The 57472-nt window shown below is 73.0% G+C and carries 49 protein-coding genes (1 of these 49 running past the window's edge); 17 read left to right on the forward strand and 32 right to left on the reverse strand.

Features of this window, described 5'->3' with window-relative positions:
• On the forward strand, positions 1-2382 hold a 2382-nt coding region (locus ACFWTC_RS08265; RefSeq protein ID WP_384074116.1), incomplete at its 5' end, for a MinD/ParA family protein.
• Positions 2383-2535: 153 nt separating this feature from the next.
• On the opposite strand, the gene ACFWTC_RS08270 is transcribed toward ACFWTC_RS08265, so the two are convergent.
• From ACFWTC_RS08270 to rimP, 9 genes are all read right to left on the reverse strand, one after another.
• Entirely contained in the window at positions 2536-3492 is a 957-nt protein-coding gene (locus ACFWTC_RS08270) for a bifunctional riboflavin kinase/FAD synthetase (RefSeq protein ID WP_383919163.1), read from the reverse strand.
• A gap of 127 nt (positions 3493-3619) precedes the next feature.
• Positions 3620-3784: a hypothetical protein gene (locus ACFWTC_RS08275; protein ID WP_383919166.1), complete on the reverse strand. Its 165-nt coding sequence runs from the start codon at positions 3782-3784 to the stop codon at positions 3620-3622.
• A 1315-nt stretch (positions 3785-5099) separates the two neighbouring features.
• Complete coding sequence (gene truB / locus ACFWTC_RS08280) at positions 5100-6008, reverse strand: tRNA pseudouridine(55) synthase TruB (protein WP_384027284.1); 909 nt, start codon at positions 6006-6008, stop codon at positions 5100-5102.
• A complete protein-coding gene (gene rbfA, locus ACFWTC_RS08285) occupies positions 6005-6466 on the reverse strand; it encodes a 30S ribosome-binding factor RbfA (RefSeq protein WP_383919171.1) in 462 nt (153 codons plus the stop codon). The genes truB and rbfA overlap by 4 nt, the downstream gene beginning before the upstream one ends.
• Before the next feature lie 33 nt (positions 6467-6499).
• A complete protein-coding gene (locus ACFWTC_RS08290) occupies positions 6500-6793 on the reverse strand; it encodes a DUF503 domain-containing protein (RefSeq protein WP_383919174.1) in 294 nt (97 codons plus the stop codon).
• 178 nt (positions 6794-6971) lie between these two features.
• Positions 6972-10100, reverse strand: coding sequence for a translation initiation factor IF-2 (gene infB, locus ACFWTC_RS08295; protein WP_383919177.1), 3129 nt, complete (start codon positions 10098-10100; stop codon positions 6972-6974).
• Positions 10101-10248: 148 nt separating this feature from the next.
• Positions 10249-10536 (reverse strand): YlxR family protein, encoded by a 288-nt coding sequence (locus ACFWTC_RS08300; protein WP_383919180.1) that lies wholly within the window; start codon positions 10534-10536, stop codon positions 10249-10251.
• A 175-nt stretch (positions 10537-10711) separates the two neighbouring features.
• The gene (gene nusA, locus ACFWTC_RS08305; protein WP_383919183.1) at positions 10712-11740 is read right to left on the reverse strand and encodes a transcription termination factor NusA; all 1029 of its coding nucleotides are present in this window, start codon (positions 11738-11740) and stop codon (positions 10712-10714) included.
• Between the two features lie 2 nt (positions 11741-11742).
• Entirely contained in the window at positions 11743-12255 is a 513-nt protein-coding gene (gene rimP / locus ACFWTC_RS08310; protein WP_383919186.1) for a ribosome maturation factor RimP, read from the reverse strand.
• Between the two features lie 272 nt (positions 12256-12527).
• Between rimP and ACFWTC_RS08315 the strand changes: the two genes are divergently transcribed.
• The 4 genes from ACFWTC_RS08315 to ACFWTC_RS08330 are packed head-to-tail and all read left to right on the forward strand — an operon-like array spanning position 12528 to position 15374.
• Entirely contained in the window at positions 12528-12959 is a 432-nt protein-coding gene (locus tag ACFWTC_RS08315) for a hypothetical protein (protein ID WP_383919189.1), read from the forward strand.
• Positions 12956-13414 (forward strand): ferritin-like domain-containing protein, encoded by a 459-nt coding sequence (locus ACFWTC_RS08320; protein ID WP_383919192.1) that lies wholly within the window; start codon positions 12956-12958, stop codon positions 13412-13414. Before ACFWTC_RS08315 ends, ACFWTC_RS08320 begins: the two co-directional genes overlap by 4 nt.
• 16 nt (positions 13415-13430) lie before the next feature.
• Complete coding sequence (locus ACFWTC_RS08325; protein WP_384027286.1) at positions 13431-14333, forward strand: aminoglycoside phosphotransferase family protein; 903 nt, start codon at positions 13431-13433, stop codon at positions 14331-14333.
• A 42-nt stretch (positions 14334-14375) separates the two neighbouring features.
• Complete coding sequence (locus ACFWTC_RS08330; protein ID WP_383919198.1) at positions 14376-15374, forward strand: slipin family protein; 999 nt, start codon at positions 14376-14378, stop codon at positions 15372-15374.
• 19 nt (positions 15375-15393) lie between these two features.
• Here the strand turns inward: ACFWTC_RS08330 and ACFWTC_RS08335 are convergent, their stop codons facing one another.
• The 11 genes from ACFWTC_RS08335 to ACFWTC_RS08385 form a co-directional block, all read right to left on the reverse strand.
• The gene (locus ACFWTC_RS08335) at positions 15394-17088 is read right to left on the reverse strand and encodes a proline--tRNA ligase (protein ID WP_383919201.1); all 1695 of its coding nucleotides are present in this window, start codon (positions 17086-17088) and stop codon (positions 15394-15396) included.
• A 43-nt stretch (positions 17089-17131) separates the two neighbouring features.
• Positions 17132-17674: a GNAT family N-acetyltransferase gene (locus ACFWTC_RS08340; RefSeq protein WP_383919204.1), complete on the reverse strand. Its 543-nt coding sequence runs from the start codon at positions 17672-17674 to the stop codon at positions 17132-17134.
• 109 nt (positions 17675-17783) lie between these two features.
• Positions 17784-18626 carry a GNAT family N-acetyltransferase gene (locus ACFWTC_RS08345; protein ID WP_383919207.1) on the reverse strand — a complete coding sequence of 281 codons (843 nt, stop codon included), beginning with the start codon at positions 18624-18626 and terminating at the stop codon, positions 17784-17786.
• Positions 18627-18778: 152 nt separating this feature from the next.
• On the reverse strand, positions 18779-19936 hold the full coding sequence (gene ispG, locus ACFWTC_RS08350; RefSeq protein WP_267717492.1) for a flavodoxin-dependent (E)-4-hydroxy-3-methylbut-2-enyl-diphosphate synthase: 1158 nt from the start codon (positions 19934-19936) through the stop codon (positions 18779-18781).
• A gap of 174 nt (positions 19937-20110) precedes the next feature.
• Positions 20111-21412, reverse strand: coding sequence for a M50 family metallopeptidase (locus ACFWTC_RS08355; RefSeq protein ID WP_383919210.1), 1302 nt, complete (start codon positions 21410-21412; stop codon positions 20111-20113).
• A complete protein-coding gene (dxr, locus tag ACFWTC_RS08360; protein ID WP_383919213.1) occupies positions 21409-22662 on the reverse strand; it encodes a 1-deoxy-D-xylulose-5-phosphate reductoisomerase in 1254 nt (417 codons plus the stop codon). The genes ACFWTC_RS08355 and dxr overlap by 4 nt, the downstream gene beginning before the upstream one ends.
• 20 nt (positions 22663-22682) lie before the next feature.
• Complete coding sequence (locus ACFWTC_RS08365) at positions 22683-24014, reverse strand: hypothetical protein (RefSeq protein ID WP_384027288.1); 1332 nt, start codon at positions 24012-24014, stop codon at positions 22683-22685.
• A 57-nt stretch (positions 24015-24071) separates the two neighbouring features.
• Positions 24072-26090 (reverse strand): acyl-CoA dehydrogenase family protein, encoded by a 2019-nt coding sequence (locus ACFWTC_RS08370; RefSeq protein ID WP_383919219.1) that lies wholly within the window; start codon positions 26088-26090, stop codon positions 24072-24074.
• Between the two features lie 156 nt (positions 26091-26246).
• Positions 26247-27692 (reverse strand): aldehyde dehydrogenase family protein, encoded by a 1446-nt coding sequence (locus ACFWTC_RS08375; protein WP_383919222.1) that lies wholly within the window; start codon positions 27690-27692, stop codon positions 26247-26249.
• A gap of 226 nt (positions 27693-27918) precedes the next feature.
• Positions 27919-29499, reverse strand: coding sequence for a PucR family transcriptional regulator (locus tag ACFWTC_RS08380; RefSeq protein WP_383919224.1), 1581 nt, complete (start codon positions 29497-29499; stop codon positions 27919-27921).
• A 166-nt stretch (positions 29500-29665) separates the two neighbouring features.
• Entirely contained in the window at positions 29666-31804 is a 2139-nt protein-coding gene (locus tag ACFWTC_RS08385) for an ATP-binding protein (RefSeq protein ID WP_384027290.1), read from the reverse strand.
• A gap of 241 nt (positions 31805-32045) precedes the next feature.
• Here ACFWTC_RS08385 and gabT point away from each other — a divergent pair, with 241 nt between their 5' ends.
• The 3 genes from gabT (at position 32046) to ACFWTC_RS08400 (ending at position 34914) form a co-directional block, all read left to right on the forward strand.
• Positions 32046-33380, forward strand: coding sequence for a 4-aminobutyrate--2-oxoglutarate transaminase (gene gabT / locus ACFWTC_RS08390; RefSeq protein WP_383919230.1), 1335 nt, complete (start codon positions 32046-32048; stop codon positions 33378-33380).
• 265 nt (positions 33381-33645) lie between these two features.
• The gene (locus ACFWTC_RS08395; RefSeq protein WP_383919233.1) at positions 33646-34299 is read left to right on the forward strand and encodes a phosphatase PAP2 family protein; all 654 of its coding nucleotides are present in this window, start codon (positions 33646-33648) and stop codon (positions 34297-34299) included.
• Between the two features lie 72 nt (positions 34300-34371).
• Positions 34372-34914: a hypothetical protein gene (locus ACFWTC_RS08400; RefSeq protein WP_383919236.1), complete on the forward strand. Its 543-nt coding sequence runs from the start codon at positions 34372-34374 to the stop codon at positions 34912-34914.
• Here ACFWTC_RS08400 and ACFWTC_RS08405 read toward each other — a convergent pair.
• The 8 genes from ACFWTC_RS08405 to ACFWTC_RS08440 form a co-directional block, all read right to left on the reverse strand.
• The gene (locus ACFWTC_RS08405) at positions 34911-36683 is read right to left on the reverse strand and encodes a chitinase (protein ID WP_384027446.1); all 1773 of its coding nucleotides are present in this window, start codon (positions 36681-36683) and stop codon (positions 34911-34913) included. The two genes, ACFWTC_RS08400 and ACFWTC_RS08405, sit on opposite strands and share 4 nt — an antisense overlap.
• A gap of 124 nt (positions 36684-36807) precedes the next feature.
• Positions 36808-37473, reverse strand: a complete 666-nt coding sequence (locus tag ACFWTC_RS08410) for a hypothetical protein (RefSeq protein WP_384027292.1) — start codon at positions 37471-37473, stop codon at positions 36808-36810.
• Positions 37474-37693: 220 nt separating this feature from the next.
• Positions 37694-39112, reverse strand: a complete 1419-nt coding sequence (locus ACFWTC_RS08415) for an NAD(P)/FAD-dependent oxidoreductase (protein ID WP_384027294.1) — start codon at positions 39110-39112, stop codon at positions 37694-37696.
• Positions 39113-39136: 24 nt separating this feature from the next.
• Positions 39137-39943: an ABC transporter permease gene (locus tag ACFWTC_RS08420; protein ID WP_383919247.1), complete on the reverse strand. Its 807-nt coding sequence runs from the start codon at positions 39941-39943 to the stop codon at positions 39137-39139.
• Entirely contained in the window at positions 39943-40872 is a 930-nt protein-coding gene (locus ACFWTC_RS08425) for an ABC transporter permease (protein WP_383919250.1), read from the reverse strand. The genes ACFWTC_RS08420 and ACFWTC_RS08425 overlap by 1 nt, the downstream gene beginning before the upstream one ends.
• On the reverse strand, positions 40869-42017 hold the full coding sequence (locus ACFWTC_RS08430) for an ABC transporter ATP-binding protein (RefSeq protein WP_383919253.1): 1149 nt from the start codon (positions 42015-42017) through the stop codon (positions 40869-40871). Before ACFWTC_RS08430 ends, ACFWTC_RS08425 begins: the two co-directional genes overlap by 4 nt.
• Positions 42018-42166: 149 nt before the next feature.
• Entirely contained in the window at positions 42167-43417 is a 1251-nt protein-coding gene (locus ACFWTC_RS08435) for a spermidine/putrescine ABC transporter substrate-binding protein (RefSeq protein ID WP_383919256.1), read from the reverse strand.
• Between the two features lie 52 nt (positions 43418-43469).
• Complete coding sequence (locus tag ACFWTC_RS08440; RefSeq protein ID WP_383919323.1) at positions 43470-44984, reverse strand: gamma-aminobutyraldehyde dehydrogenase; 1515 nt, start codon at positions 44982-44984, stop codon at positions 43470-43472.
• A 194-nt stretch (positions 44985-45178) separates the two neighbouring features.
• Between ACFWTC_RS08440 and ACFWTC_RS08445 the strand changes: the two genes are divergently transcribed.
• From ACFWTC_RS08445 to ACFWTC_RS08455, 3 genes are all read left to right on the forward strand, one after another.
• On the forward strand, positions 45179-45733 hold the full coding sequence (locus tag ACFWTC_RS08445) for an NADAR family protein (protein WP_383919259.1): 555 nt from the start codon (positions 45179-45181) through the stop codon (positions 45731-45733).
• Complete coding sequence (locus ACFWTC_RS08450) at positions 45730-46224, forward strand: NUDIX domain-containing protein (protein ID WP_384027296.1); 495 nt, start codon at positions 45730-45732, stop codon at positions 46222-46224. Before ACFWTC_RS08445 ends, ACFWTC_RS08450 begins: the two co-directional genes overlap by 4 nt.
• Positions 46225-46708: 484 nt before the next feature.
• Positions 46709-48310, forward strand: a complete 1602-nt coding sequence (locus ACFWTC_RS08455) for a TROVE domain-containing protein (protein WP_384027298.1) — start codon at positions 46709-46711, stop codon at positions 48308-48310.
• Positions 48311-48382: 72 nt separating this feature from the next.
• On the opposite strand, the gene ACFWTC_RS08460 is transcribed toward ACFWTC_RS08455, so the two are convergent.
• Positions 48383-49105, reverse strand: coding sequence for a DUF4190 domain-containing protein (locus tag ACFWTC_RS08460; protein ID WP_383919268.1), 723 nt, complete (start codon positions 49103-49105; stop codon positions 48383-48385).
• A gap of 110 nt (positions 49106-49215) precedes the next feature.
• On the opposite strand from ACFWTC_RS08460, the gene ACFWTC_RS08465 reads away from it, so the two are divergent.
• The 5 genes from ACFWTC_RS08465 (at position 49216) to ACFWTC_RS08485 (ending at position 53989) form a co-directional block, all read left to right on the forward strand.
• Complete coding sequence (locus ACFWTC_RS08465; protein WP_383919271.1) at positions 49216-50241, forward strand: adenosine deaminase; 1026 nt, start codon at positions 49216-49218, stop codon at positions 50239-50241.
• 21 nt (positions 50242-50262) lie between these two features.
• Positions 50263-50952 carry a glycerophosphodiester phosphodiesterase gene (locus ACFWTC_RS08470; RefSeq protein WP_383919274.1) on the forward strand — a complete coding sequence of 230 codons (690 nt, stop codon included), beginning with the start codon at positions 50263-50265 and terminating at the stop codon, positions 50950-50952.
• Positions 50949-51914: a sensor histidine kinase gene (locus ACFWTC_RS08475; RefSeq protein WP_383919277.1), complete on the forward strand. Its 966-nt coding sequence runs from the start codon at positions 50949-50951 to the stop codon at positions 51912-51914. Before ACFWTC_RS08470 ends, ACFWTC_RS08475 begins: the two co-directional genes overlap by 4 nt.
• A complete protein-coding gene (locus ACFWTC_RS08480; RefSeq protein ID WP_384027300.1) occupies positions 51911-52636 on the forward strand; it encodes a response regulator in 726 nt (241 codons plus the stop codon). Before ACFWTC_RS08475 ends, ACFWTC_RS08480 begins: the two co-directional genes overlap by 4 nt.
• A 147-nt stretch (positions 52637-52783) precedes the next feature.
• Positions 52784-53989, forward strand: a complete 1206-nt coding sequence (locus tag ACFWTC_RS08485; protein WP_384027302.1) for a serine hydrolase domain-containing protein — start codon at positions 52784-52786, stop codon at positions 53987-53989.
• Positions 53990-54043: 54 nt separating this feature from the next.
• Here the strand turns inward: ACFWTC_RS08485 and ACFWTC_RS08490 are convergent, their stop codons facing one another.
• From ACFWTC_RS08490 to ACFWTC_RS08500, 3 genes are all read right to left on the reverse strand, one after another.
• Complete coding sequence (locus ACFWTC_RS08490; RefSeq protein WP_383919286.1) at positions 54044-54511, reverse strand: hypothetical protein; 468 nt, start codon at positions 54509-54511, stop codon at positions 54044-54046.
• Positions 54512-54587: 76 nt separating this feature from the next.
• Positions 54588-55766: a PotD/PotF family extracellular solute-binding protein gene (locus ACFWTC_RS08495; protein ID WP_384027304.1), complete on the reverse strand. Its 1179-nt coding sequence runs from the start codon at positions 55764-55766 to the stop codon at positions 54588-54590.
• A gap of 92 nt (positions 55767-55858) precedes the next feature.
• On the reverse strand, positions 55859-57298 hold the full coding sequence (locus tag ACFWTC_RS08500) for a gamma-aminobutyraldehyde dehydrogenase (RefSeq protein WP_383919292.1): 1440 nt from the start codon (positions 57296-57298) through the stop codon (positions 55859-55861).
• Positions 57299-57467: 169 nt separating this feature from the next.
• Here ACFWTC_RS08500 and ACFWTC_RS08505 point away from each other — a divergent pair, with 169 nt between their 5' ends.
• A protein-coding gene (locus tag ACFWTC_RS08505; protein ID WP_267717555.1) for an Lrp/AsnC family transcriptional regulator crosses the window boundary here: on the forward strand, positions 57468-57472 show its 5' portion. It continues 499 nt past the right edge of the window; 5 of the gene's 504 nt are visible here — the first part of the coding sequence; it begins with the start codon at positions 57468-57470; the stop codon falls past the right edge of the window.

Consider the following 57472-nt stretch of genomic DNA (forward strand, 5'->3'; position numbering starts at 1 on the left):
GCGCCGGCGCCCGCGCCCGAGGTGCCGGCTCCGGCGCCGCTTGTGGACGAGGCGCCCGCGCCCGCCCCGGTCGAGGCTCCGGCGCCGCTCGCGCCGGTGGCGGGGCCGGTGCAGGTGCCCGCCGCCGTACCGGTTCCCGAGGCTCCCGCCGCGGTCGAGCCGCAGGACGGCTACCGGGCGCCGGCGCCCGCGCCCGAGGTGCCGGCTCCGGCGCCGCTTGTGGACGAGGCGCCCGCGCCCGCCCCGGTCGAGGCTCCGGCGCCGCTCGCGCCCCGGAACGCGGCGCCCGAACTGCCCGGCCCGTACGGGGCCCCCGCGCCGCTCGCGGCCGCTTCCCCGGCGTCCGGCCCGTACGGCGCCCCGGCCGCCGGTCACGCGCCGGAGGCTCCGGCGCCGGTCGGGGCACCCGCGCCCGACCCGCACCGGGCGCCGGTTCCGCCGGTCTCGGCAGCGTCCCGCGAGGACGCGCCGGTCCAGGACGCGCCCTACGGGGACGCCCCGCTGCCGCCCGCGCCGTACCGCGAAGTCCCGTCCGAGGGCGGGCCGTACCCGGACGCGGCACCCCGGGACACGCCGCCCCGGGACGCGGCCCCGGCCGACGCCGCGGGAGCCGGGGCCCCCGCGCCCGGCCCCTACCGGGCAGACGCCCCGGCCCCGGTCCAGCCGCCGGTGACGTACCCGGCTCCGACGCCTCCGGCGGCGTACCCGGTGCCGGTCGAGCCGCCCGCCCCGTACCCGGCTCCCGGTGCGGCGCCCGCCGCCGGGGCCCCCGCGCCCGATCCCTACCGGGACTCCGCCCCGGCAGCCCCCGCCGACGCCGTCCCCGCGTACGGGACGCCGGCTCCCGCCGACGCCCCCGTGCCCGGCCCGTACCGCGACGCCGCCCCGGCGCCGGTGCCCGTGCCCGGGGAGACCCCGTTCGGGGGAACCCCCGCCGCGGGGGCCGCGGGACCGGCCGGCCCGCCGGAGGTCCCGCAGCCCGGCCCGCAGCCCGGGCCCGAGCACTCCTTCGGGGGACCGGATGCAGAGCTGCCGTCGCTGCCGCCCACGTTCGCGGCGCAGGACGCGTACCCGTACCCCCCGCAGGCCCAGGCCCAGCCCCAGGCCCCGGCCCCTCAGCAGGACCCCCGTTCCGCCGGCCAGTGGTCTGCCGACCGGCAGCCGCAGCCCCAGCACGACCCCCGCTACTCCGGCGGACAGGCCGCCGGCGGGGCGCCGCTCGGCTACACGGCCGCCGTCGAGCTGTCCTCCGACCGTCTGCTGCGCAACAAGCAGAAGCCCAGGAACAACAGTGGCGGTGGCGGTGGCGGTGGCGGAAGCCGGTTCCGCTTCGGCGGCAAGGCGGCCGAAGCGGAGCGCCAGCGCAAGCTGGAGCTGATCCGCACCCCGGTCATGTCCTGCTACCGCATCGCCGTCATCAGCCTCAAGGGCGGCGTCGGCAAGACCACGACCACCACCGCCCTCGGCGCCACCCTCGCCACCGAGCGCCAGGACAAGATCCTGGCGATCGACGCGAACCCCGACGCCGGCACCCTCGGCCGCCGCGTCCGCCGCGAGACCGGCGCGACGATCCGGGACCTGGTCCAGGCGATCCCGTACCTGAACTCGTACATGGACATCCGCCGGTTCACCTCGCAGGCGCCCTCCGGGCTGGAGATCATCGCCAACGACGTGGACCCGGCCGTCTCGACGACCTTCAACGACGAGGACTACCGCCGCGTCATAGAGACGCTCGGCCGCCAGTACCCGATCATCCTCACGGACTCGGGCACCGGGCTCCTCTACTCCGCCATGCGCGGCGTCCTGGACCTGGCCGACCAGCTGATCATCATCTCGACCCCGTCCGTGGACGGCGCCAGCAGCGCCAGCACCACCCTCGACTGGCTCTCGGCCCACGGCTACGCCGACCTGGTCTCGCGGTCCCTCACCGTCATCTCCGGGGTCCGCGAGACCAGCAAGATGATCAAGGTCGAGGACATCGTGCAGCACTTCGAGACCCGCTGCCGCGGTGTCGTCGTGGTGCCCTTCGACGAGCACCTCGCGGCCGGCGCCGAGGTCGACCTCGACATGCTGCGGCCCAAGACCCGCGAGGCGTACTTCCACCTCTCCGCCCTGGTGGCCGAGGACTTCTCCCGGGCGCAGCAGCAGGCCGCGCAGAACCACTGGGGCGCCCCCCAGCAGCCCCACCAGCCCCACCCGCAGCCCCAGGGTCCGGCCCAGCAGTCCCCGTACGGGCCGCCCCAGGGCCAGTCCCCGTACCAGCAGCCCCCGCAGCCCTACGGACAGCCCTACCCCCAGCCCGGCCAGCCCTGGCAGCAGCAGCCGGCCCCGCAGCAGCAGCCGCAGCCCTCCCAGCCCCCGCGCGACCCGCGCCTCGGCTGAGGGGGACGCGACCCGGTGCCCGCCCGGCGCACGGGCACCGGGTCGCGCCCGGCAGCGGGAAGGGTCCGTACCACCCCGGGGTGGTACGGACCCTTCCGCCGTTCCGGCGCTTTTCCTTCCGGCGCCGTTCCTTCCGGCGCGGCGGGCGGTGCGTCAGCGCTCCGTGTCGTACGCCTCGGTCAGCACCCGCGCCCGCTTCACGTCGTCCGCGATCGCCTCCAGCAGCCCGTCGAGCGACTCGAACTTCGCCATCCCGCGCACGTAGGCGAGGAAGTCGACGGCCACGTGCATGCCGTACAGGTCCAGTCCGACGCGGTCGATGGCGTACGCCTCCACGGTCCGCTCGGTGGCGTCGAACTGCACGTTCGTACCGACCGAGATCGCCGCGGGCATCCGCTCTCCGTCCGCGGTCAGCCAGCCCGCGTACACCCCGTCCGCCGGGATCGCGGTGTGCGGCTGCGTCTCGACGTTGGCCGTCGGGTAGCCCAGCTCGCGTCCGCGCTGCGCACCGCGCACCACGACGCCCTCGACCCGGTGCGGGCGGCCCAGGATCTCGGCCGCGCCGTCCATGTCACCCTCGGCGACGAGCCTGCGCGCCAGCGTGGAGGAGAACGGCACTCCGCCGCCCGCCTCGCCGCGCTCGACCAGGTCCACGACCTCGACCTCGTAGTCGTACGTGGCGCCCAGCTCGCGCAGGAAGTCGACGTTCCCCGCGGCCCGGTGGCCGAAGCGGAAGTTCGGGCCCTCGATGACGGCGCGCGCGTGCAGCTTGTCGACGAGCACCTTCACGATGAAGTCGGCCGGGGACAGCTGCGAGAACTCCGCCGTGAACGGCAGGATCAGCAGCGCGTCCACGCCCAGCCCCGCCATCAGTTCGGCGCGCCGGTCGTACGGGGCCAGGATCGGCGGGTGGCTGCCGGGGCGGACGACCTCGCTGGGGTGCGGGCTGAAGGTGACGACGACGGACGGGACGCCGAGCGCGCGCGCTTCGGCCACCGCCCGTCCGATGATGAGCTGATGACCGCGGTGCACACCGTCGTAGGAGCCGATGGTGACGACGCTGCGTCCCCAGTCCTGGGGGATGTCCTCCAAGCCACGCCAGCGCTGCACTGTGACCGCTCCTCGCCCGAACCCGTGTGGACCCTGTACCGATTGCCGATTGCAGGTCTAAGACTGCCATGCCGGTGGCCGGTGCCCCGCATCGGCATCGGAGTCGGAGACCTCCTGTGTCAGGTCGTCACGTCACATCCGCGGCGGCCCTGCCGAGCGTCTTCACCGTCCGCCGCGCGCCCGGCCCCAGCAGGGCGGCCGCCTCCGCTTCCGCCCGTGCCAGCCAGCTGGCCACGAGCGCCCCGAAGGCCGGGTCGTTGCGGGCCGGCTCGACCGTCCGCCGCTCGAACACGGCCGGCCCGCCCGGAGCCCGCAGCAGCTGCCGTCCGGGATGGCGGCGGCGTCCCGGCGCGCACCGGGGTTCCGGTCGCCGGCACCCCGCACCACGAGCGGCACCGCGGTCGAGCGCGGAGGCGGACGCAGACTCGGTACCGGCGGCTCCCCCGCCCGTCCGGGCGGCGCCTGCCCGGCCAGGCCCTGCGGAGCCCTGCGGAGCCCTGCGGGCCCGCCGGTTGGGCATCCCCCCGCTGCACGGGCACCCGACCCGCCTCGGGGTCCGCCAACAGCCCCTCGGCGGAAGCCCGTTCGGCTCCCTCACCGAAAGCGGCAGAGGGTACGGGAGCCACCCCGCCCGCAGGGGGGCAGCCACAGGAGCAGCCACAGGAGCCACGGAGGCCGGAACGCAGGGCGGGCCGCGGAAGCGGAAGAGGGCGCAGCAGCCGCGACAACGCGGGCGGCGGCGTCCAGCGCCCGGGCCGCCGGTCCCACCGCTCCCACCACTCCCGACGGCCCCCCGACAGCACGTACCGCCGCCCGTCCGCCGCCAGGTAGGAGAACCTCCACACCCCCCAGCACCCGCGCCTGCCGCCATCCCCGCGCGAGCAGCCGTATGTACGTCCCCGGCCCGACCACCCCGCGCGCCGCCACCGGCAGCGGCCGCACCCCGAGCCGGCCCGTCGGTCCGTACGAGCGCCAGCGCGAGTTCCGGCAGCGCGGTCACGTCCTGCGGGCGCGCCACCCACACGCGCCCCGCCGGCCCCGGCCCGTGGAGCACCACCCGGGTCAGGCCGTCGACGGCCTCATGGCTGGTGACCAGCGTCCCCCGGCCGTCGGCGACGAACCCGCTGCCGCGCGTCAGCCCGGCGGAGTCGCAGATCCTGACGAGCTCCGGCCCCCGGCCCCCGCCCCACCCCGGCACCGGTGACCCCGCCCGCCCCGTCCGCAACTTCCGTCATGGCCGCACCACCCCCGCAACGCCGCGTACGCACGACGGTAGGCAGGTGAAGATCAGCGCGAACAGCACGCGAGGCGAACGCGCCCCCTTACGCTCCCTCCATTCACTCCGAGCGCCTGCTCGGACGGGTGAATACAGGGGCCCGGATGGATAGAGACCTACCCGAGGGGGGTCGTGGAGCGGTGAGCAGCAAGCGATGTGCGCTCACCGCTCCACGTCAACATCAGCCGGCTCCTACAGAGCGCGGCCACAGCCGAACGGAGCGCCGCCGCCCCCAACGGGACACCGACGCTCCGCAGATCGGATCAACTCGACCCGGCTCGAACAACTCGGCCCGGCCCGGATAAGCCCCGCCCGGCCCGGCCACGTGCCGTCAGGCGAAGACCGCGAGGGACTTCGCCTTACCGCCCTTGCTCTCCACGAGCCCGAGCAGCCGGCCCTCCGGCCCGTAGACCGCAACCGTACGCCCGTCCCCGTACACCTCCGGCATCTCGATCCGCACGCCGTTGGCGAGCAGCGAGGCCCGCCGGGCGTCCAGGTCCCACCGCGGGAATGCGGCCGCGGCCGCCTCGCCGATCGGCATGACGGTCAGCTCCTCCTGGAGCTGGTCCAGCGTCCGCGCCCGGTCGATCTTGTACGGGCCCACCCGGGTGCGCCGCAGCGCCGTCAGGTGTCCGCCCACGCCGAGGTCCGCGCCGAGGTCGCGGGCGAGGGCGCGGATGTACGTACCGCTGGAGCAGACGACGGAGACGACGAGGTCGACGACCTTGGTGCCGTCCTCGGCCTCCGCCTCGCGCATGTCGTACACCTGGAACGACGAGACGGTCACCGGCCGGGCCGGGATCTCGAAGTCCTCGCCGTCGCGGGCGCGCTTGTAGGAGCGCACGCCCTTGATCTTGATGGCGCTGACCTTGGACGGGACCTGCATGATCTCGCCGGACAGCTTGGCGATGCCCGCGTCCACGGCGTCCCGGGTGACCCCGGTGGCGTCCGTGGAGGAGGTCAGCTCGCCTTCGGCGTCGTCCGTCAGGGTGTTCTGGCCCAGCCGGATCGTGCCGAGGTACTCCTTCTCCGTGAGCGCGAGGTGGCCGAGGAGCTTGGTGGCCTTCTCGATGCCCAGGACCAGCACGCCCGTCGCCATCGGGTCGAGCGTGCCGGCGTGGCCGACGCGGCGGGTCTTGGCGATCCCCCGCATCTTGGCGACCACGTCGTGCGACGTGAAACCGGACGGCTTGTCGACGATGACAAGGCCGTCCGGAGTCTTCCCTGCTTCGGTGCTCATTCCGCGGCTGCGTCCTCGTCGGAGTCGTCGGAGTCCTCTTCGGGCTTCTTGTACGGGTCGGCATCGCCGGCGTACTTCGCGCCGGAGGAGACCTCGCGCACCTGGGCGTCGGAGGTACGCGCCTTCTCGAGGAGGTCCTCGATCGTCTTGGCGTTCTCCGGGAGGGCGTCCGCGATGAAGGTCAGGGTGGGCGTGAACTTGGTTCCCGCCGCCCGGCCGACCGCGGAGCGCAGAACGCCCTTGGCGCTCTCCAGGCCCGCTGCCGCGCTGGCCCGGTCCTCGTCGTCCCCGTAGACCGTGTAGAAGACCGAAGCCTCCCGCAGGTCGCCGGTGACCCGGGTGTCCGTGATGGTCACGTGCGTACCGAGGCGGGGGTCCTTGACACCGCGCTGCAGCTTCTCGGCCACCACCTCCCGGATGAGGTCCGCCAGCTTCTTCGCCCGCGCATTGTCGGCCACTGGTCCGTCTCCTTCTTTCTTGCAGACAAGCAATCAGTCTTCATCACCGTGGAAGCGCCGTCGTACGGACAGCAGCTCCACTTCCGGACGTGCCGCGACCAACCGCTCGCAGCGGTCCAGTACGTCCGAGAGGAACCCCGCGTCCCCACTCACCAGAGCGACCCCGAGTCGGGCCCTGCGGTGCAGGTCCTGGTCGCCCACTTCAGCCGCGCTCACGGAGAACTTGCGGTGGAGTTCGGCCACGATTGGCCGGACGACGGAGCGTTTCTCCTTCAGCGAGTGAACGTCGCCGAGGAGCAGATCGAAGGACAGAGTCCCCACGTACATGCAGTTCCGGATGTCCCGCCGGTGCGGGTTCGGTGGCCTGCCGGGCCGTCGCCCGGCAGGATCACCCGGCCGCCGTGCGGCCGGGTCACCAGAACCGTACACGCAACGGCCGGGGCCGATCGACGGATATTCCGCCGACCGGCCCCGGTGTTACGACACGGTGCGAACCGCCTCGCGCTTACGCGCGGGGCTTCTCGCGCATCTCGTACGTCGCGATGACGTCGTCGATCTTGATGTCGTTGAAGTTTCCGAGGTTGATACCGCCCTCGAAGCCTTCGCGGATCTCGGTGACGTCGTCCTTGAAGCGGCGCAGACCGGAGATGGTGAGGCTCTCGGCGATGACCTTGCCATCGCGCAGGAGCCGCGCCTTGGTGTTGCGCTTGACCTCGCCGGACCGGATGAGGACACCGGCGATGTTGCCCAGCTTGGACGAGCGGAAGACCTCGCGGACCTCCGCCGTACCGAGCTCGACCTCTTCGTACTCCGGCTTGAGGAGACCCTTCAGGGCCGCCTCGATCTCCTCGATGGCCTGGTAGATCACCGAGTAGTAGCGGACGTCGACACCCTCGCGCTCCGCCATCTGCGCGGCACGGCCGGCCGCACGGACGTTGTAGCCGATGACGATGGCGTCGGAGCCCATCGCCAGGTTGATGTCGGACTCGGTGACCGCACCCACACCGCGGTGCAGGACGCGGATGTCGACCTCTTCGCCGACGTCGAGCTGGAGCAGCGAGGACTCGAGGGCCTCCACCGCACCGGACGCGTCGCCCTTGATGATGAGGTTGAGCTCCTGGACGAGACCGGCCTTGAGGACCGAGTCGAGGTCTTCCAGGGACACCCGGCGGACGCGCTTGGCGAAGTTGGCGTTGCGCTCACGCGCAGCACGCTTCTCGGCGATCTGACGGGCCGTGCGGTCCTCGTCGACGACGAGGAAGTTGTCGCCGGCGCCGGGGACGTTGGTGAGACCCAGGACCAGGACGGGGGTCGACGGACCCGCTTCCTCGACGTTGTTGCCCTTGTCGTCGAGCATGGCGCGCACTCGGCCGTAGGCGTCGCCCACGACCATCGTGTCGCCGACGCGGAGGGTACCGCGCTGGACGAGGACGGTGGCGACGGCACCGCGGCCGCGGTCGAGGTGGGACTCGATCGCAATACCCTGAGCGTCCTGCTCCGGGTTGGCGCGCAGGTCGAGCGAGGCGTCGGCGGTGAGGACGACGGCCTCCAGCAGGGAGTCGATGTGCAGACCCTGCTTGGCGGAGATGTCGACGAACATCGTGTCGCCGCCGTACTCCTCGGCGACCAGACCGAACTCGGTGAGCTGACCGCGCACCTTGACCGGGTCGGCGCCCTCGACGTCGATCTTGTTGACCGCGACCACGATCGGCACGCCGGCCGCCTGGGCGTGGTTCAGCGCCTCGATCGTCTGCGGCATGACGCCGTCGTTCGCCGCGACCACGAGGATCGCGATGTCGGTCGACTTGGCACCACGGGCTCGCATGGCGGTGAACGCCTCGTGACCCGGGGTGTCGATGAAGGTGATCTTGCGCTCTTCACCGTTGACCTCGGTACCGACCTGGTACGCACCGATGTGCTGCGTGATGCCACCGGCCTCGCCCGCAACGACGTTCGTCTTGCGGATGGCGTCGAGCAGTCGGGTCTTACCGTGGTCGACGTGACCCATGACGGTCACGACCGGCGGACGCGGCATGAGGAACTCCTCGCCGCCCTCGTCCTCGCCGAACTCGATGTCGAAGGTCTCGAGGAGCTCGCGGTCCTCTTCCTCCGGGCTGACGATCTGAACCGTGTAGTTCATCTCGCCGGCCAGCATCTCGAGCGTCTCGTCGGAGACGGACTGCGTGGCAGTGACCATCTCGCCGAGGTTCATCATCACGGCGACGAGCGACGCCGGGTTGGCGTTGATCTTCTCCGCGAAGTCGGTGAGGGAGGCACCACGCGACAGGCGAACGGTCTCGCCCTGGCCGCGCGGCAGCATCACGCCGCCGACCGACGGGGCCTGCATGGCCTCGTACTCCTGGCGCCTCTGACGCTTGGACTTGCGACCGCGACGCGCGGGACCGCCGGGACGGCCGAAGGCGCCCTGCGTGCCACCACGGGCACCGGGACCGCCGGGACGCCCGCCGAAGCCGGGACGACCGCCGCCACCGGCACCGGCCGGACCGCCGCCGAAGCCGCCGCCACCGGGACGGGGACCGCCGAAGCCGCCACCGCCGCCGGGACGCGAGCCCGGACCGGCCGGACGGCCGGCGAAGCCGCCGCCGCCGCCGGGACGGGCGCCGCCGGCACCGCCGGGACGACCCGCGCCGCCCGTACCGGGACCACGGCCACCGGGGCCGCCACCGGGACGGGGACCGGGACCACCGGCAGCGGGACGCTGCGGCATCATGCCCGGGTTGGGACGGTTACCACCGGGGGCACCACCCGGACGCGGGGCGCCGCCCTGCGGGCGCGGCATGCCGCCCGGGGTCGGACGGCCTGCGCCCTGCGGACGCGGAGCGCCGCCGGGGCCGCCCTGCGGGCGGGGGGCACCCTGGCCGCCGCCGGCGCCGGGGGCACCGGGACGGGGGGCGCCGGCCGGACGGGGCGCCTGCGGGCGCGCCATGCCGGTGGAGCCACCAGAGGTGAAGGGGTTGTTGCCCGGACGGGGACCGGCCGGACGGGCGCCCTGGGGACGCGGGGCCTGCGAGCCGGGGCCCGCGGGACGCTGCGACGGGGCACCGGGGGCGGAACCGGCCGGGCGCGGGGCGCCGGGACGGGCGCCGGACTGGCCGCCCTGACCCTGGGCCGGACGCTGCTGCGCCGGACGGGGGCCGGGAGCCGCGGCGGCGGGACGCTCGGTGCGCGCCGGGGCGGCCGGGGCCGCCGGAGGCGCGGAGAACTCGGTCGCCACGGGAGCCGCCGGAGCGGGCTTCGGGGCGGCCGGGGCCTTCGGGCCGGGACGCGGGCCGGAAGCGGCCGGGGTCACCGGTGCGGGCGCTGCGGCGGCCGGGGCCTCCGCGACGACCGGCTTGGGGGCCGGGGCGCCGGGCTTCGGCGCGCCGGGACGTGCCGGGGTGGGGGCCCCGGGCTTGGCGGGCGCGGCCTTGCGGGGCGCACCCGGCTTCGCAGCGGACTTGCCGGCGTTGCCGCCGGGGCCCTGCAGTGCGTCGGTCAACTTGCGTACAACCGGCGCCTCGATCGTCGAGGACGCCGAACGGACGAACTCACCGAGTTCTTGGAGCTTGGCCATGACGACCTTGCTCTCAACTCCGAACTCCTTGGCGAGTTCATATACCCGGACCTTAGCCACTTCGCTCCTTTTAGGTCCGGGTTACGCCGGACCGTTGCTACTTCATGGGCGTACTCATCGCGTACTCATCGAGTGCTCATCGCAATCTCGACCTACTTCCAACTCGCGAGGTACCTGACCGCACGGGGCATCCGTGCCGTTCTACGTCTTACGGTGTCGCCTCGGCCTGAACGGCCACGGCTGTGCGGAGTTCCGCGGTGTCGAGCGTTCCGGCGGACCGGAGGGCCCGGGGGAACGCCCGGCGGCGGACCGCCTGGTCGAGGCAGACCACGGCGGGGTGCACGTAGGCACCCCGGCCGGGCAGCGTACCGCGTGGATCGGGGACGCATTCGTCCCCGACCGCCACGATGCGCAGCAGTTCGTTCTTGGCCGCTCGCTCCCGACACCCCACACAGGTGCGTTCGGGGCATGCGCGGGCTTGCGTCCGGCCAGACACGCCTTAGTCTACCTCCCCGTAGCGACCTCACCCCTTCAGGTGAAAAATCGAACGGATGTTGTCGTGATCCGATGTCCCACGATCCGCTGTCGAAACCGCCGGAACCCCGTATGGGGCTCCGGCTCGCGGCGTCGTGATCCTGTGTACCGCCCGGGAAGCCCCGACCGGTACCGGTTTATTCCCGGTCGGCGCCCCGGTCCGCGTTCGGGTCCCGGTCTGTGTCCGAAGACACCTCGGTGTCGGGACGGATGTCGATGCGCCAGCCCGTGAGCCGTGCGGCGAGGCGGGCGTTCTGGCCCTCCTTGCCGATGGCCAGCGACAGCTGGTAGTCGGGGACGGTCACCCGTGCGGAGCGGGTGTCCCAGTCGACGACCTGGACCTCGCTCACCCGGGCGGGGGACAGCGCGTTCGCGACCATCTCCGCCGGGTCGTCCGACCAGTCGACGATGTCGATCTTCTCGCCGTGCAGCTCTGCCATCACGTTGCGCACGCGGCTGCCCATCGGGCCGATGCAGGCGCCCTTCGGGTTCAGGCCCGAGCGGGTGGACCGGACGGCGATCTTGGTGCGGTGGCCGGCCTCGCGGGCGATCGCGGAGATCTCGACGCTGCCGTCGGCGATCTCCGGGACCTCCAGGGAGAAGAGCTTCTTCACCAGGTTGGGGTGGGTGCGCGACAGGGTCACGGACGGACCGCGGACACCCTTCGCGACGCGCACGACGTACGCCTTGAGGCGCAGTCCGTGCGTGTAGTCCTCGCCGGGCACCTGCTCCTGCACCGGCAGGATGGCCTCGAGCTTGCCGATGTCCACGAGGACGTTCTTCGGGTCCTTGCCCTGCTGGACGACGCCGGTGATGACGTCGCCCTCGCGGCCCGCGAACTCGCCGAAGGTCAGGTCGTCCTCGGCGTCGCGCAGACGCTGCAGGATCACCTGCTTGGCGGTCGTCGCGGCGATCCGGCCGAAGTCCGACGGGGTGTCGTCGAACTCCTTGGGCTCCTGTCCCTCTTCGAGGTCCCTCGGGTCTTCCGTCGCCCACACGACCACGTGACCGTTGGTGCGGTCCAGCTCGACGCGTGCGCGGCGGAAGCTCCCGTCGGTCCGGTGGTACGCGATGAGGAGGGCCGACTCGATCGCCTCGACGAGCAGGTCGAAGGAGATCTCCTTCTCCCGGACCAGACCCCGCAGGGCACTCATGTCGATGTCCACGACTACGCCTCCTCTTCCTTCTTGTCCTTGCGGTTGAACTCGATCTCGACACGCGCCTTGGCGATGTCGGAAAACGCGATGCGGCGGGCGGTCGCCTTGCGGCCCTTCACGCCCGGTACTTCGAGGTCCAGCCCCTCGTCGTCGACGTCGAGGATGCGGGCGACCAGCTCCCCGGCACCCTTTTCACCTTCGGTGGTCAGCTGAAACTTCACGAGGCGGCCGATCGCCCGAACGTAGTGACGGTGCTCGCTGAGCGGGCGGTCCGCGCCCGGTGAGCTGACTTCGAGGACGTACTCGTCCTCGCCCATCACGTCGGACGCGTCGAGCTGTTCGGAGACCTCACGGCTCAGCTCGGCGCACGCGTCCAGCTCCACGCCCTCGTCGGAGTCCACGATGATCCGCAGCATCCGGCGCTTGCCCGCCTTGGACAGCTCGATGTCCTCGAGGTCCAGGCCCTTGGCGGCGACGAGCGGCTCCAGCAATCCGCGCAGCCTGTCGCTCTGGGTGGTGCTCATCCGGGTGACTCCTCGGCCGCGTGTGCTGTTGTGATTTCCGTCGTGCGTCAGGTCAAAGGGTATCCGGTCGCGGGGGGTGTTGCCGTCCGCCCTGTGGACGGGGCCCCGGGTACCGTGATCACACCCTGCCCCGCCGCACCCCCGAGGACGCCGCCGTGCCCTGGACCCCGTCTTTGAGACCCTCGCGAAGAAGTGTGCTGGCCGGCGCGGCCGGTGCGGCCGGCGCCGTGCTGCTGTCCGGGTGCGACGGGGGCCCGTCCGGGGGTGACGCCGTGGTTCCACTCGAACGGCGGATGCGGGAGACGGCCGTTCGTGACAGCGGGCGCCTGCTGGAACGTTACGACGCCACGACCGCCGCCCATCCGGCGCTGGCGGAGCGGATCGCGCCGCTGCGCGCCGCCGTCGCGGCGCACACGGCGGCCCTGTCCCCCGCCGCCACCGGCTCCCCGTCCGCCGCCGCGCCCCCTCCCCCGTCCGGCGGTACGGGGGCGGCCGCGCCCGGAGCGGGGCACGGCGGGCCGGTACCCGCGAAGCCCGCCGACGCGCTGGCCGCCCTCGCGGACGCCGAGCGGACCCTGTCCGAGTCCCGGACCATCGACCTGGCCGCGGCCCCCGGGGAGCTGGCGCGGCTGCTGGCCTCGGTGGCCGCCTGCGGCGCCGTGCACGCGTACCTGCTGACCTCGAACCCCGGAGCCGCGTCGTGAAGCCCGAGCCCTCCCCGGCCGGCCGCGCCCTGAAGGCCGCGCAGGCCGCCCTGGCCGCCGAGCACGCGGCCGCGTACGGCTACGGGGTGATCGGCGCCCGGGCCGCCGCGGCCCGCGCGAACGAGGCCCGGGAGGCGTTCGGCGGCCACCTCGCCCGCCGCGACGCGCTGACCCGGACGGTGCGGGAGCTGGGCGGCTCGCCCCGGCCCTCGGAGGCGGCGTACGCGCTGCCGTTCACGGTGCGCACGCCCGCCGACGCCGAGCGGCTGGCCGCGGAGATCGAGGACCGGGTGGCGGGCGCCTACTCCGATCTGGTGCGGGCCGCGGAGGGTCCGCTGCGCCGCGAGGCGGCCGACGCGCTGAGCGCCGCGGCCGTGCGCGCGGCACGCTGGCGTGGTGTCGGCGTAGCCTTCCCTGGGCTCGCGGAACGCTCGGAACGAGCCCGGACCAGCTGAAAGGGACCACGCACGCATGGCTTTCGAACCGCCGCAGCGGCTTGTACGGGCGCTCGGCGAACTGCCGGAGACGGCGCGGGACGCGGACTGGCTGGGGCAGTTGCCCGGCCTCGCCGAGGCCGCGCTGACCCGGCGCGGGGTGCAGGCCCAGCGGGTGCAGGCCCCGGGCGGGCGCAGCAGTCTGGTCGTCCTCGTCCGGTACGACGACGGGACCCCGGCCGCCCTGAAACTCGCGCCCCCGCAGGCCCGGCCCGACCGGGAGCTGACGGCGCTCGCCCACTGGGGCGGCTTCGGGGCCGTGCGCGTCCTCGACACCCGGTACCGCGAGGAGGACGGGGCGCTGCTGCTGGAGCGGCTGCACCCGGAGGTGTCGCTGCGCTCGCTGCCGGAGACGAAGGCGCTGCTGGAGGCCTGCGGCACGCTGCGCAGGCTCTGGGTGGCGCCGCCGGCGGAACACGGCCTGGAGACGGTGGCGGAGCGCACGGAGCAGCAGGCGGCGGCCCTGCGCGCCGCCCCGGCGGAGGCCCGGCCGCTGGCCGACGCGGCCCTGGCGGCGCGCGAGGAGCTGACGGCCGTGCCCGGCGAGGAGCTGGTGCTCCACGGGAACTTCCGGCAGGGCAAGGTGCTCGCGGGCGAGCGGGCCCCGTGGCTGGCGGTGGGTCCGGATCCGCTGGTCGGGGAGCGGGCGTACGACCTGGCCCGGCTGGTCCGGGACCGGCTGGAGGACCAGGTGGCCACCTCGGCGGGGGCGGCCGGCGCGCGGCGCCGGATGAACCGGCTGGCCGACGCCCTGGAGGTGGACCGGGACCGGCTGCGGGGCTGGACGCTGTTCCGGGCGGTGGAGTCGGGGAACCGGGCGCTGGCCGCGGGGCGGCGCCGGGATGCGGAGCTGCTGCTGGAGTTCGCGGCCTGGTTGTAGGGCATACCGTACATAGGTAGGTATGTCTGGCAGGGGGCCGTCATGGTCGAAGAACTGCTGACAGCGGCGATCGCCGCTGGTGCGGGCGTCGCGGTCTACGTGGGCTTCGCCGCCCGGGTGGTGAAGCAGTACGAGCGGGGTCTGGTGTTCCGCTTCGGGCGGCTGCGCGAGGAGGTCCGGGGTCCCGGATTCACCACGGTCGTGCCGGTCGTGGACCGGCTGCGCAAGGTCAACATGCAGATCGTGACGCTGCCGGTGCCGGCCCAGGAGGGCATCACCCGGGACAACGTCACGGTGCGGGTGGACGCCGTCGTGTACTTCAAGGTCGTCGATCCGGCCAGCGCCGTCGTGGCGGTGGAGGACTACCGCTTCGCGGTCTCGCAGATGGCGCAGACCTCGCTGCGGTCGATCATCGGCAAGTCGGACCTGGACGACCTGCTCTCCAACCGGGAGATGCTCAACCAGGGCCTGGAGCTGATGATCGACAGCCCGGCGGTGGGCTGGGGCGTCCAGATCGACCGGGTCGAGATCAAGGACGTGTCCCTGCCGGAGACGATGAAGCGGTCGATGGCCCGGCAGGCGGAGGCCGACCGCGAGCGCCGCGCCCGCGTGATCAACGCGGACGCGGAACTCCAGGCCTCCCACAAGCTGGCCGAGGCGGCGGAGGTCATGTCGGAGCAGCCCGCGGCGCTCCAGCTGCGGCTGCTGCAGACGGTGGTGGCGGTGGCGGCGGAGAAGAACTCCACCCTGGTGCTGCCGTTCCCGGTGGAACTCCTGCGCTTCCTGGAGCGCGCGGCCCCGGTCCCCGCGCCCCCCGCCCCCGGGGCGACGGCCCCGCGCGGGGACCCTGCTCCGGCCGGCCCGGCCACCGAGGGCCCCGGGCCGGCCGGGACCGGCGCGGCGCCCGCCGGCGGCCCGGCCCTGGACGGGCCGCCCGACCCGGCTGCCCTGTCCCCGGGCCAGGGGGCGGCCGACGGCACGCTCCGCCGGGCCGTCACGGCTGCGGGGCCCCCGGAGGCCCCGGGTGAGGCCCCCGCGTAGGAACTCAGGCGGGGTCCGGCTACGTGAGGCGGGCGAGGGCTTGAGCCAGGGGGAGTTCCTCGCGGGTGCCCGCGGCGCGGTTCTGGAGTTCGACGACCTCCTCCGCCGAGCGGCGGCCCGCGACCAGGATCCACGGCACGCCGATCAGCTCCGCGTCCGTGAGCTTGACGCCGGGCGACAGGCCCGGCCGGTCGTCCAGCAGGACCCGCAGCCCCGCCTCGGCCAGGGTGGACGCCGCCGACTCCGCGAGGGCGAGGGGTACGGCCTTGCCCGCCGCGACGACGTGGACGTCGGCCGGGGCCACGGCCGCCGGCCAGCACAGCCCGCGCTCGTCCGCCGTCTGCTCGGCCAGCGCCGCCACCGCGCGCGAGACGCCGATGCCGTACGAGCCCATGGTCACCCGGACCGGCTTGCCCTCGCGGCCGAGCACGTCGAGCCCGAAGGCGTCCGCGTACTTGCGGCCCAGCTGGAAGATGTGCCCGATCTCGATCGCCCGGTCGAGCCGCAGGCCGGCGCCGCAGGAGGGGCAGGGGTCGCCGGGCTCCACGACGACGACGTCCAGGTACCGGTCCACCTCGAAGTCGCGGCCGCAGACCACGTTCCGGGCGTGCGTGTCCGCCCGGTTGGCGCCGGTGACCCAGGCCGTGCCGGGCGCGACCCGCGGGTCGGCCAGGTAGCGGACCTTGTCCAGGCCCTGCGGGCCGACGTACCCGCGGACGAGGTCGGGCCGGCCGGCGAAGTCCTCGGCGGTGACGAGCTCGACGACGGCGGGGGCCAGGTGCTCGCCGAGCTTGCCGAGGTCCACCTCGCGGTCCCCGGGCACGCCGACCGCCGTGATCTCGCCGTCGACCTTCACCAGGAGGTTCTTCAGGGTCGCGGAGGCGGGGACGCCCAGGTGCGCGGCCAGGGTCTCGATGGTCGGTGTGCCGGGGGTGTCGACCTCCTCCAGCGGCGGGTGCTCCCCCGCCGCGGGCGCCAGGGCGAAGGTGACGGCCTCGGTGTTCGCCGCGTAGTCGCAGGCGGGGCAGTCCGCGAAGGTGTCCTCGCCGGCCCCGGCCGGGGCGAGGAACTCCTCGGACGCCGAGCCGCCCATGGCGCCGGAGACGGCCGACACGATGCGGTGGTCCAGGCCGAGCCGCTCGAAGATGCGGACGTACGCCTGGCGGTGGAGGCGGTACGACTCCTCCAGGCCCTCGTCGGAGACGTCGAAGGAGTACGAGTCCTTCATCTGGAACTCACGGCCCCGCAGCACCCCGGACCGGGGGCGGGCCTCGTCGCGGTACTTGGTCTGGATCTGGTAGAGCATGACCGGCAGGTCCTTGTACGAGGTGCACTGGTCCTTCACCAGCAGGGTGAAGATCTCCTCGTGGGTGGGGCCGAGCAGGTAGTCGGCGCCCTTGCGGTCCTTGAGGCGGAACAGCAGGTCGCCGTACTCCGACCAGCGTCCGCTGACCTCGTACGGCTCCTTGGGCAGGAGCGCCGGGAGCAGCACCTCCTGGGCTCCGATCGCGTCCATCTCCTCGCGGACGACGCGCGAGACGTTGTCCAGGACCCGCTTGCCGAGCGGCAGCCACGTCCACACCCCGGCCGAGCTGCGCCGGACGTAGCCGGCGCGGACCAGGAGCCGGTGGCTGAGGGTCTCGGCGTCGGCCGGGTCCTCGCGGAGGGTCTTGGCCATGAGGCGGGACATGCGCTGCACGTGTTGCGTAGACATGCGGGGAGGCTACCGGGGCCCGCGGGGGCGGCGTAAACCGGTTTCAGGGGCGGAGCAGCGGCAGCCGGGCGCCCATGACGGCGTACGGGAGGCTCGCGCTGGGGAAGTGCACCCGGCGGGCGAGGTCGGTGTAGCCGAGGGCCCGGTAGAGCCCCCGGGCGGGGCTGTCGGTGTCGATGGCGGAGAGGATCGAGCGCGGTTCGGCGGCGGCGTCGGTGATGCCGGTGATCAGCGCGCGGCCCACGCCGTGGCCCTGGAAGCCGGGGTGGACGTGCAGCTCGGTGATCACGAAGGAGTCGTCGAGCCAGGCTCCGTGGCCTCCGGCCACCAGGTGGGGTTCGACGATGGTGGACCACCAGTGCGTGCGGTCGTTGGGCATTCCGTACACGAAGCCGGTGAGCGCGTCGTCCTCGGTGAACGCGCCGAGCGCGCGGGCGCCCGGGCAGACCATGTGGCGCTGGACGATGTAGCGCCGGATGCCGACCTCCTCCTCGCTGAGGCCGAAGGCGACGGCCTGCACGCGCAGGGCCTCGTCCACGCGGTCGGCGAGGTCGAGGGGGCCGATGCGGAGTCCGGTAGGCAGCATGCGGCGACCTTACTCGGCGGTACGGGCGTGCCGGTATGCCGGCGGCGCACCGGTTGAGGCGGGGGAGGCGGGCGGGGCGCCGCGCCCGTGGTTCAGAACGGCGCGCCGTTCAGAACAGCACGCTCATGAAGGCGCCGACCTCGCGGAAGCCGACGCGGCGGTAGGAGGCGCGCGCGGCGGTGTTGAAGTCGTTGACGTAGAGGCTGACCACGGGGGCCACGTCCCGCAGCGCGTAGGCGACGACGGCGGCCATCCCGGTCTCGGAGTGTCCGCGGCCGCGGAACTCGGGGTCCACCCAGACCCCCTGGATCTGGCAGGCGCGGGCGGTCGCGGCGCCGATCTCCGCCTTGAAGACGACCTTGCCGTCCTCGACGCGGGCGAAGGAGCGGCCGGCGCCGACGAGTTCGGCGACCCGGGCCTGGTAGAGGAGGCCGCCGTCGCCGGCCATCGGCGAGATCCCGACCTCCTCGGTGAACATGGCCACGCAGGCGGGCATGATCAGGTCCATCTCGTCCTTGCGGATGCGGCGGACCCCGGGGTCGGCCGTGACCGTGGCGGACGGCTGCTCGATGGTCATGAGGGGCTGGCGGGACCGGACGTCGCGGGCCGGGCCCCAGGCGGGCTCCAGGAGCTGCCAGAGCAGCCTCGTGGCCTCGACGGGGCCGACGATGGAGGAGCAGCGGCGGCCGGTGCGGCGGGCTCGTTCGGCGAAGGCGCGCACGGCGTCGGGTCCGGCGCAGACGGGGACCAGGTTGGCACCGGCGTAGCAGAGGGAGCGGAGCTCGCCGTCGGCGTACCAGCCCCACATCTCGCCGCCCAGGCGCCAGGGGTCGAGTCCGGCGACCTGGACCCGCGAGGTGACGAACGCGTTCGCGACCGGCTCGCGTCCGAGGACATGGAGCGCGGCGTCGAGATCACTGGGCTCAAGGACCCGGGTGGTGGTCTGCGTCAACACTGGGGCCTCACCATGCAAGTCTGCTGATCTCCGCACTGTACCCGCAGCCGCTGGGGGATGCCGTGTCCCGCAGGTCATGGAAAAGCCCCGACCCCGCCCCCGAGCTGCGGGAACGGGGTCGGGGCCGGGGTCCGGGGGGCCCCGGCGGCTCACACGCCGATGGCCACCGTGGGCTCGCCCGAGGTCACGCCGTCCCGCTCCATCTGCTCGGCGATCTTCATCGCCTCTTCGATGAGGGTCTCCACGATCTTCGACTCAGGGACGGTCTTGATGACCTCGCCCTTCACGAAGATCTGGCCCTTGCCGTTGCCGGAGGCGACGCCCAGGTCGGCCTCGCGGGCCTCGCCGGGGCCGTTTACGACGCAGCCCATGACCGCGACGCGCAGCGGGACCTCCATGCCCTCCAGGCCCGCCGTGACCTCCTCGGCCAGCTTGTAGACGTCCACCTGGGCGCGGCCGCAGGACGGGCAGGAGACGATCTCCAGGCGGCGCGGCTTGAGGTTCAGCGACTCCAGGATCTGGTTGCCGACCTTGACCTCCTCGACCGGCGGCGCGGAGAGGGAGACGCGGATGGTGTCGCCGATGCCCTCGGAGAGCAGCGCGCCGAAGGCGACGGCGGACTTGATGGTGCCCTGGAAGGCGGGGCCGGCCTCGGTGACGCCGAGGTGCAGCGGGTAGTCGCAGGCGGCGGCGAGCTGGCGGTAGGCGTTGACCATGACGACCGGGTCGTTGTGCTTGACCGAGATCTTGATGTCGCCGAAGCCGTGCTCCTCGAAGAGGGAGGCCTCCCACAGCGCGGACTCGACCAGCGCCTCGGGGGTGGCCTTGCCGTACTTCTTCAGCAGCCGGGCGTCGAGGGAGCCCGCGTTGACGCCGATCCGGATCGGGGTGCCGGTGTCCTTGGCGGCCCGCGCGATCTCCTTGACCTTGTCGTCGAACTGCTTGATGTTGCCCGGGTTCACGCGGACGGCGGCGCAGCCGGCGTCGATGGCGGCGAACACGTACTTGGGCTGGAAGTGGATGTCGGCGATGACCGGGATCTGCGACTTCTTCGCGATGACGGCGAGGGCGTCGGCGTCGTCCTGGGTCGGGCAGGCCACACGGACGATGTTGCAGCCGGCGGCCGTGAGCTCGGCGATCTGCTGGAGCGTGGCGCCGATGTCGGAGGTGCGGGTGGTGGTCATCGACTGCACCGAGATCTGTGCGTCGCCTCCGACGGCCACGGAACCGACCTGGATCTTGCGGCTGACCCTGCGGTCGGCAAGCTTCGTCGGCACGGCCGGCATTCCGAGAGAGATGGCAGTCATCTGCTGTGCAACCCCAAGGTGTGGATCAAGGTCCCGAGATCGGCGGGCTCCAGCCTTCGAGATTACGCCAATCAGCGCGCCTCCCCCGCATCCGAGGGGGCGTGCCACCCGAACGCAGGGAGCCGGGCACGATGTGTGCCCGGCTCCGTACCGCGTGGTGTGACCGCTCCGCCGTCAGGTGATCTTGATCGGGTTGACCACGTCGGCGACCATCACCAGCAGCGTGAAGCAGATGAAGACGCCGGCGACGACGTACGCGACGGGCATCAGTTTCGCCACGTCGAACGGGCCCGGGTCGGGGCGCCTGAACAGCCGGGCCAGATTGCGCCGGACCGACTCCCACAGGGCTCCCGCGATGTGCCCGCCGTCGAGCGGGAGCAGCGGCAGCATGTTGAAGAGGAACAGCGACAGGTTGAAGCCGGCCAGCAGGTTGAGGAAGATCACCAGGATGTGCGTGGCCGGCAGGTCGAGGTTGAAGATCTCCCCGCTGACCCGCGCGGCTCCGACGACGCCCATCGGGCTGTCCTGCGCGCGATCGGCGCCGTTGAAGGCCGCGTTCCACAGGTCCGGGACCTTGGAGGGCAGCTGGACCAGCGAGGCGACGCCGGCCTGCATCATCTCGCCCATGCGCTCGGCGGACTGGCCGAAGGTCTGGGGGACGTAGCCGGAGGCGGGGGCGAAGCCGAGGAAGCCCGCGGTGACGTACTCGTCCTTGACGTACTTGCCGCTGCCGTCGGTCTTGGCGACCTTGTTCTCGATCAGGTCCGCCTTCAGGTCGATCCGCTGTCCGGCCCGCACGACGGTGATCGTGGCGGGTCCGACGGTGGCGCGGATGTCCTTCTGGAGGGCGGCCCAGTCGTCGGCCCTGCGGCCGTTGAAAGCGACGATCTTGTCGCCGGCCTGGAGTCCGGCGGCCTTGGCGGGGGCGGCCGGGTCGCCGGCGGCGCACTTGTCGCGCTTCTCGCTCTGCTGGATGACGCAGTCCGAGACCGAGGCGACCGCGGTGGTCTGGGTGTTCACCCCGAAGGTCATGAGCGTGGTGAGGAAGATCGCCACGGCCAGGATCAGGTTCATGAACGGGCCGGCGAACATCACGATGACGCGCTTCCACGGCTTGCGCGTGTAGAAGAGCCGCTTCTCGTCGCCGGGCTGGAGCTCCTCGTACGCCGCCGAGCGCGCGTCCTCGATCATCGACCGGAACGGCGACGTCGAGCGGGCGGTGACCTTGCCGTCCTCGCCGGGCGGGAACATCCCGATCATGCGGATGTAGCCGCCCATCGGGATGGCCTTGATCCCGTACTCGGTCTCGCCCCGGTGGCGCGACCACACGGTCGGGCCGAAGCCGACCATGTACTGCGGCACCCGGATGCCGAAGACCTTGGCCGTGGACAGGTGCCCCAGCTCGTGCCAGGCGATGGAGACCAGCAGGCCGACTGCGAAGATCACGATCCCGAGTACCGTCATCAGAATGGTCATGCGCTCGCCTCCACGGCGGCCCGCGCCGCCATCTCCCGCGCCCGGGCCCTGGCCCAGGCCTCCGCCTCGAGGACGTCCCGGACCGTCAGGGAGGTTCCCGACTCCGGCGTCCCGTGCTCATCGACCACGGCAGAGACGGTATCCATGATTGCTGTGAACGGCAGCCGACCGGCCAGGAACGCCTCGACGCACTCCTCGTTGGCCGCGTTGAACACGGCCGGGGCCGTCCCGCCCAGGGCGCCCACGTGCCGGGCCAGGCCGACCGCGGGGAAGGCCTCGGTGTCGAGCGGGAAGAACTCCCAGCTGGACGCCTTGGTCCAGTCGAAGGCGGGGGCGGCGTCCGGCACGCGCTGGGGCCAGCCGAGGCCGATCGCGATGGGGCCGCGCATGTCCGGCGGGGTGGCCTGGGCGAGCGTGGAGCCGTCCGTGAACTCCACCATCGAGTGGACGTAGGACTGCGGATGGACCACGACCTCGATCCGCTCGAAGGGGATGTCGTAGAGCAGGTGGGCCTCGATGACCTCCAGCCCCTTGTTCACCAGCGTCGCCGAGTTGATGGTGATCACCGGGCCCATGGCCCAGGTCGGGTGGGCGAGGGCGTCCTGGACGGTGACCCCCGCCAGTTCCTCGCGCGTACGGCCGCGGAAGGGCCCGCCGGAGGCGGTGACCACGAGCTTGCGCACGTCGGCCCGGGTGCCGGCGGCGAGCGCCTGGAAGAGCGCCGCGTGCTCGGAGTCGACCGGGATGATCTGGCCGGGCTTGGCGAGGGCCTTGACCAGCGGGCCGCCGACGATCAGCGACTCCTTGTTGGCGAGGGCCAGGGTCCGGCCCGCCCGCAGCGCGGCGAGCGTGGGCGCGAGACCGATGGAACCGGTGATGCCGTTGAGGACGGTGTGGCACGCGGAGGTGGCGAGTTCGGTCGCGGCGTCGGGGCCGGCCAGGATCTCGGGCAGCGGCTCGGAGGGGCCGTACTGGGCGCTCAGCGCCTCTTTGAGCGCCGGGACGACGTCTTCGCGCGCGACGGCCACCGCCTCGACCCGCAGCAGCCGGGCCTGCTCGGCCAGCAGCCCCACCCGTCCGCCGGCGGCGGAGAGGGCGGTGACCCGGAACAGGTCCGGGTTGCGCAGGGCCAGGTCGATGGCCTGGGTGCCGATCGACCCGGTGGAGCCGAGGATGACGATGTCCCGGCGGCCGGCCGCGGGGTCGAAGAGGAGGTGCGGGTCGGCGAGGGGGGCTGGACGGTCGCTCATGCCCCCATTGTTGCCGCAACTCAGGGGCGCGTGGACACGGAGCCCCCGTCCGTGACGCGCAGCAGGAGGTGCGGGAGCGTTCCGGCGAACTCGGGGAGCGCCCGGGCCACCGACCACCAGGCGTCGGGGTCCTCTCCGAGGGCGAGGGCGAACAGCCGGTCGGCCTCCGCCCGCGCGGTCAGCACGGGCCCGGGCCGGTCGTGCCGGTCGGGGGTGTAGGTCTCCCCCAGCCAGTGGTCCTCGTCCAGGGCCCAGCAGGCGGGCAGCTTGTGCCGGACGACGTCCGCGCCGTCGAGCAGCCCGCGCGCCAGGCAGTCCCGTACCCAGCGGATGTCCTCCGCGACGGTCTCCATCGGCACCGCGAGGCTCGCCAGGGCCAGTTCGCGCTCCACGCCGCCCTGCGGATCGGGCTCGGCCCGCGGGGCCAGCGAGCGGACCGCCGCTTCGAGCCCGGCGGACCCCGGGCCGTCCGCCGGTTCGGGCAGGGCTCCGCCGGCCAGGCCCGCGACGAGCTCCGGCAGGGACAGCGGGGCGGTCCGGGCGTGCCGAAGCAGTTCGGCCCAGAGCCGGGGGTCGTCCCCGAGGGGGCGCAGGGCCCGGGCGACGGCCGTGCGCATGCCGGTCCGCTCGGGGAGGTTCCAGCGCAGGCCCCTGGGCCCGGGCCCGGCCGGGTCCGCGAGGAGCAGGGTCCGGTGCGCGGGCGCGACGTGGGCGACGAGCTCCTCGAAGGTCAGCAGCCCCATCCGGACGGCCCGCACGGCCGGACGGTGCCAGGAGCGTCCGTACGCCTCCTGCGCCGCGGCGCCGTCCCGCGCGCCGGCGCCGAGCAGCGCCCCGGCGGTCTCCGGCGGCAGTCCGCCGACCAGCAGCAGGGCCTCGACGGCCCCGGGCGGCAGCGGCGTACGGGCGTGCTCGCGCAGGAGGGTCCCGGGGTCGAGCGGGGCGTGCGGCATCCGCAGCAGGGTCAGCGGCACCCGGGGCCGTCGGCCGTGGCGCCGCAGCAGTCCGAGCAGCTCGTCGGCGCCGAACGGGCCCGGGCCGACCTCCGCCAGCAGCTCGGGCGACGGCCCGGGGCGGGCCGCGTAGCGCGCGGGGCCGGGCAGGCCCGGCAGCGGCCGGCCGAGGACGCGGGGGTTGCGGGCGATGTAGTGCCGGTCCTGCGCCGTGCCTTGGCGCAGCAGCAGCGTCACGGCCGGGGCGGGCAGCCGTTCGTCGCGGGTGAGGTACTTGCGGGCCGGCCCGTCGAGCCGGGCCAGGAGGTCGGCGGCGACGTGGTCCGGTGCGTGGCGCAGGACGAGCGCCACGCACCAGGCCAGGCGCCGGCCGGCGCGGTCCTCCATGGCCGTCGACATCGCCGCCGCCTCGTGCTCGTACCCGTACGTCCATCCGACTGCTTCGATGATCGCAGGTCAGCGCAGGGGACGGTGCACGTTCTCCTTCTGGGAGGGGCCGGGGGCGGCGTCCGCGATCCAGGGGCCGTCGCCGGACGGGTCCAGGACGCCCTCCTCCAGCCAGGTGTAGGTGCCGGTGAGGACGCCCGCGACGACCTTGAGGTCGAGGTCGTCGGTGTTGGACCAGAGACGGCCGAAGAGTTCCTCGACGCGCAGCCGGGCCTGGTGGCAGAAGGCGTCGGCCAGCTGGTAGGCCTCACGGCCGTGGTCGCCGGTGGCGCGCAGGTGCTCGGCGCGGACGCAGGCGGCGCTCATGGCGAAGAGTTCGGCGCCGATGTCGACGATGCGGCCGAGGAAGCCCTGTTTGGTCTCCATCCGGCCCTGCCAGCGGGACATGGCGTAGAAGGTGGAGCGCGCGAGTTTGCGGGCGCTGCGCTCGACGTAGCGCAGGTGGGTGGCGAGGTCGGGGTGGCCGCCGGGGTGGAAGGCGCGGTAGGTGCCGGGGACCTGGCCGGCGCCGGTCGCGAGCTTCGGCAGCCAGCGGGCGTAGAACCCCGCGGCGCGGGCGCCCGCCTTCGCCTTGTCGCCGAGGTCCTTCTCGGGGTCGATGAGGTCGCCGGCGACCGACAGGTGGGCGTCGACGGCCTCACGGGCGATCAAGAGGTGCATGATCTCCGTCGAGCCCTCGAAGATACGGTTGATGCGCAGGTCGCGGAGCATCTGCTCGGCGGGGACGGCGCGCTCGCCGCGGGCGGCGAGGGAGTCGGCGGTCTCGAAGCCGCGGCCGCCGCGGATCTGGACCAGCTCGTCCGCCATCAGGCAGGCCATCTCGGAGCCGTAGAGCTTGGCGAGGGCCGCCTCGATGCGGATGTCGTTGCGGTCCTCGTCGGCCATCTGGGAGGCGAGGTCGACGACGGCTTCGAGGGCGAAGGTGGTGGCGGCGATGAAGGAGATCTTGGCGCCGACGGCCTCGTGCCGCGCGACCGGCCGCCCCCACTGCTCCCGGACGCCGGACCATTCCCGGGCGATCTTCAGGCACCACTTCCCGGCGCCGACGCACATGGCGGGCAGGGAGAGCCTGCCGGTGTTCAGGGTGGTCAGCGCGATCTTCAGGCCGGCGCCCTCGGCGCCGATGCGCTGGTCCGCGGGGACCCGGACCCGGTGGAAGCGGGTGACGCCGTTCTCCAGGCCGCGCAGGCCCATGAAGGCGTTGCGGTGCTCGACCGTGATGCCCGGGGAGTCGGCCTCGACCACGAAGGCGGTGATGCCGCCGCGGTGGCCCTCGGACGCCGGGACCCGGGCCATCACGACGAGGAGGTCCGCGACGACCCCGTTGGTGGTCCACAGCTTCACGCCGTCGAGGACGTACGCGTCGTCCCCGTCCGGCACCGCCGTGGTGGCCAGGCGCGCCGGGTCGGAGCCGACGTCGGGCTCGGTGAGGAGGAAGGCGCTGATGGCGGTGGTGGCGCAGCGCGGCAGGTAGGCGTCCTTCTGCTCCCGCGTGCCGAACATCTTCAGCGGTTGGGGCACGCCGATCGACTGGTGCGCGGAGAGCAGGGCCCCGATGGCCGGGCTGACCGAGCCGACGAGGGCGAGCGCCTTGTTGTAGTAGACCTGGGTGAGGCCGAGACCGCCGTACTCGGTGCCGATCTTCATGCCGAGGGCGCCGAGCTCCCCCAGCCCCCGCACGGTCTCGTCGGGGATCTTCGCCTCGCGCTCGATGCGGGCGGCGAGTCCGTCGGCGAGCGCCGTCTCGCAGAACTCCCGCAGCCGCGCCAGGAAGGCCTCGCCGCGCCGGACGTCCTCGTCGGCGGGGAGCGGGTGGGGGTGGATCAGGTCGAGCCGGAAGCGTCCGAGGAAGAGCTCCTTGGCGAAGCTGGGCTTGCGCCAGTCCTGTTCCCGGGCCGCTTCCGCGACCCGCCGTGCCTCGCGCTCGGTGACCTTGGGCTGCCCGCCGGGGCGCGTGCCCGGGGCCGGGCCCGGATCTGCGCCCGGATCTGCGCCCGGTTGCGTGTCGCTGGGTGGTGTTGCGGACATGAGGGGACTCACCTCGCCGCCGGAGTCGGGGTGGCTGTGGGATGTGCCGGCCGGTGCTACCAGTGAGTCGTACCCCATGTGGGCGGGAGGGAAAAGGGGGACGGCCGGAGCCCCCGCACAGTGGGCTCCGGCCGTCGGCTTTTGGGCCGTACGGGATCAGATGTCGAGGCCGGTCAGGACCAGGACTCGCTCGTACGTGTAGTCGTCCATCGCGTAGCGCACGCCCTCGCGGCCCACACCGGACTGCTTGACGCCGCCGTACGGCATCTGGTCGGCGCGGTAGGACGGCGCGTCACCGATGATCACACCGCCGACCTCGAGCTCGCGGTGGGCGCGGAAGGCGACCTGGACGTCACGGGTGAAGACGCCGGCCTGCAGGCCGAACTTCGAGTCGTTGACGGCGGCGAAGGCCTCGTCGGTGTTCTCGACCTTCCGCAGCGTCAGGACCGGTCCGAAGACCTCCTCGGTGGCGAGCTTGACGCCGGCCGGGACGTCCGCGAGGACGGTCGGCGCGTACGAGGCGCCGTCGCGCTTGCCGCCGGCGAGCAGCTTCGCCCCGGCGGACACGGCCTCGTCGACCCAGGCCTCGACGCGCTTGGCGGCGTCCTCGGAGACGAGGGGGCCGACGTCGGTGGCGGAGTCGGACGGGTCACCGGTGACCTGTGCCTGGACCGTGGCGACGACCTTCTCGACGAGGCGGTCGTAGACGGAGGCGTCGGCGATCACGCGCTGCACGGAGATGCAGGACTGGCCGGCCTGGTAGTTCGAGAAGGTCGCGATACGGGTCGCGGCCCAGTCGAGGTCGGCCTCGGAGGCCCAGTCGGCGAGGACCACGGCCGCGGCGTTGCCGCCGAGTTCCAGGGTGCAGTGCTTGTGGGGCACCGACTGCTGGATGGCGTAGCCGACGGTGTCGGAGCCGGTGAAGGAGATGACGGGCAGGCGCTCGTCCTTCACCAGGGCCGGCATCTTGTCGTTGGCGACCGGCAGGACCGACCAGGAGCCGGCCGGGAGGTCGGTCTCGGCGAGCAGCTCGCCCAGGATCAGCCCGGAGAGCGGGGTGGCCGGGGCGGGCTTGAGGATGATCGGCGCGCCGACGGCGATGGCCGGGGCCACCTTGTGGGCGCACAGGTTCAGCGGGAAGTTGAACGGCGCGATGCCGAGGACCGGACCCTTGACGAAGCGGCGGGTCAGGGCGAGGCGGCCGACGCCGCCGGCGTCGGTGTCCAGGCGCTGGGCGTCTCCGCCGTTGAAGCGGCGGGCCTCTTCGGCGGCGAAGCGGAACACGGACACCGCACGGCCGACCTCACCGCGGGCCCACTTGATGGGCTTGCCGTTCTCGGCGGAGATCAGCTGGGCGATCTCCTCGGTCCGCTCGGTGAGCCGCTTGGACACGTGGTCCAGGGCGGCGGCCCGTACGTGGGCGGGCGTCGCGGAGAACTCCGCCGTCACGGCGTACGCCGCGGCCACGGCCTCTTCGACCTGCGCGTCGGTGGGCACGCTGACGGCAGCGACGAGGCGGCCGTCCCACGGGGAGTGGACGTCGAAGCTGTCGTCGCCGGTGGCCAGGCGGCCGGCGAGCCAGAAGGCGTGGGTGGAAGTCATGCGAATCCCGGCCCTTCGGAGTGTGCGGTGGGGTCCTGTCCCCACCACCGTAGGACGCCGCCGGGGATTCGGTGTTTATCCGGGGTGGAGCGCCGTGGCGCCCGGGTTCGCCGCTTTGTCACTGTCCGGGCGGCGAACGAACCCCTACCGGGGCGGGGAACGGCCGGTTCGGGCCCCGGGGGGGCGGGATGGGCGCCCCGGGGGGCGGGAGGGGCCGGCCGCTCCCCTATGCCTGGGCGGACGTGGCCTTCAGGGCCAGCCACAGCTCCATGCGCACGTCCGGGTCGTCCAGCGACCGGCCGAGGATCTCCTCCACCCGCTTCATCCGGTAGCGCAGCGTGTGCCGGTGCACGCCGAGGTCGGCGGCGGCCGCGTCCCACTGGCCGTGCCGGGACAGCCAGGCCTGCAGCGAGGCCACCAGGTCGCCGCGCCCGGTCGCGTCGTGCTCCCGCAGCGCGCGCAGGGTGCCGTCCGCGAAGGCCCGTACGGCGTCGTCCGCGAGCAGGGGCAGGACCGAGCCGGCCGCCATCGCCTCGTGCTCCACCAGCGGCCGGCCGCGCCGCCGGGCCACGGCGAGGGCCTGGTCGGCCTGGGTGAGGGCCGCCGCGACGCCCCCGGACCCGGCCGGCGCGGACAGGCCCACCACCAGTTCGTCCGGCTCCGGTCCGGTGGCGTCGCGGCCGCGCCGCGCCTCCAGGTTCTCCGCGTGCCCGAGGCACGCCTGTACGGCCGACCCCCCGTCGGCGGCCAGGACCACCAGCCGGCCCGGCTCCGGCACGACCAGCAGCGCCTCCCCCGTGCGGGCGGCCGCCGACTCCACCGCGTCGGCCAGCAGCGCGAGCCCCTCCGGCTGGGCCGTGCCGGGCAGCGCCGGCTCGGCCGCGATCAGCCGGAACGGCGCCTCCAGCAGGGCCCCGTACAGGTCTCCGGCCACGGACCGGGCGTGCTCGGCCTCGCCGGCCAGCAGCATCCGCAGTACGGCCGCGCCGAGCCGGGACTCCGCGTCGTGCAGGGAGCGCGAACGCTCGGTGGTGAGGGTGAGCAGGGCGACGGCGGAGTGGACGGCGTACCGCTCGGCGGTGCCGAGCGGGGCCCCGGTGCCGACGGCGAGGGCGCCCCGGGCCCGCCGGCCCGTGCCGAGCGACTGGAGCTCGACCCGGTCCTCGGAGCCGCCGACGACGGCGCTGGCCGGCGCGGGGCGCTCGCGCAGCCGTTCCACGTCGGGGGTGAGCCGGGCGGCGCGGCGGGCCGCCCAGTCGGGTGCGGCGGCGACCACCGCGCCCGAGGTGTCGTACAGCGCGGCCCAGCCGTGCACGTGCGCGGCCAGCCGCGCCAGCAGCTCGGCGGGCCCGTCGGCGGAGAGCGCGGCGCGGGTGAGTTCCCGCTGGGCCTCGAAGCCGGCGGTCACCGCCCGGTACTGGTCGGCGGCGAGGGCAGCGGAGACGGCCTTGCTGATGGCGAGGAACGGGGTCCTCCGGGGCACCTCCAGCAGCGGCATGTCCTCGGCCGCCGCGGCCTCGACCAGCGCCTCGGGGACGGCGTCGTAGTTGACCCCGACGGCGAAGCCGATGCCGACGACCCCGGCCGCGGAGAGGCGGCGTACGTAGCGGCGCATCTCCTGCGGATCCTCCGCGTCCAGCTTCATCGCGGTGATCAGGAGCAGTTCCCCGCCCTCCATGTAGGGGACGGGGTCGGCGAGCTCGCTGACGTGGGCCCAGCGCACCGGGGTGTCGAGGCGGCCCTCCCCCGCCCGGACGCTGAGCTTGAGCGCCGAGTGCTGGACGAGCGAGGCGAGGGTGAGCGGCATCGGTTACCAGGGTCCTTGGCGGAGGGGGTGGCGGACGGCTGCGGCGGAGATCGGCGGAAGCCGGCGGACGATGCCGTTTTCGCCGAGTCGTATGAACGGCTCCCCTCGATTCTGCCATCCCGTACGGTTATGGCCGCACGGTCCGCGTCCGGGGCCGCCCCGCGCCTCAGGTCGCGTCCGCCAGCCGGACGAGCAGCGGGGCCGCCCGCTCGCCGCGCACGGAGGTCAGCGACAGCACCGCGTGCCCCGGCGGTACGGCGTGCGCCAGGTCGGAGGCGGACCAGCGCTCCCGCTCCACCTGGCGCACGGTCACGGCGTCCGTCGTGACGGCCTTGCCGGTGACGAGCTTGCGGAAGGCGTGGAGGGCGCGCGTGAGGGGCTGGTCGGCGAAGACCGTGCGGTGGGTGACGTCGCGCGCCTCCACCCATTCGGTGCCCCAGGCCTCGGCGAAGCGCTTGCCGTCCCAGGTGGTGACCCCGGAGAAGGCCATCCGGCAGCCGACCGCGCCGAGCAGCGGGGTGCGCAGCCCCTCCGGTACGTCGTCCAGCGTCCGCAGGGTCAGCAGCACCCCGGCGTGGGCCGAGCGCAGCCGCTGTACGCCGCGCACGGTCTCCGGGGTCAGGGTGTGCGAGGCGTCGTCGAAGGCGAGGAACGCGAAGAGGGAGCGGTCGGTACGGGCGGCCACGGCCGCGTTGAACTGGGCGAGCAGCAGCCGGGCCAGCATCCGCGAGGCGTCGGCGTGGGCCCGCTCGGGCAGGTCGACGCGGACGCGGATGGGGTGCTCCAGGGCGCGCAGCGAGAACGGCCGCGTCGGGGCGGAGGCGTCGGGGGCTCCCGGGTCGCGGGCGCCCACGTCGAAGAAGCCGGCGAAGGCGGGGCGGTCCAGCAGGGCCACCCGGTCGGCGAGGGCAGGACCGGGGTCGCCGGGCGCCCCGTGCTGGCGGCGGCGGGCGTCGAGTTCGCGGAGCATCGACGGCCGGCCGGTCTCCTCCAGGGCCCGCCGCAGCGCGTCGACGCTCTCCGGCACCTGGTCGAGCAGCTCGCGCAGCTCCGGCACGGCGGGGAAACGGCCGTGCACGGCGCGGAACGGCCCGAGGAGCTGGGCCAGCGCGGTGGCGGCGCGGCGCACCTCCATCCCGGGGACGTCGCCGACGAAGGCCTCGGCCAGCAGGGTGGCCGCCTCGTCGGGGTCGGTGGTGCCGCCGTAGAGGTCGAGGTCGTAGACGGAGGCGGGGTCGCCGACGCGGACGACGACGTCGTACACCGCGTCGGGCCCGAGCTGCGCCCCGGTCGCGCCGACGGCGACGACGGCGGCCTGGCCGGCCAGCGCCTGGAGCGCGAGCGACTCGACGACGGGCCGCACCAGGCGGCCGGTCTTCCCGCTGCCGGAGGGTCCGACGGCGAGTACGGAGGTGCCGAGGACGTCGGGGTCGAGGGCGAAGGCGGTGCCGCGGCGCGCGTACGGGTTCCGCACGCCGTCCTCGACGGTCCCGAGCAGCACCTGACGGGCGAACAGGTCGTGCCGGGCGGCCCGTACGGGCAGGTCCCGCGCCCCGGAGGGGTGCACGCAGGCACCGGCGCCCTTGTCGCGCACGGCGTCGGCGAAGGCCCGCAGCCGGGAGGGGTCGACGCGGACGGAGTCCCAGGCCCGGCGGATGCGCGCGTAGTCCACGTCGTTCATCCGCCCGGCCCCGACCTCCCCCTCCAACCGGTCGGCCACATCCCCGAGCCCGGCCTCCCGCACCTGCGGCCAGCGCACGGGGTCGTCGTCGGCTCCGGCCTCGATGCGGGAGGGAACGGTGGCACGGGCGGCGTTCGCGGATCGGACTCGGACCAGTCGGCGGCCCAGTTCGGGCCAGCGGCCGAGGCGCCCGAAGCCGAAGAGCAGGGCCCCGGCGACGATGGCGTACCAGACGTACGAGGCGACGACGGAGGCGTTGCCGCCGGCCCAGGAGTCGGGCGTGAACATGTAGAGCGGCCACAGCCAGAACCCGCCGAGGTAGCCGTTCCACAGCAGCGACCACAGCAGCAGCCCCGCCAGCAGGGCGATCAGCGCCCCGCTGACCAGCTGCCGGGTCGGGGTCACCTCCGGCTCCTCGGCGGCGCGCGGCACGTGGCCGTAAGCCCACACGCCGGGCCCGTCGGAGCTCCGGGGGGTACGCAGCCAGTCGGTCAGGGTGGGGCCGGGGGTGGGGGGCGGGGGGCCCGGGGCGTGGCGGGGTTTCGGGGGCGCCGGGGGTGTGGCGGGTCTGGGGAGACGGCCCGTGTGGGTGGTGCGTGCGTCGTGCGTGCCGTCGGTGTCCATGAACCCCTGCCCCCTGCCAGTGCCCTGCGCTGCGCTGCGGCGCTCAATCTAGTGCCCCGCCCGCCCCCGGGGCTCGTACCCCGCAGTGATCCGGACGGCCCGGCCCCGACCACTCCTATGGCCGTCGCGGACAACGACTCGCACCCACCACTCCCGATCGGCGCATGCCTTCCCCCCTCCCCCGGGCCTAGCCTGCGGACAAAGACACAAGTGCGTCCGAAAACACCCCCAGGAGCCCCCTATGACCGCTGTCCCGCAGGAGCGCCGCATCGTCACCGCGATCCCCGGCCCCAAGTCGCAGGAGCTGCAGGCCCGCCGTCTGTCGACGGTCGCCGGCGGCGTGGGCTCCGTGCTCCCCGTCTTCACGGCCCGCGCGGGCGGCGGCATCATCGAGGACGTCGACGGCAACCGCCTGATCGACTTCGGCTCCGGCATCGCCGTGACCTCCGTCGGCGCCTCCGCCGAGGCCGTCGTGCGCCGCGCCGCCGCGCAGCTCGCGGACTTCACGCACACCTGTTTCATGGTCACCCCGTACGAGGGCTACGTGGAGGTCTGCGAGGCCCTCGCCGAGCTCACCCCGGGTGACCACGCCAAGAAGTCGGCCCTGTTCAACTCCGGCGCCGAGGCCGTCGAGAACGCCGTCAAGATCGCCCGTTCGTACACCAAGCGCCAGGCCGTCGTCGTCTTCGACCACGGCTACCACGGCCGCACGAACCTCACGATGGCCCTGACGTCGAAGAACATGCCGTACAAGCAGGGCTTCGGCCCGTTCGCCCCCGAGGTCTACCGCGTCCCGGTCGCCTACGGCTACCGCTGGCCCACCGGCGCCGAGAACTGCGGCCCCGAGGCCGCCGCCCAGGCGATCGACCAGATCTCCAAGCAGATCGGCGCCGACAACGTCGCCGCGATCATCATCGAGCCGGTCCTCGGCGAGGGCGGTTTCATCGAGCCGGCCAAGGGCTTCCTGCCGGCGCTGGTGAAGTTCGCCAACGACAACGGCATCGTCTTCGTCGCCGACGAGATCCAGTCCGGCTTCTGCCGCACCGGCCAGTGGTTCGCGTGCGAGGACGAGGGCATCGTCCCCGACCTCATCACCACCGCCAAGGGCATCGCGGGCGGCCTGCCGCTCGCCGCCGTGACCGGCCGCGCCGAGATGATGGACTCCGTCCACGGCGGCGGCCTGGGCGGTACGTACGGCGGCAACCCGGTGGCGTGCGCCGGTGCGCTCGGCTCCATCGAGACCATGAAGGAGCTCGACCTCAACGCCGCGGCGAAGAAGATCGAGTCCCTCATGAAGACCCGCCTGACGGCCATGCAGGAGAAGTACGACATCATCGGCGACATCCGCGGCCGCGGCGCCATGATCGCGATCGAGCTCGTCAAGGACCCGGTCTCCAAGACCCCGTTCCCGGAGGCGGCCGGCGCGCTCGCGAAGGCGTGCCACGCCGAGGGCGTGCTCGTCCTCACCTGCGGCACGTACGGCAACGTGCTCCGCTTCCTGCCGCCGATCGTCATCGGCGAGGACCTGCTGAACGAGGGCCTGGACATCATCGAGGCCGCGTTCGCGGGCATCTGATCGAATCCTCGAACGCTCCGCTCGAGCACTACCGCCGGTAACGGTCGGGCGCTGTGAAGAAGGTGTGGGGGGCCGATGGCGGGAGCGGGTTCCTGCTGTCGGCCCCCCTTTCCCTGCCGTACGGTTTCTGCAGATGAGTGAGACACCCCGCTCCCGGGAAACCGGGGGCGACACCAGTACCGGGCTTCCCCAGCGCCGCACTGGGCATGCGTTCGCGCACACTCCTCACCGACCGGACAGCCGTTCGCCCCAAACCCCCCGGGGCGTGCGGCAACCCGGTCCGGGCGGCCGTCCCGGAACCATCCCCCCTGTTCCGGGACGGCCGGCCACCCTCCTCCTCGCCGCGCTCTGCGGCCTGCTCTTCGCCCTCGCCACCTGGCAGGTACAGGTCGCTGGCCCGCTGCTGGCGCCGGACCACGCGCTGAGCCGCGCCCTGGTGCGCACGGTCCCGGACTCCGTCACCGAACGCCTCTCGGACCTCGGCAACGTCCCCGTCGCCGTTCCCGTCCTCGCCCTGGCCATGGCGTACGCCGCCTGGCGCGGCCGGCGCCGCGCCGCCCTCGCGGCCGGCCTGGCGATGGCCCTGGTACCGGCGCTGGTCGTCCCGCTCAAGGCGTGGACCGGCCGCCCGGGCCCCCTGGAACCCTGGGCCGCCGGGTACTACCCGTCGGGCCACACCGCGACCGCGTTCGTCGCGTACGCCGGGGCCGCCCTGCTCGTACGCCCGTACACCCGCCGCCCGTGGCCGGCGGCCGCGGCCCTGGTGCTCACGGGCGCGACCGCCGCCGGGCTGATCCTGCGGGGCTGGCACTGGCCCCTGGACGTCATGGCGAGCCTCCTGCTGTGCACGCCGCTGCTCCTGGCGGTCCGCCGGGCGGCGGCGTCCGGACCGGACCGCGGCCGAGCCCGGGAGGACTGACGGCCGTTGCGGCACGGATCCCGCACCGCGGACCCGGAGATCCGCGGCCCGGGATCTGGTTGCATGGGTCCCGTGAACGCCATACTCACGAGCGTCATCGCGGTCCTCGGCACCCTGCTGGGCTCCACGGTGACGCACGTCTTCCAGCAGCGGTCCGCGCGGCGCACGGAGCGCGCCGCCCTCGACGCGCAGCTGCGCCGGGAGCGGCTGGACGTCTACGGCACCTACGCGGGGCTGCTCGTCGACTTCCGCCAGGCCGCGCTGCACCACTGGTTCTGCGTGCACGAGGGCCGCGACGCCGAGGACGAAGCCGCCCTGCGCAAGCGTTCGTTCGAGCTGCGCTCCGGTGCGCAGCACGCCCTGTTCCAGCTCCAGCTGATCGCCGACGAGCCCGAGCTCACCGCCGCCGCGGTCGAGGCCTTCGCCGCGGTCGGCGCGGTCAACCGGGCGCGGGACCGCGCCGACCTCGACGCCCGGCGGGACGCGACCCGGGAGCTGATCGACGGCTTCGTCGGTACGGCCCGCCGCTCCGTCCGGGCGGCTCCCGGTGCGGGTGGGGACGCGGACGTCCGCGTCCCGCGGTCCGGACCGGGAGCGCTCCCGCCGGGAGCCTAGCCGCCGAAGTACGCGTCGAAGTTCCGGCTGAACTCCCAGCCGCCGAAGCGGTCCCAGTTGATCGACCAGGTCATCAGGCCGCGCAGGGCGGGCCAGGTGCCGTGGGTCTGGTAGCTGCCGCAGTTCACCTTCCGCGTCAGGCAGTCCAGCGCCTTGTTCACCTCGGCGGGCGAGGTGTGGCCGTTGCCCGCGTTGGTCGTCGCCGGGAGGCCGATGGCCACCTGCTCCGGGCGCAGCGCGGGGAAGACGCGGGCGGTGTTGCCCGCGACCGGGAAGCCGGTGAGGAGCATGTCGGTCATGGCGATGTGGAAGTCCGCGCCGCCCATGGAGTGGTACTGGTTGTCGAGGCCCATGATCGAGCCGGAGTTGTAGTCCTGGACGTGGAGCAGGGTCAGGTCGTCGCGCAGGGCGTGGATGACCGGGAGGTAGGCGCCGGCGCGCGGGTCCTGTCCGCCCCAGGGGCCGGAGCCGTAGTACTGGTAGCCGAGCTGGACGAAGAACGTCTCGGGGGCCATGGTCAGGATGAAGTCCGGACCGTACCGGGCTTTGAGCGTCTTCACGGCGGAGATCAGGTTGACGATGACGGGGGTGGTCGGGGCGCGGAAGTCGGTGTCCCCCGTCGCCAGGGAGAGGGAGTGGCCCTCGAAGTCGATGTCGAGGCCGTTCAGCCCGTACTCGTCGATGATCTTGCCGACGGAGGTGACGAAGGCATCGCGGGCGGCGGTGGTGGCGAGCTGGACCTGGCCGTTCTGGCCGCCGATGGAGATCAGCACCTTCTTGCCGGCGGCCTGCTTGGCCTTGATCGCCGCCTTGAACTCGGCGGGCGACTCGACGTTCGGGCACTCGGCGGCCGGGCAGAGCTGGAAGCGGATGTCCCCCGAGGTCACGGACGTCGGCTCGCCGAAGGCGAGGTTGATGACGTCCCAGGAGGCGGGGACGTCGGCCATCCGGACGTAGCCGGAGCCGTTGGCGAAGCTGGAGTGCAGATAGCCGACCAGGGCGTGCGCGGGCAGCCCGGGGTTGCCCGGGTTGCCGCCGCCGCCCGTCGTGGTCGCCGAGACGGGGGCGCTCTTCGCGGACTCGCCCGCCGCGTTCACGGCGCCGACCCGGAAGGTGTGGGTGGTGGACGCGGCGAGGCCGGTCACCACGGCCGAGGCGGCGGTGACGGTCAGGGGGGCGGCGCCGTCCCGGTAGACCTTGTACGAGGTGGCTCCGGCGGCCGCCGACCAGGAGAGGGACACCGCGTCGGAGGAGGTCGCGGACGCGGTGAGGCCGGTGGGGGCGGCCGGGGGGCGGGGCTCTTCGGGGCCGGGGCCGCCGGGGTCGGGTCCGACCACCGTGACGTCGTCGGTGAGGTGGGCAGGCTGGCCGTACCAGCCGTGGGTGTAGACCGTGACGGAGGTCGTCGACGGGCCGGTGCGGAAGGTGGTCGCCAGCTGCTTCCACGCCCCCGCGCTCTGGGTCCAGGTGGACACGTCGGCGGTTCCGGTCCCGGTCGCGCCGAGGTAGACGTACGCGCCCTGCACCCAGGCGCCGAGCGTGTACGTGGAGTCGGGCTTGACGGTGACGCTCTGGGCGCAGCGGGCGTTGTCCTGGCCCGCCGGGGTGGCCTTGAGGGCGGAACTGCCGCCGTGGACGGGGGTGGTGACGGCGGTCCCGCTGCCGCCGGAGCAGCTCCAGCCGTCGAGGCCGGACTCGAAGCCGCCGTTGCGGACGAGGTCGGCGTCCGCCGCCGCGGCCGGCGGGCCCGCGGCGAGGAAGCCGGCCACCGCCAGGGCGGCGGCCGTAAGGAGGGACGTGGCTCTGCGCACAACTGCCTCCGGGGCATGGGGGGATGGAGGGGGTCAGCGGCGCCCAAGATGGTCCAGACCAATGCCCTTGTCAATGCCCCCGTCACCTTTTGCGCCCCGCCCTCTCCTCGGCGGCGGCCCTGGCGTCAACCGGGAAGGCCGCCCCGGCGGACCCGTCGGACCCGGCGGACCCGGCGGACCCCGGCGCGGTGGACCCGGCGGACCCCGGCGCCCCCGCACCGCCCGCCCCCGCCACCTTCGTTCCGGCCACGCCCGTCCCCGCCGAGCCCGCTTCGGCGCCGTGCGCGACGGTCGCCGCGGCCTCGTGCATCGCCAGTTCCAGCACGGCCGGGTCGGTGAGGGTCCCCCGCCCGTCCGGGAGCACCAGCCAGCGCACCCCGCCCGCCGCCCGGCCCGGGTACGGGACCACGATCCAGGTCCCGCGGCCGGCGCCCCGTACGCCGGTGCCGATCCAGCGGGACGCGGTACCCGGGGGCACGAAGAAGCCCAGCCGCGGCATCGGCGTGCCGCTCGGCCGCGCGGCGCCGAAGTCGGCCAGCACCGGGCCGGGCCGGTCCACGAGGAACCCGAGCACGTCGAGGGTGGACTGCCCCAGCTCCGCGGGCACGATCAGCACGTCCCAGCGCCGGCCGGCGGGCAGGAGGGCCGCCCCCAGGGGGCTCCGCTCCCACTCCCGTCGGCAGGCCCCGGGATCCGGCGCCGCCGATACCAGCCATTCCACTGCCGTCTTGGCTCCCGGGATCGTCATCGCCCGGCCTCCGTTCCGTCTGGTGAAGGGTTCTCATCAGGGGAGAGCGGGGCCGGGCGCGGGTATGACGCGGGTTTCGTTACCCCGTGGTAGTGAAACTGGTCACGCGGCGAGCGGCCGTGCGGGGCGGGGCGCGCCGGGGCGCGCACGCCGCGATCAGCGGATCAACGGATGGGGTGACCAGCCGTTCAGCGGATCAGTCGGTCAGCCGATCGGCAGGTCAGCTGTCGAATCCGAGGCCGACCCGGTCCAGCGCCTTGAGCCACAGGTTCCGGTGGCCGCCGTTGCCGTCGGCGCGGGCCAGGGACCACTTCGTGAGGCTGATGCCGGTCCACGCGAAGGGCTCGGGCGGGAACGGCATCGGCTTGGAGCGGACCATCTCCAGCTCTGTGCGCTCGGTCCGCTCCCCCGCCAACAGGTCGAGCATCACGTCGGCGCCGAAGCGGGTGGCGCCGACGCCGAGCCCGGTGAATCCGGCGGCGTACGCGACCTTTCCCGCGTGCGCGGTGCCGAAGAAGGCGGAGAAGCGCGAGCAGGTGTCGATCGCCCCGCCCCACGCATGGCTGAATTTGACCCCCTCCAGCTGGGGGAAGCAGGTCAAGAAGTGCTCCGCGAGCTTGAGGTAGGTCTCCGGGCGGTGGTCGCGCTCCGCGTCGAGCCGGCCGCCGTAGGGGTAGATCGCGTCGTAGCCGCCCCACAGGATGCGGCGCTCGGGGGTGATCCGGAAGTAGTGGAACTGGTTGGCGCTGTCCCCCAGCCCCTGGCGGTTCTTCCAGCCGATCGAGTCGAGCTGGGACTCGGTCAGCGGCTCGGTCATCAGGGCGTAGTCGTACACCGGGACGGTGAGCGGCCGGATGCGCTTGACCAGCGAGGGGAAGATGTTCGTACCCAGCGCGACCCGGCCCGCGAAGACCCGCCCGTACGGGGTGCGCACGGCCATCCCGGCCCCGGAGGCGACCAGGTCCAGGCCGCGGGTGTGCTCGTGGATCCGCACCCCGAGGTCGAGGCAGGCCTGCTTGAGGCCCCAGGCCAGCTTCGCCGGGTTCAGCATGGCGACGCCGTCACGGTCCCAGACGCCGCCGAGGAAGGTCGGCGAGTCGACCTCGGCGCGCAGGGCGTCGCGATCCAGCCACACGGAGCTCCCGGCGAGGCCGAGGCGCTCCGCCTCCCCGTGCAGCTCGCGCAGCTCCTCGACCTGGTGCGGCTCGGTGGCCACGTCGATCTCGCCGCTGCGCTCGAAGTCGCAGTCGATGCCGTAGCGGGCGACGGCCGCCTCGATCGCGTCGAGGTTGCGGGCGCCCAGCTCTTCCAGCTTCGCCAGCTCGCCGGGCCAGCGGGCCAGGCCGTTGGCCAGGCCGTGGGTGAGGGAGGCGGCGCAGAAGCCGCCGTTGCGGCCCGAGGCGGCCCAGCCCACCTCGTTGCCCTCGATCAGGACGACGTCCCGGGCGGGGTCGCGCTCCTTGGCGAGGAGCGCGGTCCACAGGCCGCTGTAGCCGCCGCCGACGACGAGCAGGTCGCAGTGCTCGTCGCCGGTGAGGGCGGGCCGGGGGGCGGGCTTGCCGGGGTCGTCCAGCCAGTACGAGACCGGCCGTGCTTCGGAAAGGGATCGTGCAGCGGTGCGCATGGCGTCTGGGGCCATGTCTTCCAACTCCCTACGGATGACTTACTTGGGCTGTGCCTTCTTGCGGCGGTTGCCGACCATCTGGCCGGCGAGGACCACCAGCACCGCGATGACGAACATCGCCGTGCCGATGACGTTGATCTGGACAGGCGTACCGCGCTGGGCCGATCCCCACACGAACATGGGGAAGGTGACGGTGTTGCCCGAGTTGAAGTTGGTGATGATGAAGTCGTCGAACGAGAGCGCGAAGGAGAGCAGCGCTCCCGCCGCGATGCCGGGGGCGGCGATCGGCAGGGTGACCCGTACGAAGGTCTGCACCGGCCCCGCGTAGAGGTCGCGGGCGGCCTCCTCCAGCCGGGGGTCCATCGACAGGACGCGCGCCTTGACGGCGGCGACGACGAAGCTGAGGCAGAACATGATGTGGGCGATGAGGATCGTCCAGAAGCCCAGCTGGATGCCCATGTTGAGGAAGAGCGCCAGCAGCGAGGCCGCCATCACGATCTCGGGCATGGCCATGGGCATGAAGATCAGCGAGTTCACCGCGCCGCGCCCCCGGAACCGGTAGCGGACCATCGCGAAGGCTATGGCGGTACCGAGCGCGGTGGCGGCCAGCGTGGCCCACAGGGCGATCTGGAGGGACAGCGAGAGCGAGCCGCACAGGTCGGCGACCCCGCAGGGGTCCTTCCAGGCGTCGAGGGAGAACTCCTGCCAGGCGTAGTTGAACCGTCCGGTGGGGTTGTTGAAGGAGAAGACGGTGACGACGACGTTCGGCAGGATCATGTAGGCGAGCGTGGCGAGGCCCGCGATGACGACCATATTGCGCCGGAGCCACGTGATGGGAGTGCGCATCAGACCAGGTCCTCCGTCCCCGCTCGGCGGATGTAGATGGTGACCATGATCAACACGATGGCCATGAGGATGAAGGACAGCGCGGCCGCCGTCGGGTAGTCGAGGATCCGCAGGTATTGCGACTGGATGACGTTGCCGATCATCCGGGTGTCCGTGGAGCCGAGGAGCTCGGCGTTGACGTAGTCGCCGCTCGCCGGGATGAACGTGAGCAGGGTCCCGGAGACCACGCCCGGCATGGAGAGCGGGAAGGTGACCTTCCGGAAGACCGTGGCGGGGCGGGCGTACAGGTCGCCGGCCGCCTCGTGGAGGCGGGTGTCGATGCGCTCCAGCGAGGAGTACAGCGGCAGGATCATGAACGGCAGGAAGTTGTACGTCAGACCGCAGACCACCGCGAGCGGCGTGGCCAGCACCCGGTCGCCCTGGGTCATGCCCAGCCAGCTGGTGACGTCGAGGAAGCCGATGTCGTTGAGGACGCCGACCACCGGGCCGCCGTCGGCGAGGATCGTCTTCCAGGCCAGGGTGCGGATCAGGAAGCTGGTGAAGAACGGGGCGATGACCAGCACCAGCAGCAGGTTGCGCCAGCGGCCGGCCTTGAAGGCGATCAGGTAGGCCAGCGGGTACCCGAGCATCAGGCACAGCACGGTGGCGGTGCCCGCGTAGAGCAGGGAGCGCAGGAACTGCGGGTAGTACTCGGTGAAGGCGTCCCAGTAGGTCTGGAAGTGCCAGGTGACCTGGAAGCCCTCTTCGAGGGAGCCGGTCTGCACCGAGGTGGAGGCCTGGTAGACCATCGGCAGCACGAAGAACACGAGCAGCCACAGGATGCCGGGGAGCAGCAGCCAGTACGGGATCAGCCGCTTGCGCAGCGACGCCCGGTGCACCGGGGGCTCGGTTTCGGCGGGCGCCTGGGGCGGCGCCGCGGTGGCGGTCACGCGCCCTCCTCCACCGTCTCGATGCCCGCGTCGATGGCCTGGGCGGCGTCGAGGCCGAAGGTGTGCTCCGGGTTCCAGTGCAGGATCACCTCGGCGCCCGGGACCAGGCGGGCGTCCCGCTCGACGTTCTGCGCGTACACCTCCAGCTCGGGGCAGACCCGGCTGTCGATGACGTACTGGGTGGAGACGCCGATGAAGGAGGAGGCGGCGATCCGGCCGGGGACCTTGTTGCGGCCCGCCGCGATGGTGTGCTCCTCGTCGGCGTGGACCAGGGTGATCTTCTCCGGGCGCACCCCGACGAGCAGCTTGCCGCCCGCGGAGGGCGTGGTCGAACATCGGGACGCGGGCAGCCGGAGCGTCGCGCCCGAGGCGGTGACGACGACCTCGGAGCCGGCGGACTCCACCGAGGCCTCGATGAGGTTGGAGGTGCCGAGGAAGTTCGCGACGAAGGTGGTGCCGGGGTTCTCGTACAGCTCGGCGGGGGCGCCCAGCTGCTCGACGCGGCCGCCGTTCATCACGGCGACCGTGTCGGCCATGGTCATGGCCTCCTCCTGGTCGTGCGTGACGTGCACGAAGGTGATGCCCACCTCGGTCTGGATGCGCTTGAGCTCCAGCTGCATCTGGCGGCGCAGCTTGAGGTCGAGGGCGCCCAGCGGCTCGTCGAGGAGGAGCACCTGGGGGTGGTTGATCAGGGCGCGGGCCACGGCGACGCGCTGCTGCTGGCCGCCGGAGAGCTGGTGCGGCTTGCGCTGGGCGAACTGGCCGAGCTGCACCAGCTCCAGCATGTCGTCGACCTGCTTCTTGACCGACTTGATGCCGCGGCGGCGCAGCCCGAACGCGACGTTCTCGTAGATGTTCAGGTGCGGGAAGAGGGCGTAGCTCTGGAAGACCGTGTTGACCGGGCGCTTGTACGGCGGCAGGTCGGTGACCTCGCGGTCGCCGAGGTGGACCGTGCCGGTGGAGGGCTCCTCCAGGCCGGCGATCATGCGCAGGGTGGTGGTCTTCCCGCAGCCCGAGGCGCCGAGCAGGGCGAAGAAGGAGCCCTGGGGGATGGTGAGGTCCAGCGGGTGCACGGCGGTGAAGGTGCCGTAGTGCTTGCTGATCCCGGCGAGGCGGACGTCGCCGCCCGCGGTCTTGTCAGTCATGGGTGGGTCCCGGGGTTGGGTGCGGAAGATGTCGGGGGCTCGGCGGAGCCGGCCGGGATGCGCCGTCCACCGGGCTCGCCCGGTGGGCTGCGCCCCGGTCCTCCGGGGCTCGCGGCCGGCGCCGGGCGCGGGTGCGCCCGGCGCGGGCGCTAGGCGCCGATGAGCTTGGCGAACTTCTCTTCGTACGCCGTCTCTTCCTCGCTGGTGAGGGAGCGGAAGGCGTGGGACTTGGCGGTCATGGCCTTGTCCGGGACGATCAGGGTGTTGTCCGCGAGGTCGGGGTCGATCTTGGCCAGCTCGTCCTTGACGCCCTCGACCGGGCAGACGTAGCTGATGTACGCGGCCAACTGCGCGGCGACCGGGAGCTCGTAGTAGTAGTCGATGAGCTTCTCCGCGTTGGCCTTGTGGCCGGCCTTCGCGGGGACCAGCAGGTTGTCGCTGGAGGTGATGTAGCCGGCTGCCGGGATCGCGTACTTGATGTCCGGGTTGCCGGCCTGGAGCTGGATGACGTCGCCCGCCCAGGCGAGGCAGGCGGCGAGGTCGCCCTTGTCGAGGTCGGCCGTGTAGTCGTTGCCCGTGAAGCGGCGGATCTGGTTCTTGTCCACGCCCTTCTGGAGCCGGCCGACGGCCCCGTCGAAATCGGCCGTGGTGAAGTTCGACGGGTCCTTGCCCTGGTCGAGCAAGGTCATGCCGACGCTGTCGCGCATCTCGGTGAGGAAGCCGACCCGGCCCTTGAGGGTGGGGTCGTCGAGGAGCTGGGTGACGGAGTCGACCGTCCTGCCGCCGGTGGCCTTGGAGTTGTAGGCGATGACGGTGGAGATGCCGGTCCAGGGGTAGCTGTACGCGCGCCCCGGGTCCCAGTCGGGGCTGCGGAACTGCGGGGAGAGGTTGGCGAAGGCGTGCGGGAGGCGGGAGGCGTCCAGCTTCTGCGCCCAGCCGAGGCGGATGATGCGGGCCGCGAGCCAGTCGGTGACGACGATCAGGTCGCGGCCGGTGTCCTGGCCGGCCGCGAGCTGCGGGCGGATCTTCCCGAAGAACTCGACGTTGTCGTTGATGTCCTCGGTGTACTTGACCTTGATCCCGGTCCGCTTGGTGAACTCCTCCAGGGTGGGCCGGGACTTCTCGTCGTCGCTGGTGTCCATGTACTCGGTCCAGTTGGAGAAGGTGATCTCCTTCTCCTGGTCCGAGCGGTCGTCGGAGGCCGCCGCCGCGGCGCCCTCCCGCTTGGCGGGCGGGATGCCGCAGCCTGCGAGGGCGGACAGGCCCCCGAGGGTGAGCGCTCCTACTCCGGACGCGCGCAGCAGCGAGCGGCGGGTGAGGGCCCCGCGGCCACTGTCAAGGCTGCGCCGCATCGCGGCGAGTTGCGCCGCCGAGAGGCGGTCGGGCTCGAACTGCTCCATGCGCGTTGCCCTTTCGGGATGTATACGTCGCCGCTGGTCCGGCGGCTGGCTGCTATCGGTCCCCGAAAATCGTGCGGTGCCAGTCCTTCGCGGCGACCGCGGTGTTGTCGTACATCACGTGCTTGACCTGCGTGTACTCCTCGAAGGAGTAGGCGCTCATGTCCTTTCCGAAGCCGCTCGCCTTGTAGCCGCCGTGGGGCATCTCGCTGATGATCGGAATGTGGTCGTTCACCCAGACGCAGCCCGCCTTGATCTCGCGGGTGGCGCGGTTCGCCCGGTAGACGTCGCGGCTCCAGGCGGAGGCGGCGAGCCCGTACGGGGTGTCGTTGGCCAGCGCGATGCCCTCGTCGTCGGTGTCGAAGGGCAGGACGACGAGGACCGGGCCGAAGATCTCGGACTGGACGACCTCGCTGTCCTGGGCCGCGCCGGAGATGAGGGTGGGCCGGTAGTACGCGCCTTCGGCGAGCTCGCCGCCCGGGACCTCGCCGCCGGTGACGACGGTGGCGTAGGACCGGGCGCGCTCGACGAAGCCTGCGACGCGGTCGCGCTGGGCGTGCGAGACGAGCGGACCGAGGTCGGTGGTGGCCGCGAAGGGGTCGCCGAGGCGGACGGTCTCCATCAGCTCGGCGACGCGGGCGACGAAGGCGTCGTGGAGGGGGCGTTGGACGTAGGCGCGGGTGGCGGCCGTGCAGTCCTGGCCCGTGTTGATCAGGGAGGCGGCGACCGCGCCGTGCGCGGCGGCCTCCACGTCGGCGTCGTCGAAGACGAGGAAGGGGGCCTTGCCGCCGAGCTCCAGGTGGAGCCGCTTGACGGTGGCGGTGGCGATCTCGGCGACCCGCTTGCCCACGGCGGTGGAGCCGGTGAAGGAGGTCATGACCACGTCCGGGTGGCCGACCAGGTGCTCGCCGGCCTCGCGCCCGGCGCCGGTGACGATGTTGACCACTCCGTCGGGCAGGCCCGCGTCCTTGGCGGCCTGCGCGAACATCAGGGAGGTCAGCGGGGTCAGCTCGGCGGGCTTGAGGACGATGGTGTTGCCTGCGGCGATGGCCGGGAGGATCTTCCAGGCGGCCATCTGGAGCGGATAGTTCCAGGGCGCGATGGAGCCGACCACCCCGATGGCCTCGCGGCGTACGTAGGAGGTGTGGTCGCCGGAGTACTCGGCGGCCGCCTGACCCTGGAGGTGGCGCGCGGCCCCGGCGAAGAAGGCGGTGTTGTCGATGGTCCCCGGGACGTCGAACTCGGTCGACAGCTTGATCGGCTTGCCGCACTGCAGGGACTCGGCGTACGCGAAGTCCTCCGCCTGCTCGGCGAGTACGGCGGCCAGCCGGTGCAGCGCGTCCGAGCGCTCGCCGGGGGTGGCGCCTGACCAGGCCGGGAAGGCCCTCTTGGCGGCGGCGACGGCCGCGTCGACGTCCGCCGTGCTCGCGAGTTCGTAGGTGAGGACCTCGTGGCCGGTGGCCGGGTCGACCACGGTGTGTGACCGGCCCGAGGTGCCGGACCTGAGCTGCCCGTCGATGTACTGCGCGCCGCCTGCGAAGCGGTCCTTGACCTGGAAGCGGTTGCCCATCACGCTCTCACGCTCTCCGTAGCTACAGTTCGAGCTACAGCTCGAATTGAGTGCCGATCCTGACAGAGGTGGTGCCCTCGGCCAAGTGATTCCGTTGTTGCCTTTTGATTACGCGACGGAATCGGTCGACCATGTGTCGAGGCACGCCCGAAATCCCGTACGAAGTGTCAGTGGCGACTGTCAGACTCGCGTGCATGGAGATGATCGACGAACTGATCAAGCAGGTCAGCAGCGGTGAACGGGTGAAGTTCCTGCCGTTCTGGGGGCACCGCCCACGCCCCGACGGGACGCTCGGCCCCAGCTGCCTGAGCCAGTGGTGGCCTTCCGAATTCACTGTGGGTGACGTTCGGTATGCCACGGCGGAGCACTGGATGATGGCCGGGAAGGCCCGGCTGTTCGAGGACCCGGAGGCCGAGCGCACCGCCCTCGGGGCGAAGACCCCGGCCGAGGCGAAGAGGGCCGGCCGGCTCGTGCGGGGCTTCGACGACGCGATATGGGAGCGGGAGCGGTTCGCCCTCGTGGTGGAGGGCAGCGTGCACAAGTTCGGCGCCGATCCGGCGCTGCGCTCGTACCTCCTGTCCACCGGGAACCGCGTGCTGGTGGAGGCGAGCCCGATGGACCGGGTCTGGGGCATCGGGCTGGCGGCCGACGACGAGCGCGCCCTGGACCCGGCCCGCTGGCGCGGGCTGAACCTGCTGGGATTCGCGCTGATGGAAGCGCGGGAGCGGCTGCGGCAGAGCGCCGCGTGAGCGGCCGCCGCCGGGTCGCCGCGGTGATCGTCCGGGACGGGTGCGTCCTGATGGTCCGCGAGCGCGGCGAGGGACCCGCCAGCCGGCACGACGGTCCGGAGTACTGGACCCTGCCGGGCGGCGGCCTGGAGGACGGCGAGGACCCGCTGGACGCGGTCCGCCGCGAGGTCGCCGAGGAGACGGGCCTGCGCGCCGTGTCCGTGCGGTACGCCTACGAGGCGCCGTACCCCTCCGGCCGGACCGCCTGCTTCCGCGTGGAGGTGGCACCCGGCGAGCCCGTCCTGGGCGTGGACCCGGATCCGGAGTGCGACTGCCCGCGGATGGTCGGCCTGATCTGGGTCCCGCTGTCCCGCGGCCCGGACGGCGGGAGTGCGGTCGGCGGGGGCGCGGACGGCGGGAGTGCAGTCGGCGCGGGCACGGACGGTGGGGGCACGGTCGGCGCGGGCGACACCGTCATGGTGCCGACGCTGCTGCAGGCGGCGCGGGTCTGAGGTGCGCGGCCCCGGCCCCCGGCCGCGTTAATTGCCTGGCGGACGCCCCGGCCCGGCGCCTACCGTGGTGCTCGTCCAGGTGCGCAGGCGAGACCTACTTCCACTGTTAATGGGGCGGCCGCGGGTTCGAGTCCCGTCACCGGCTTCGGGCCGGTGTAGCTCAGTCGGTAGAGCACCACGTGGTTTCGCCGCACTCGATCTCTGGACACCTGTCTCACGCACCTCCCGGTGCGCGGGCTGCGGCTCCTTCCTTCCAAGAAACCAGGCCGCCGCCGCTTTGATCTCGGGAGGCCGCGCGGGGGGATGCCCGGTGCGCAGGCGACGGCTCCTTCGGATCGATCGGTCGCGGGTTCGAGTCCCGCCCGGCTCAGGCCGGTAGCTCAGTCGGCAGAGCAATTGGCAACGCCGTCTCCGACCTCGGATCTCGGGCATCCCCGCGTCGCGCCTCCCCCGGTACTTCTCTGACGAATTCGGGGGGATTCACATGGCTCGTTTCAACCTGCGCCCGTCCAAGGCGGCTTCCGCCGCGGCCGCCGCGCCCACCTCGCCCGTCCGCTCGACCGGCCGCCGCGCCCGCACCCACGAGGGTGCCCGCGGCCACGAACGCGATCCGCGATCCGAGCTGTTCCTGCTCGCGGTTGCCAACTTCGTGGCGCAGAAGACCTTCTACGAGGGCGGCGGGGAGCGCGACGACCGCTTCGCCGCGCTCGTGCGCCGGCTCGCGGTCGAGGACCCGGAGTGGACGGCGGGCCTGCTGGGCTGGCTCCGCGGGGACGCGAACATGCGGACCGCCTCGCTCGTCGGCGCCGCCGAGTACGTCCGGGCGCGGCTCGACGCGGGCGCCACCGGCGGGCCGTCGAACCGCCAGGTCGTCGACTCCGTCCTGCGGCGCGCGGACGAGCCCGGCGAGCTGCTGGCCTACTGGACGTCGACGTACGGCAGGAACGTGCCCAAGCCCGTCAAGCGCGGCATCGCCGACGCCGTCCGCCGGCTCTACTCCGCCACCTCGCTCCTGAAGTACGACACCGCCTCGCGGGGCTACCGCTTCGGCGACGTCCTGAACGTGGTGCACGCCTCGCCCGACCCGGACAAGCCGTGGCAGGGCGAGCTGTTCCGGCACGCCCTGGACCGGCGCCACCACCCGGAGACCGCTCGGGTGCCGGACGGCAGCCGCACGCTCGTCGCCCACCGGGAGCTGATGGAGCTGCCGGTCGACGAGCGGCGCGCCGTGGTAACCGGTCCCGACGGCGCGGAGCGGCTCGCCGCGGCGGGCATGACCTGGGAGGCCCTGGCCGGCTGGCTGCAGGGGCCGATGGACGCGGCCGCCTGGGAGGCGGTCATCCCGTCCATGGGCCCGATGGCCCTGCTGCGGAACCTGCGGAACTTCGACCAGGCCGGGGTCTCGGACGCGGTGGCCGCCGGGGTCGCGGAGAGGGTCTGCGCGCCGGAGGCCGTCGCGCGCTCCCGGCAGTTCCCCTTCCGCTACCTGGCCGCCTATCAGCACGCCCCCTCGCTGCGGTGGGCGTACCCGCTGGAACGGGCGCTCGGCCACTCGCTGGCCAACGTCCCGGCCCTGCCCGGCCGGACGCTGGTCCTCGTCGACCGCTCGGGGTCGATGTGGTCCCCGCTGTCGGAGCGCTCGCGGCTCAACCGGGCCGATGCTGCGGCCGTGTTCGGAGCGGCGCTGGCGCTGCGGGCCGCGGAGGCGGACCTGGTGCAGTTCGGCACGTCCAGCCAGGTCGTCGCGTACGACCGCGGCGAGTCCGTGCTGAAGGTGCTGGAGCGGTTCGGCGACCTCGGCGGCACCAACACGGCGCAGGCCGTGAAGAAGCACTACCGGGGACACGACCGGGTCCTGATCGTCACCGACGAGCAGGCCGCCTCCTACCGGTACGGCGGCGACCCGTCGGCCGAGGTGCCGGCCGGGGTCCCGGTGTACACCTGGAACCTGGCGGGCTACCGGGTGGGCCACGCGCCCTCCGGTGCGGCCAACCGGTACGCCTTCGGCGGTCTCACCGACGCGGCCTTCCGCATGGTGTCCCTGATCGAGGGAGGCCGGGACGCCGACTGGCCGTGGCTCGTGTGAGGTTCGTCCGACGCCCGCCTCCGGGACGGTCCGACGGAGGGGGCGCCCCTCGGGGGCGCTCCACCCCGCCGGTCAGACCTTCTCGGAGACCGGGAAGTCCGCGTACGGGCCGTCGTGGTCGCCGTCGGGTATCCCGGCGAGGACCCCGAAGAACAGCACCGTGACGAGGACGGCCACCACGATGCCCGCCGCGCCCGTGATGATGCCGGCCAGCGCCACCCCGCCGTTGTCCGCCTCGCCCCGGGTGGCCTTGCCGCGGCCCAGGACGCCGAAGACGACGGCGGCGATGCCGAGCGGCAGGCCCACGAAGGCCAGGAAGCACCCGAACAGCCCGAGGGCGACGGCAGCGATGCCGAGGACGAGGGCGGTGATGCCGAAGCCGTTGCTCGGCCGCTGCCCGTACGGCGGGTATCCGCCCGGTCCGGAGTGGAACGCGGGGCCGGGGTACCCCGCGTCCCCCGGGTACCCGTAGCCCGGCACGGCGGCCGGGGCGGCGGGGTATCCGTACCCGTACGCCCCTTGGCCGGGCTGGGCGGGATAGCCGTACGCGGGCTGGCCGGACGCGGACCGGCCGGACCCGTCCGGCCCGGATATCACCGTGTCGGCGGTGGGCGGGGCGTCGCCCGGCATCCCGGCGAGCGTCGGGTGGTCGTGCACGGACGGCGGTCCCGACCCTCCCGGCGCGCCCGCCGGACCGGCCGGTCCCGCGGGCGGGCCCTGCGTCTTGCCCAGCTCGACCGCCGGCCGCCCGGGCGACGCCCACGGGTCCGTCGGCTCCTGGCTGTTCCCGGTCATCCGGCACCCCCCTCTCGTACATCCATGCTAGGCGCTGCCACCGACAGTCACCGGGCTGCCTACGATGAACGCCGAACTGCCCGCACCCGCGTCCCACCGGAGGCACCCTCATGACCGACCTGCACCCCTTCATCGCGGGGCTGCCCAAGGCGGAACTCCACGTCCACCATGTCGGCTCGGCATCCCCGCGCATCGTGGCGGAGCTCGCGGCCCGGCACCCCGACTCGAAGGTCCCCACCGACCCCGAGGCCCTCGCCGACTACTTCACGTTCACCGATTTCGGGCACTTCATCGAGGTGTACCTGTCGGTCGTCGACCTGGTCCGCACCCCCGACGACGTACGGACCCTGACCTTCGAGGTCGCCCGTGACATGGCCCGGCAGAACATCCGCTACGCCGAGCTGACCATCACCCCGTACTCCTCCACGCGCCGCGGCATCGACGAGAAGGCCTTCATGGAGGCCATCGAGGACGCCCGCAGGGCGGCCGAGACCGAGCTCGGCGTCATCCTGCGCTGGTGCTTCGACATCCCCGGCGAGGCCGGCCTGGAGGCCGCCGCCGAGACCGCGCGCCTCGCCGTCGACCTGCGCCCCGAGGGCCTGGTCTCCTTCGGCCTCGGCGGCCCCGAGGTCGGCGTCCCGCGCCCGCAGTTCAAGCCGTACTTCGACCGGGCGCGCGCCGCCGGCCTGCACAGCGTCCCGCACGCCGGCGAGACCACCGGCCCGGAAACCGTCTGGGACGCCATCCGCGAGCTGGGCGCCGAGCGCATCGGCCACGGCACCAGCGCCGCACAGGACCCGGAGCTCCTGGCCTACCTCGCCGAGCACCGGATCGCGCTGGAGGTCTGCCCCACGTCGAACATCGCCACCCGCGCGGTGACCGACCTCGACCTCCACCCGGTCAAGGAGATGGTCGCGGCGGGCGTACTCGTCACCATCAACAGCGACGACCCGCCGATGTTCGGCTCCGACCTCAACAACGAGTACGCGGTGGCCGCCCGCCTCCTCGACCTCGACGAGCGCGGTCTCGCGCAGCTCGCGAAGAACGCCGTCGAGGCCTCGTTCCTGGACCCGGCCGGCAAGGCGAAGCTCACCGCGGAGATCGACACGTACACCGACGGCTGGCTCGCGCGCTGAAGTCCCCCTGAGAATGGGGCCATGCGCACCCTGACTGCCGTCGGCCACCGCGGCGATCCCTACCGTGTCCGTGAGAACACCCTTCCGTCGATCCGTTCCGCCTTCGCCCGCGGGGCGGACGCGGTCGAGATCGACGTACGGCTGACCCGCGACGGGGTGCCGGTCCTGCTCCACGACGCGACGCTCCAGCGGTTGTGGGGCCATGACGTACGGCTCGACGCCGTCACGGCCCCGCAGCTCCGGGAGCTCGCAGGGGGCGCGGTCCCGACCCTGCGCGAGGCACTGATGGCGGCGGGCGCGGGCCGGGTGATGATCGACCTGCCCGGCGCCTCCGCGGAAGCGGTACGGAGCGTCGTCGACCTGGTCCGCGCGTGCGGGGCGCGGGACCGGACGTACTACTGCGCGGGGCCGAACAGCATGCTGGCGGTCCGCGCCGCCGACCCGGGCGCGGAGATCGCGCTGACCTGGACCACGCTGTCGCCGCCGAGGCGGGTGCTGACGGACGCGGTGCGTCCGCGCTGGCTCAACTACCGGTTCGGGCTGGTGAGCCGGGAGCTGTGCGACGCGCTGCACCGGGACGGGCTGCTGGTGTCGGCCTGGACGGCGGACACGAAGCGGACGATGCGCTCCCTCGTCGCCGCCGGGGTGGACTCGGTCACCACGAACCGGGTGGACGCGCTGGCGGACGTGCGCGCCGAGTTCGACCGGTGATACGCGGGCTCGCCGGACGCCTGCGGCACGCGGGTCCCCGGTGGCGGGACCTCGGCCTCACCCTGCTCGTGCAGCTGGCCTCCACCATGCCCTTCGTACTGCCCGGGCAGCCCGGTGGATCTCCGAAGAGCTGGCCCGCGTACGCGGTGACCCTGGCCGGTGCGCTGCCGCTGATCTGGCGGCGGCGCGCCCCGGTGACGGTGCTGGCCGCCATCGTCGGCGCCGGGTTCTTCTACAGCCTGGCGATGGACGGTCCGGGCCAGCCCCTCCCGTACGGGCCGCTGATCGCCTTCTACACGGTGGCCGTGCTGTGCCCGCCACGGACCCGGGCGGTGGTCGGCGCGGTGCTCCTGGCCGCCTCGTTCCCGGCGGTGCGCTGGAACACCGGATCGGCGCGGGAGCTGCTCTTCACGCTGTTCATCGGCGGTGCGGCGTACGCGCTGGGACGGCTGCAGTACACCCGGCAGGCGTACACGGCGGCGGTGGAGGACCGGGCGGAGCAGCTGGCGAGGGCGAACCGGATCGAGGCGGAACAGGCGGCGGTTCGCGAGCGGGCCCGGATCGCGCGGGAAATGCACGACATCCTCTCGCACGCGGTCAGCATCATGATCGTGCAGGCGGAGGCCGGGCCGGTGGCGGTGCGCGGGGCGCCGGCGCGGGCGGAGGCCGCCTTCGACGCGATCGCCGAGACGGGGCGCGACGCGATGGCCCAGCTACGGACGATGCTGGGGGTGCTGCGCACGGACGAGGTGGCGCCACGCGCTCCGCAGCCCGGGATCGACGCGCTGCCGGCGCTGTTGGAACGGGTGCGGGGTAGCGGGCCGCGGGTTGCGTACGACCGGACGGGCGCGGTGCGCGAGCTGCCGGCCGCGCTGGAGGCGACGGTGCACCGGGTCGTGCAGGAAGCGCTGACGAACGTGGTGAAGCACGCCGCGGCCTCGGAGGTAGAGGTGCGGAATTGACGATCCGTGTGGTGGTGGCCGACGACCAGGAGCTGGTGCGCAGCGGGTTCGCGATGATCCTGGACGCGCAGCAGGACATCGAGGTCGTGGCGGAGGTGGGGGACGGCGCCGCGGCGGTCGCCGCGGTGGACCGGCTGGCCCCGGACGTGGCGCTGCTGGACATTCGGATGCCGGTGCTGGACGGGATCGAGGCGTGCCGGGCGAGCACGGCGGGCGGCGGCTGCCGGACGGTGATGCTGACGACCTTCGATTCGGACGCGTACGTGTACGAGGCGCTGCACGCGGGGGCGAGCGGTTTCCTGCTGAAGGACGTGCGGCGGGACGACCTGGTGCACGCGGTGCGGGTGGTGGCGGCCGGCGACTCCCTGCTGGCGCCTTCGGTCGCCCGGCGGCTGATCGAGGAGTACACGGCGGCGACGGGGCGTCCGGCGCCGTCACCGGACCGGCTGGAGAAGCTGGAGGTGCTGACGGCGCGGGAGCGCGAGACGCTGCTGCACCTCGGGCGGGGGCTGTCGAACGCGGAGATCGCGGCGGCGCTGGTGGTGAGTGAGCACACGGTGAAGTCGCACGTGGGGAACGTGCTGGCGAAGCTGGGGCTGCGGGACCGGATCCAGGCGGTGATCTGCGCGTACGAGACGGGTCTCATCGCCGCGGGGGCCACGGCTGCGGACGGGGGTCGCTCCGGGGTCTCTCCCTCTGGGGTTTCTCCCTCTGGGGAGTGAGGGGCGGCGTGTCGGCTCCCTCTGGCCGGTGAGTAGTCGTACCGGAGAAGACCCCTCTGCGGGGTGATCCGCGGATACCCCTCTGACCAGGAGCATTGAGGTCATCGGGGCGAGAGCGCCCCGCGGATCTCGCAGGGGGAGCCCACCATGAACGCCCGTACGCGCACACTGCTCGCCGCCGCCCTGGTCCTGGGCGTCGCGTCCGGCCCGGCCGCGGCCCACGCCGCTCCGGCCCCGGCGCGGGCTCCCGCTTCGACGCCCGCCGCCGGCCCCGGGCGGACGGTTGCGACGCCGCCCGACGCGGCGGCGCTGGCGCGGGCGATCGCCGGCCTGGGCCCGGAGCACGGGGACGCCACCGCCGCACTGGTCCGCGTGGGCGGTACGAGCGGGAGCTGGCAGGGCAGTTCCGGGGTCGCGGACGTCCGCACCGGGCGCAAGGCCTTGGAGCAGGGCCGGTTCCGCGCCGGGTCGGTGACCAAGACCTTCACCGCGGCGGTCGTGCTCCAACTGGCCGCCGAGGGCCGGGTGGACCTGGACCGGCCGGTACAGGAGTACCTGCCGGGACTGCTGTCGCCGGCCTTCAAGCCCGTCACCGCACGACAGCTGCTGAACTACACCAGCGGAATCCGCCCGGCCGACGGCCCGGGCGACACCTTCGCCGACGCCTACGCGCACCGGTTCGACCTCGACGATCCCCGTGCTCTGATCGCCAACGCGGTTGCCAAGGGGCCCGCATTCGACCCGGGGACGCGGCAGCACTACCTCAACATCGACTACACGGTCCTGGGGATGCTGATCGAGAAGGTGACGGGGACCTCGTACGAACGGGCCTTGACCAGCCGGATACTCAAGCCGCTCGGCCTGCGCGACACCTCGCTGCCGACCCGTACGCAGATCCGCATACCGGGCCCGCACAACCGCGGCTACCAGGAGGTGCCGAAGGCCGGCGGCGGCACCCGTCTGGTCGACGTGACCGAGTGGGGCTCCTCCCGGGAGTGGGCCGCCGGGGACCTCATATCCACCACGGCCGACCTGGAGCGCTTCACCCTGGCGCTGTTCGGCGGCCGGGTCGTGCCCGCCGCCCAGCTGGAGGAGATGTTCACGGTGCCGGGGGTGACGGACTTCGTCACCGGGGCCGCGGCCGACCAGACGGCCGGCATGAAGCGGTTCGTGCTGCCCGGCGGCACGGTGGCCTGGGGCAAGACGGGCGGCCGCTACGGCTACAACACCGTGATCGGCGGGACCCGGGACCTGTCCCGCACCCTGGTGTACTCGGTGAACTCCACCGATGCCAAGGGCCACGAGATGAACCCGGTGGCCCTCGGCATCGTGATGGCGGCCTTCGCCGGATAGCCGCCAGGCGGGCGGCCGCCCGCGGAGTGGCCGCCCGGCCGGATAGCCGCCGGGTCAGGTGGCCGGCACGGCCTCCAGCCGCTTGATCGCGCGGCGCAGGATCAGCAGGGGGATCACCCCGAAGACGCCGAAGGAGATGTCGATGAGCGACCACAGGAAGGGGATGCCCCGGATGGGGCCGCAGATCAGGGCCAGCGGGACGATGCCGACGCAGGCGATCATGCCGGCCTCGACGATCCAGATGTTGCGGACGGGGTCGCGGTAGACCCCGTAGAAGAAGACGGCGATGACGAGGTGGGCGAAGGCGAGCCAGTCGGTGCCGTAGAGCAGGAAGGGGTACTCGGCGTCGGCCCGCTCCAGTCCGTCACCCACCCGTCGCAACCACACGTTGTCCACCAGGGAGTTCCCGAGGCGGAGCTCGCTGACCAGGGGGAAGGCAGTGAGTCCGCTGATGACGAGACAGACGAGGAACAGCAACAGCCAGGCACGGATACGCCGTTGAAGGGCGCTTCGCTCGCTCATGGAAGGAAGCCTACCCACATTTCTGAACACGTTCAGCCAATTCCCTGAACGTGTTCAGTTCCGCACCTCCGGCCGCTCAGAGCCCGACGATCGCGTTCCAGCGCTTGGCAAGGGAACGGCGCTCGGTGGAGGAGATGTCCCGGGCCACGGCGAGGCGCTCCCGCATCTCGTCGTCGGGGAAGATCAGCGGGTTCTCGGCCAGTGCGGCGGTCTCCTCGTCCCCCGAGCCGGCCAGGACCTCGCGGGCGGCCGGAACCGGGCAGACGTAGTTGACCGAGGCGGCCAGCTCCGCGGCCACTTCCGGGGTGTAGTAGTAGTCGATCAGGGCTTCGGCGTTGACCTTGTGCCGGGCCAGGTTGGGGACGAGCAGGCTCTCCGCCCACAGTTCGCCCCCCTCTTCGGGGACCACGAACTCGATGTCGGGGTTGTCGGCCTGGAGCTGGATGGCGTCGCCGGAGTAGGCCTGGCAGGCCAACACGTCGCCCTTGCTGAGGTCGGAGGTGTAGTCGTTGCCGGTGAACCGGCGGATGTGCCTCTTCTTCACCATGGCCTCCACCTGGTCGCACATCCGGTGGAAGTCGGTCTCGGTCCAGGCGGTGACGTCCACCCCGCTGCCCTGCATCAGCAGGGCGAAGGACTCGTCGAGGCCGGAGAAGAGGGTGACCTTCCCCGCCAGGTCGGGCTGCCACAGGTCCTGGACGGACTTGATCTCCCGGCCCAGGGCCTTGCGGTTGTAGGCGATGCCGGTGATCCCCGACTGCCAGGGGACCGTGTGCAGCCGGCCCTCGTCGAAGGCGGGGGAACGCAACTGCGGGTCGAGGTGCCGGGCCACGTTCGGCTGGGCCGAGCGGTCCATCTTCTGGGCCCAGCCCAGGTGGACGAAGCGGGCGGCCATCCAGTCGCTGACCACGACCAGGTCGTGGCCGGTCTCTTGCCGGTTCATGAGCGCCGGGCTGATCTTGCCGAAGAACTCGTCGTTGTCGTTGATCTCCTCGGTGTACCGGACCTCGATGCCCGACTGCTCCGAGAACGCCTCCAGGGTCGGACGGCGCGTCTCGTCCTCCTCGTCGGTGTCGATGTAGAGCGGCCAGTTGGAGAAGGCCACGCTCTGGTCCCGCTCGGACCGGTCGGGACCCTCCCGCCGGCCCTCCGGCACGTGGGCGGCGGGCACACCGCAGCCGGCGAGGGCGGCCAGCAGACCCGTGGCACCGAGGCCGCGCAGCGCCACGCGGCGGGAGAAGGCGAGTTCAGGCATGGGCACAGCCTCGGGGAACGCGAGGGGGCGGACAATAGACATGGTGTCTACTGCCCGCCCCGTCAACGCTGTGCTGTGACCGATGCGGCCGATCAGCCGTCGAGCGAGGTCATCACGTGCTTGATGCGCGTGTAGTCCTCGAAGCCGTACGCGGAGAGGTCCTTGCCGTAGCCGGACTTCTTGAAGCCGCCGTGCGGCATCTCGGCGACGAGCGGGATGTGGGTGTTGATCCACACGCAGCCGAAGTCGAGGTTCTTGGACATCCGCATCGCGCGGCTGTGGTCCTTGGTCCACACGGAGGAGGCGAGGGCGAACTCGACGCCGTTCGCGTACTCCACGGCCTGGGCCTCGTCGGTGAAGGACTGGACGGTGATGACGGGGCCGAAGACCTCGTGCTGGATGATCTCGTCGTCCTGCTTGAGGCCGGAGACCACGGTCGGGGCGTAGAAGTAGCCCTTCTCGCCGACCTGGTGGCCGCCCGCCTCGACCTTGGCGTGGGCGGGGAGGCGCTCGATGAAGCCCGCGACCTGCTTCAGCTGGTTCGGGTTGTTCAGCGCGCCGTACAGCACGTCCTCGTCGTCCGGCTGGCCGGTCTTGGTGTCGGCGGCGGCCTTGGCCAGCGCGCTCACGAACTCGTCGTGGATCGACTCGTGCACGAGCACGCGACAGGCGGCGGTACAGTCCTGGCCCGCGTTGAAGTAGCCGGCGACCGCGATGTCCTCCACGGCCTTGGCGATGTCGGCGTCCGCGAAGACCACGGCGGGAGCCTTGCCGCCCAGCTCCAGGTGGACGCGCTTGACGTCCTTCGAGGCGCTCTCGGCGACCTGCATGCCCGCGCGCACGGAACCGGTGATGGAGGCCATCGCCGGGGTGCGGTGCTCGACCATGGCCCGGCCGGTCTCACGGTCGCCGCAGACGACGTTGAACACGCCCTTGGGCAGCACGGAGTCGATGATCTCCGCCATCAGGACGGTGGAGGCCGGGGTGGTGTCCGAGGGCTTGAGCACCACGGTGTTGCCCGCGGCGATGGCCGGGGCGAACTTCCACACGGCCATCATCATCGGGTAGTTCCAGGGCGCGACCTGGGCGCAGACGCCGACCGGCTCGCGGCGGATGATCGAGGTCATGCCCTCCATGTACTCGCCGGCCGAGCGGCCTTCGAGCAGGCGGGCGGCGCCGGCGAAGAACCGGATCTGGTCCACCATCGGCGGCAGCTCCTCGCTGGCCGTGAGGCCCAGCGGCTTGCCGGTGTTCTCCGACTCGGCGGCGACGAGCTCGTCCGCGCGCGCCTCGAAGGCGTCCGCGATCTTCAGCAGCGCCTTCTGCCGCTCCGAGGGGGTGGTGTCGCGCCAGCCCGGGAAGGCGGCCGCGGCGGCGGCCATGGCCGCGTCGACGTCGGCCTGGCCCGAGAGCGGGGCGGTGGCGTACGCCTCGCCGGTGGCGGGGTTGACCACCTCGGTGGTCCGCCCGTCGGCGGCGTCCTTGAACTCCCCGCCGATGTAGTTGCGCAGACGACGCAGTTCGGTGGTCACTACAGCCACACTCCTGATCACATGTCCAACGATTGAGACGAATCCCCAGCCTAGCTCCTTGGCGGAGGCTTTCGACAGGCCCGTAGGCCACGAACTACGGAATCAGTGAGATACGCACTCCCAAACAACGGATTTCATCGGTTCCGTCTTGCGGAACAGACGACTCCTCGTGCA

It is taken from the genome of Streptomyces sp. NPDC058619 (genome assembly GCF_042717785.1).
GTDB lineage: Bacteria > Actinomycetota > Actinomycetes > Streptomycetales > Streptomycetaceae > Streptomyces.

Excerpts from the sequence above, each read along its gene's own strand:
- ACFWTC_RS08370 (WP_383919219.1), bottom strand. The coding sequence starts at position 26,090 with ATGTCCGCAACACCACCCAGCGACACGCAACCGGGCGCAGATCCGGGC.
- ACFWTC_RS08415 (WP_384027294.1), bottom strand. The coding sequence starts at position 39,112 with ATGGCCCCAGACGCCATGCGCACCGCTGCACGATCCCTTTCCGAAGCA.
- rimP (WP_383919186.1), bottom strand. The coding sequence starts at position 12,255 with ATGAGCACCACCCAGAGCGACAGGCTGCGCGGATTGCTGGAGCCGCTC.
- ACFWTC_RS08335 (WP_383919201.1), bottom strand. The coding sequence starts at position 17,088 with ATGTCTACGCAACACGTGCAGCGCATGTCCCGCCTCATGGCCAAGACC.
- ACFWTC_RS08385 (WP_384027290.1), bottom strand. The coding sequence starts at position 31,804 with ATGGACACCGACGGCACGCACGACGCACGCACCACCCACACGGGCCGT.
- ACFWTC_RS08365 (WP_384027288.1), bottom strand. The coding sequence starts at position 24,014 with ATGTCGACGGCCATGGAGGACCGCGCCGGCCGGCGCCTGGCCTGGTGC.
- ACFWTC_RS08445 (WP_383919259.1), top strand. The coding sequence starts at position 45,179 with ATGGAGATGATCGACGAACTGATCAAGCAGGTCAGCAGCGGTGAACGG.
- gabT (WP_383919230.1), top strand. The coding sequence starts at position 32,046 with ATGACCGCTGTCCCGCAGGAGCGCCGCATCGTCACCGCGATCCCCGGC.
- ACFWTC_RS08380 (WP_383919224.1), bottom strand. The coding sequence starts at position 29,499 with ATGCCGCTCACCCTCGCCTCGCTCGTCCAGCACTCGGCGCTCAAGCTC.
- ACFWTC_RS08455 (WP_384027298.1), top strand. The coding sequence starts at position 46,709 with ATGGCTCGTTTCAACCTGCGCCCGTCCAAGGCGGCTTCCGCCGCGGCC.
- ACFWTC_RS08435 (WP_383919256.1), bottom strand. The coding sequence starts at position 43,417 with ATGGAGCAGTTCGAGCCCGACCGCCTCTCGGCGGCGCAACTCGCCGCG.
- dxr (WP_383919213.1), bottom strand. The coding sequence starts at position 22,662 with ATGAGCGACCGTCCAGCCCCCCTCGCCGACCCGCACCTCCTCTTCGAC.
- ACFWTC_RS08465 (WP_383919271.1), top strand. The coding sequence starts at position 49,216 with ATGACCGACCTGCACCCCTTCATCGCGGGGCTGCCCAAGGCGGAACTC.
- ACFWTC_RS08375 (WP_383919222.1), bottom strand. The coding sequence starts at position 27,692 with ATGACTTCCACCCACGCCTTCTGGCTCGCCGGCCGCCTGGCCACCGGC.
- ACFWTC_RS08420 (WP_383919247.1), bottom strand. The coding sequence starts at position 39,943 with ATGCGCACTCCCATCACGTGGCTCCGGCGCAATATGGTCGTCATCGCG.
- ACFWTC_RS08410 (WP_384027292.1), bottom strand. The coding sequence starts at position 37,473 with ATGACGATCCCGGGAGCCAAGACGGCAGTGGAATGGCTGGTATCGGCG.
- ACFWTC_RS08325 (WP_384027286.1), top strand. The coding sequence starts at position 13,431 with ATGGCTTTCGAACCGCCGCAGCGGCTTGTACGGGCGCTCGGCGAACTG.
- ACFWTC_RS08490 (WP_383919286.1), bottom strand. The coding sequence starts at position 54,511 with ATGAGCGAGCGAAGCGCCCTTCAACGGCGTATCCGTGCCTGGCTGTTG.
- ACFWTC_RS08485 (WP_384027302.1), top strand. The coding sequence starts at position 52,784 with ATGAACGCCCGTACGCGCACACTGCTCGCCGCCGCCCTGGTCCTGGGC.
- ACFWTC_RS08290 (WP_383919174.1), bottom strand. The coding sequence starts at position 6,793 with ATGTACGTGGGGACTCTGTCCTTCGATCTGCTCCTCGGCGACGTTCAC.
- ACFWTC_RS08470 (WP_383919274.1), top strand. The coding sequence starts at position 50,263 with ATGCGCACCCTGACTGCCGTCGGCCACCGCGGCGATCCCTACCGTGTC.
- ACFWTC_RS08430 (WP_383919253.1), bottom strand. The coding sequence starts at position 42,017 with ATGACTGACAAGACCGCGGGCGGCGACGTCCGCCTCGCCGGGATCAGC.
- ACFWTC_RS08330 (WP_383919198.1), top strand. The coding sequence starts at position 14,376 with ATGGTCGAAGAACTGCTGACAGCGGCGATCGCCGCTGGTGCGGGCGTC.
- truB (WP_384027284.1), bottom strand. The coding sequence starts at position 6,008 with ATGAGCACCGAAGCAGGGAAGACTCCGGACGGCCTTGTCATCGTCGAC.
- ACFWTC_RS08495 (WP_384027304.1), bottom strand. The coding sequence starts at position 55,766 with ATGCCTGAACTCGCCTTCTCCCGCCGCGTGGCGCTGCGCGGCCTCGGT.
- ACFWTC_RS08355 (WP_383919210.1), bottom strand. The coding sequence starts at position 21,412 with ATGACCATTCTGATGACGGTACTCGGGATCGTGATCTTCGCAGTCGGC.
- ACFWTC_RS08340 (WP_383919204.1), bottom strand. The coding sequence starts at position 17,674 with ATGCTGCCTACCGGACTCCGCATCGGCCCCCTCGACCTCGCCGACCGC.
- ACFWTC_RS08460 (WP_383919268.1), bottom strand. The coding sequence starts at position 49,105 with ATGACCGGGAACAGCCAGGAGCCGACGGACCCGTGGGCGTCGCCCGGG.
- ACFWTC_RS08440 (WP_383919323.1), bottom strand. The coding sequence starts at position 44,984 with ATGGGCAACCGCTTCCAGGTCAAGGACCGCTTCGCAGGCGGCGCGCAG.
- ispG (WP_267717492.1), bottom strand. The coding sequence starts at position 19,936 with ATGACTGCCATCTCTCTCGGAATGCCGGCCGTGCCGACGAAGCTTGCC.